Origin of the sequence: Rhodococcus sp. 05-2254-6 (assembly GCF_002258565.1) — a bacterium.
In the GTDB taxonomy this organism is placed as follows: Bacteria; Actinomycetota; Actinomycetes; order Mycobacteriales; family Mycobacteriaceae; genus Rhodococcoides.
Genome location: NZ_NOZF01000113.1, coordinates 1 through 55640 on the forward strand (window position 1 = coordinate 1; position 55640 = coordinate 55640).

60 protein-coding genes and 1 pseudogene (1 of these 61 running past the window's edge) are annotated in these 55640 nt (G+C 65.0%); 21 read left to right on the forward strand and 40 right to left on the reverse strand.

From position 1 onward, the window contains the following. The 6 genes from CH256_RS14450 to thiO form a co-directional block, all read right to left on the reverse strand. The coding region (locus CH256_RS14450) for a PA domain-containing protein (protein ID WP_306438719.1) at window positions 1–746 on the reverse strand (746 nt) is incomplete at its 3' end. Window positions 747–772: 26 nt separating this feature from the next. Continuing rightward, window positions 773–1543: an ABC transporter permease gene (locus CH256_RS14455; protein ID WP_068048066.1), complete on the reverse strand. Its 771-nt coding sequence runs from the start codon at window positions 1541–1543 to the stop codon at window positions 773–775. After that, window positions 1543–2505: an ABC transporter ATP-binding protein gene (locus CH256_RS14460; RefSeq protein ID WP_094640986.1), complete on the reverse strand. Its 963-nt coding sequence runs from the start codon at window positions 2503–2505 to the stop codon at window positions 1543–1545. Before CH256_RS14460 ends, CH256_RS14455 begins: the two co-directional genes overlap by 1 nt. Window positions 2506–3063: 558 nt before the next feature. Then, a complete protein-coding gene (locus CH256_RS14465) occupies window positions 3064–3813 on the reverse strand; it encodes a thiazole synthase (protein WP_094669926.1) in 750 nt (249 codons plus the stop codon). 4 nt (window positions 3814–3817) lie between these two features. Beyond that, the gene (gene thiS / locus CH256_RS14470; protein ID WP_037186702.1) at window positions 3818–4033 is read right to left on the reverse strand and encodes a sulfur carrier protein ThiS; all 216 of its coding nucleotides are present in this window, start codon (window positions 4031–4033) and stop codon (window positions 3818–3820) included. Then, window positions 4030–5082, reverse strand: coding sequence for a glycine oxidase ThiO (thiO, locus tag CH256_RS14475; RefSeq protein WP_373454825.1), 1053 nt, complete (start codon window positions 5080–5082; stop codon window positions 4030–4032). The genes thiS and thiO overlap by 4 nt, the downstream gene beginning before the upstream one ends. A gap of 158 nt (window positions 5083–5240) precedes the next feature. Between thiO and thiE the strand changes: the two genes are divergently transcribed. Beyond that, on the forward strand, window positions 5241–5933 hold the full coding sequence (gene thiE, locus CH256_RS14480) for a thiamine phosphate synthase (protein ID WP_068048054.1): 693 nt from the start codon (window positions 5241–5243) through the stop codon (window positions 5931–5933). Window positions 5934–5937: 4 nt separating this feature from the next. Here the strand turns inward: thiE and CH256_RS14485 are convergent, their stop codons facing one another. After that, window positions 5938–6774 carry an NUDIX hydrolase gene (locus tag CH256_RS14485; RefSeq protein WP_094669928.1) on the reverse strand — a complete coding sequence of 279 codons (837 nt, stop codon included), beginning with the start codon at window positions 6772–6774 and terminating at the stop codon, window positions 5938–5940. Window positions 6775–6860: 86 nt separating this feature from the next. On the opposite strand from CH256_RS14485, the gene CH256_RS14490 reads away from it, so the two are divergent. Genes CH256_RS14490 through CH256_RS14500 form a run of 3 tightly spaced genes read left to right on the forward strand, consistent with a single transcriptional unit; the run spans window position 6861 to window position 11554 of the window. Then, a complete protein-coding gene (locus tag CH256_RS14490; RefSeq protein WP_231893724.1) occupies window positions 6861–8165 on the forward strand; it encodes a hypothetical protein in 1305 nt (434 codons plus the stop codon). After that, complete coding sequence (locus tag CH256_RS14495) at window positions 8162–9133, forward strand: glutamate ABC transporter substrate-binding protein (RefSeq protein WP_094669929.1); 972 nt, start codon at window positions 8162–8164, stop codon at window positions 9131–9133. The genes CH256_RS14490 and CH256_RS14495 overlap by 4 nt, the downstream gene beginning before the upstream one ends. A gap of 12 nt (window positions 9134–9145) precedes the next feature. Further along, window positions 9146–11554, forward strand: a complete 2409-nt coding sequence (locus CH256_RS14500) for a serine/threonine-protein kinase (protein ID WP_094669930.1) — start codon at window positions 9146–9148, stop codon at window positions 11552–11554. Here CH256_RS14500 and CH256_RS14505 read toward each other — a convergent pair. Then, the gene (locus CH256_RS14505) at window positions 11551–12732 is read right to left on the reverse strand and encodes an acetate kinase (RefSeq protein ID WP_094669931.1); all 1182 of its coding nucleotides are present in this window, start codon (window positions 12730–12732) and stop codon (window positions 11551–11553) included. The genes CH256_RS14500 and CH256_RS14505 overlap by 4 nt on opposite strands. After that, window positions 12729–14819: pseudogene (pta, locus tag CH256_RS14510) on the reverse strand (phosphate acetyltransferase). Before pta ends, CH256_RS14505 begins: the two are co-directional and overlap by 4 nt. A gap of 161 nt (window positions 14820–14980) precedes the next feature. On the opposite strand from pta, the gene CH256_RS14515 reads away from it, so the two are divergent. Then, window positions 14981–15493, forward strand: coding sequence for a nitroreductase/quinone reductase family protein (locus CH256_RS14515; RefSeq protein WP_068048034.1), 513 nt, complete (start codon window positions 14981–14983; stop codon window positions 15491–15493). A 12-nt stretch (window positions 15494–15505) separates the two neighbouring features. Here CH256_RS14515 and fgd read toward each other — a convergent pair whose 3' ends face one another. The 3 genes from fgd to CH256_RS28595 form a co-directional block, all read right to left on the reverse strand. Further along, window positions 15506–16519 carry a glucose-6-phosphate dehydrogenase (coenzyme-F420) gene (gene fgd, locus CH256_RS14520; protein WP_032401751.1) on the reverse strand — a complete coding sequence of 338 codons (1014 nt, stop codon included), beginning with the start codon at window positions 16517–16519 and terminating at the stop codon, window positions 15506–15508. A 64-nt stretch (window positions 16520–16583) separates the two neighbouring features. Then, window positions 16584–16916: a YidH family protein gene (locus tag CH256_RS14525; RefSeq protein WP_068048031.1), complete on the reverse strand. Its 333-nt coding sequence runs from the start codon at window positions 16914–16916 to the stop codon at window positions 16584–16586. Then, the gene (locus CH256_RS28595) at window positions 16913–17035 is read right to left on the reverse strand and encodes a hypothetical protein (protein ID WP_256980847.1); all 123 of its coding nucleotides are present in this window, start codon (window positions 17033–17035) and stop codon (window positions 16913–16915) included. Before CH256_RS28595 ends, CH256_RS14525 begins: the two co-directional genes overlap by 4 nt. A gap of 221 nt (window positions 17036–17256) precedes the next feature. Between CH256_RS28595 and CH256_RS14530 the strand changes: the two genes are divergently transcribed. Next, the gene (locus CH256_RS14530; protein ID WP_094669932.1) at window positions 17257–17724 is read left to right on the forward strand and encodes a nuclear transport factor 2 family protein; all 468 of its coding nucleotides are present in this window, start codon (window positions 17257–17259) and stop codon (window positions 17722–17724) included. Continuing rightward, window positions 17724–18290 carry a TetR/AcrR family transcriptional regulator gene (locus CH256_RS14535; RefSeq protein WP_094640979.1) on the forward strand — a complete coding sequence of 189 codons (567 nt, stop codon included), beginning with the start codon at window positions 17724–17726 and terminating at the stop codon, window positions 18288–18290. The genes CH256_RS14530 and CH256_RS14535 overlap by 1 nt, the downstream gene beginning before the upstream one ends. Before the next feature lie 123 nt (window positions 18291–18413). On the opposite strand, the gene CH256_RS14540 is transcribed toward CH256_RS14535, so the two are convergent. Further along, the gene (locus CH256_RS14540) at window positions 18414–19109 is read right to left on the reverse strand and encodes a GNAT family N-acetyltransferase (RefSeq protein ID WP_094669943.1); all 696 of its coding nucleotides are present in this window, start codon (window positions 19107–19109) and stop codon (window positions 18414–18416) included. A gap of 104 nt (window positions 19110–19213) precedes the next feature. Here CH256_RS14540 and map point away from each other — a divergent pair, with 104 nt between their 5' ends. Beyond that, window positions 19214–19987 (forward strand): type I methionyl aminopeptidase, encoded by a 774-nt coding sequence (map, locus tag CH256_RS14545; protein ID WP_094669933.1) that lies wholly within the window; start codon window positions 19214–19216, stop codon window positions 19985–19987. A gap of 159 nt (window positions 19988–20146) precedes the next feature. Next, entirely contained in the window at window positions 20147–20626 is a 480-nt protein-coding gene (locus CH256_RS14550) for a winged helix-turn-helix domain-containing protein (RefSeq protein WP_094640977.1), read from the forward strand. Window positions 20627–20629: 3 nt separating this feature from the next. Here the strand turns inward: CH256_RS14550 and CH256_RS14555 are convergent, their stop codons facing one another. The 3 genes from CH256_RS14555 to CH256_RS14565 all read right to left on the reverse strand — a co-directional run bounded on the left by CH256_RS14555 (window position 20630) and on the right by CH256_RS14565 (window position 23228). Continuing rightward, window positions 20630–21154: a permease gene (locus tag CH256_RS14555; protein WP_068054006.1), complete on the reverse strand. Its 525-nt coding sequence runs from the start codon at window positions 21152–21154 to the stop codon at window positions 20630–20632. A 522-nt stretch (window positions 21155–21676) separates the two neighbouring features. Next, the gene (locus CH256_RS14560) at window positions 21677–22612 is read right to left on the reverse strand and encodes an NADP-dependent oxidoreductase (RefSeq protein ID WP_094640976.1); all 936 of its coding nucleotides are present in this window, start codon (window positions 22610–22612) and stop codon (window positions 21677–21679) included. A 61-nt stretch (window positions 22613–22673) separates the two neighbouring features. Further along, the gene (locus CH256_RS14565; RefSeq protein WP_141215321.1) at window positions 22674–23228 is read right to left on the reverse strand and encodes a hypothetical protein; all 555 of its coding nucleotides are present in this window, start codon (window positions 23226–23228) and stop codon (window positions 22674–22676) included. A 308-nt stretch (window positions 23229–23536) separates the two neighbouring features. Between CH256_RS14565 and CH256_RS14570 the strand changes: the two genes are divergently transcribed. Both CH256_RS14570 and CH256_RS14575 read left to right on the forward strand, forming a co-directional pair. Continuing rightward, a complete protein-coding gene (locus CH256_RS14570) occupies window positions 23537–24295 on the forward strand; it encodes an HAD-IIA family hydrolase (protein WP_068053998.1) in 759 nt (252 codons plus the stop codon). Next, complete coding sequence (locus CH256_RS14575; protein ID WP_094640974.1) at window positions 24295–25368, forward strand: isochorismate synthase; 1074 nt, start codon at window positions 24295–24297, stop codon at window positions 25366–25368. The genes CH256_RS14570 and CH256_RS14575 overlap by 1 nt, the downstream gene beginning before the upstream one ends. Window positions 25369–25470: 102 nt before the next feature. Here the strand turns inward: CH256_RS14575 and CH256_RS14580 are convergent, their stop codons facing one another. The 4 genes from CH256_RS14580 to CH256_RS14595 are packed head-to-tail and all read right to left on the reverse strand — an operon-like array spanning window position 25471 to window position 28592. Next, window positions 25471–26694, reverse strand: a complete 1224-nt coding sequence (locus tag CH256_RS14580) for an O-succinylhomoserine sulfhydrylase (protein ID WP_094669944.1) — start codon at window positions 26692–26694, stop codon at window positions 25471–25473. Beyond that, window positions 26691–27104, reverse strand: a complete 414-nt coding sequence (locus CH256_RS14585; protein ID WP_068053994.1) for a rhodanese-like domain-containing protein — start codon at window positions 27102–27104, stop codon at window positions 26691–26693. The genes CH256_RS14580 and CH256_RS14585 overlap by 4 nt, the downstream gene beginning before the upstream one ends. Window positions 27105–27152: 48 nt before the next feature. Further along, window positions 27153–27680, reverse strand: a complete 528-nt coding sequence (locus CH256_RS14590; protein WP_094640973.1) for an Rv0361 family membrane protein — start codon at window positions 27678–27680, stop codon at window positions 27153–27155. A 48-nt stretch (window positions 27681–27728) separates the two neighbouring features. Next, entirely contained in the window at window positions 27729–28592 is an 864-nt protein-coding gene (locus tag CH256_RS14595; RefSeq protein ID WP_094669934.1) for a TauD/TfdA dioxygenase family protein, read from the reverse strand. A 296-nt stretch (window positions 28593–28888) separates the two neighbouring features. Between CH256_RS14595 and CH256_RS14600 the strand changes: the two genes are divergently transcribed. Next, window positions 28889–30274, forward strand: a complete 1386-nt coding sequence (locus CH256_RS14600) for an FAD-dependent oxidoreductase (protein ID WP_094640972.1) — start codon at window positions 28889–28891, stop codon at window positions 30272–30274. Window positions 30275–30344: 70 nt separating this feature from the next. On the opposite strand, the gene CH256_RS14605 is transcribed toward CH256_RS14600, so the two are convergent. Continuing rightward, window positions 30345–31214 (reverse strand): SMP-30/gluconolactonase/LRE family protein, encoded by an 870-nt coding sequence (locus CH256_RS14605; RefSeq protein WP_176460419.1) that lies wholly within the window; start codon window positions 31212–31214, stop codon window positions 30345–30347. 55 nt (window positions 31215–31269) lie between these two features. Between CH256_RS14605 and CH256_RS14610 the strand changes: the two genes are divergently transcribed. Then, window positions 31270–32016 carry an amidohydrolase family protein gene (locus CH256_RS14610; RefSeq protein ID WP_094669935.1) on the forward strand — a complete coding sequence of 249 codons (747 nt, stop codon included), beginning with the start codon at window positions 31270–31272 and terminating at the stop codon, window positions 32014–32016. Here the strand turns inward: CH256_RS14610 and CH256_RS14615 are convergent. Beyond that, the gene (locus CH256_RS14615) at window positions 32013–32495 is read right to left on the reverse strand and encodes a DUF456 domain-containing protein (protein ID WP_094640970.1); all 483 of its coding nucleotides are present in this window, start codon (window positions 32493–32495) and stop codon (window positions 32013–32015) included. The genes CH256_RS14610 and CH256_RS14615 overlap by 4 nt on opposite strands. A gap of 24 nt (window positions 32496–32519) precedes the next feature. Next, on the reverse strand, window positions 32520–33716 hold the full coding sequence (purT, locus tag CH256_RS14620) for a formate-dependent phosphoribosylglycinamide formyltransferase (protein WP_094640969.1): 1197 nt from the start codon (window positions 33714–33716) through the stop codon (window positions 32520–32522). 94 nt (window positions 33717–33810) lie between these two features. Between purT and CH256_RS14625 the strand changes: the two genes are divergently transcribed. Next, window positions 33811–34887, forward strand: a complete 1077-nt coding sequence (locus CH256_RS14625) for a CaiB/BaiF CoA transferase family protein (RefSeq protein WP_094640968.1) — start codon at window positions 33811–33813, stop codon at window positions 34885–34887. Window positions 34888–34954: 67 nt separating this feature from the next. Here the strand turns inward: CH256_RS14625 and yczR are convergent, their stop codons facing one another. Beyond that, window positions 34955–36436: a MocR-like transcription factor YczR gene (gene yczR / locus CH256_RS14630; protein ID WP_068053970.1), complete on the reverse strand. Its 1482-nt coding sequence runs from the start codon at window positions 36434–36436 to the stop codon at window positions 34955–34957. Window positions 36437–36527: 91 nt separating this feature from the next. On the opposite strand from yczR, the gene CH256_RS14635 reads away from it, so the two are divergent. Next, window positions 36528–37052, forward strand: coding sequence for a methylated-DNA--[protein]-cysteine S-methyltransferase (locus CH256_RS14635; RefSeq protein WP_094640967.1), 525 nt, complete (start codon window positions 36528–36530; stop codon window positions 37050–37052). A 68-nt stretch (window positions 37053–37120) separates the two neighbouring features. Here CH256_RS14635 and CH256_RS14640 read toward each other — a convergent pair whose 3' ends face one another. The 8 genes from CH256_RS14640 to CH256_RS14675 all read right to left on the reverse strand — a co-directional run bounded on the left by CH256_RS14640 (window position 37121) and on the right by CH256_RS14675 (window position 43872). Continuing rightward, the gene (locus tag CH256_RS14640; protein WP_094640966.1) at window positions 37121–37561 is read right to left on the reverse strand and encodes an LGFP repeat-containing protein; all 441 of its coding nucleotides are present in this window, start codon (window positions 37559–37561) and stop codon (window positions 37121–37123) included. Between the two features lie 89 nt (window positions 37562–37650). Then, window positions 37651–39300 carry a hypothetical protein gene (locus CH256_RS14645; protein WP_094640965.1) on the reverse strand — a complete coding sequence of 550 codons (1650 nt, stop codon included), beginning with the start codon at window positions 39298–39300 and terminating at the stop codon, window positions 37651–37653. A 3-nt stretch (window positions 39301–39303) separates the two neighbouring features. After that, window positions 39304–39936, reverse strand: coding sequence for a SipW-dependent-type signal peptide-containing protein (locus CH256_RS14650; RefSeq protein ID WP_094640964.1), 633 nt, complete (start codon window positions 39934–39936; stop codon window positions 39304–39306). Further along, window positions 39936–40445: a hypothetical protein gene (locus CH256_RS14655; RefSeq protein WP_094640963.1), complete on the reverse strand. Its 510-nt coding sequence runs from the start codon at window positions 40443–40445 to the stop codon at window positions 39936–39938. The genes CH256_RS14650 and CH256_RS14655 overlap by 1 nt, the downstream gene beginning before the upstream one ends. Beyond that, on the reverse strand, window positions 40442–41041 hold the full coding sequence (locus tag CH256_RS14660; protein WP_094640962.1) for a signal peptidase I: 600 nt from the start codon (window positions 41039–41041) through the stop codon (window positions 40442–40444). Before CH256_RS14660 ends, CH256_RS14655 begins: the two co-directional genes overlap by 4 nt. Continuing rightward, window positions 41038–41598, reverse strand: a complete 561-nt coding sequence (locus CH256_RS14665; protein ID WP_094640961.1) for a hypothetical protein — start codon at window positions 41596–41598, stop codon at window positions 41038–41040. The genes CH256_RS14660 and CH256_RS14665 overlap by 4 nt, the downstream gene beginning before the upstream one ends. A gap of 9 nt (window positions 41599–41607) precedes the next feature. Beyond that, window positions 41608–42156: an alternate-type signal peptide domain-containing protein gene (locus tag CH256_RS14670; protein ID WP_094640960.1), complete on the reverse strand. Its 549-nt coding sequence runs from the start codon at window positions 42154–42156 to the stop codon at window positions 41608–41610. Between the two features lie 426 nt (window positions 42157–42582). Then, complete coding sequence (locus CH256_RS14675) at window positions 42583–43872, reverse strand: adenylosuccinate synthase (RefSeq protein WP_094640959.1); 1290 nt, start codon at window positions 43870–43872, stop codon at window positions 42583–42585. A gap of 202 nt (window positions 43873–44074) precedes the next feature. On the opposite strand from CH256_RS14675, the gene CH256_RS14680 reads away from it, so the two are divergent. The 3 genes from CH256_RS14680 to CH256_RS14690 all read left to right on the forward strand — a co-directional run bounded on the left by CH256_RS14680 (window position 44075) and on the right by CH256_RS14690 (window position 46108). Beyond that, complete coding sequence (locus CH256_RS14680) at window positions 44075–44740, forward strand: hypothetical protein (protein ID WP_068053919.1); 666 nt, start codon at window positions 44075–44077, stop codon at window positions 44738–44740. Then, window positions 44737–45510, forward strand: coding sequence for a site-2 protease family protein (locus tag CH256_RS14685; RefSeq protein ID WP_094640958.1), 774 nt, complete (start codon window positions 44737–44739; stop codon window positions 45508–45510). Before CH256_RS14680 ends, CH256_RS14685 begins: the two co-directional genes overlap by 4 nt. A 130-nt stretch (window positions 45511–45640) precedes the next feature. Further along, entirely contained in the window at window positions 45641–46108 is a 468-nt protein-coding gene (locus CH256_RS14690; protein WP_068053912.1) for a pyridoxamine 5'-phosphate oxidase family protein, read from the forward strand. Here CH256_RS14690 and CH256_RS14695 read toward each other — a convergent pair. The 3 genes from CH256_RS14695 to CH256_RS14705 all read right to left on the reverse strand — a co-directional run bounded on the left by CH256_RS14695 (window position 46098) and on the right by CH256_RS14705 (window position 48655). Continuing rightward, window positions 46098–47027 (reverse strand): cation diffusion facilitator family transporter, encoded by a 930-nt coding sequence (locus CH256_RS14695; protein WP_094640957.1) that lies wholly within the window; start codon window positions 47025–47027, stop codon window positions 46098–46100. The genes CH256_RS14690 and CH256_RS14695 overlap by 11 nt on opposite strands. A 79-nt stretch (window positions 47028–47106) precedes the next feature. Then, complete coding sequence (locus tag CH256_RS14700) at window positions 47107–48201, reverse strand: FUSC family protein (RefSeq protein WP_094640956.1); 1095 nt, start codon at window positions 48199–48201, stop codon at window positions 47107–47109. A gap of 37 nt (window positions 48202–48238) precedes the next feature. Continuing rightward, entirely contained in the window at window positions 48239–48655 is a 417-nt protein-coding gene (locus CH256_RS14705) for a DUF3151 domain-containing protein (protein ID WP_068053907.1), read from the reverse strand. Between the two features lie 150 nt (window positions 48656–48805). Between CH256_RS14705 and CH256_RS14710 the strand changes: the two genes are divergently transcribed. Continuing rightward, the gene (locus CH256_RS14710) at window positions 48806–49597 is read left to right on the forward strand and encodes an Rv0361 family membrane protein (protein WP_255183035.1); all 792 of its coding nucleotides are present in this window, start codon (window positions 48806–48808) and stop codon (window positions 49595–49597) included. Window positions 49598–49696: 99 nt separating this feature from the next. On the opposite strand, the gene fbaA is transcribed toward CH256_RS14710, so the two are convergent. Next, window positions 49697–50737 (reverse strand): class II fructose-bisphosphate aldolase, encoded by a 1041-nt coding sequence (gene fbaA, locus CH256_RS14715; RefSeq protein ID WP_068053901.1) that lies wholly within the window; start codon window positions 50735–50737, stop codon window positions 49697–49699. A 176-nt stretch (window positions 50738–50913) separates the two neighbouring features. Here fbaA and CH256_RS14720 point away from each other — a divergent pair, with 176 nt between their 5' ends. Continuing rightward, window positions 50914–51654, forward strand: coding sequence for a VTT domain-containing protein (locus tag CH256_RS14720; RefSeq protein WP_373454826.1), 741 nt, complete (start codon window positions 50914–50916; stop codon window positions 51652–51654). A gap of 28 nt (window positions 51655–51682) precedes the next feature. Then, entirely contained in the window at window positions 51683–52378 is a 696-nt protein-coding gene (locus tag CH256_RS14725) for a DedA family protein (protein ID WP_068053945.1), read from the forward strand. Window positions 52379–52382: 4 nt separating this feature from the next. On the opposite strand, the gene CH256_RS14730 is transcribed toward CH256_RS14725, so the two are convergent. The 4 genes from CH256_RS14730 to CH256_RS14750 form a co-directional block, all read right to left on the reverse strand. Next, window positions 52383–53519 (reverse strand): glycoside hydrolase family 76 protein, encoded by a 1137-nt coding sequence (locus tag CH256_RS14730; RefSeq protein WP_094640954.1) that lies wholly within the window; start codon window positions 53517–53519, stop codon window positions 52383–52385. A gap of 86 nt (window positions 53520–53605) precedes the next feature. Then, window positions 53606–54286 carry a TrmH family RNA methyltransferase gene (locus CH256_RS14735; RefSeq protein ID WP_094640953.1) on the reverse strand — a complete coding sequence of 227 codons (681 nt, stop codon included), beginning with the start codon at window positions 54284–54286 and terminating at the stop codon, window positions 53606–53608. Beyond that, on the reverse strand, window positions 54283–54888 hold the full coding sequence (locus CH256_RS14740) for a DUF6636 domain-containing protein (RefSeq protein WP_176460420.1): 606 nt from the start codon (window positions 54886–54888) through the stop codon (window positions 54283–54285). The genes CH256_RS14735 and CH256_RS14740 overlap by 4 nt, the downstream gene beginning before the upstream one ends. A gap of 138 nt (window positions 54889–55026) precedes the next feature. Next, window positions 55027–55640: the 3' portion of an SDR family oxidoreductase gene (locus CH256_RS14750; protein WP_068053942.1), read on the reverse strand. The gene runs 175 nt beyond the window's last position; the window shows 614 of its 789 coding nt (coding positions 176–789); its start codon lies off the right edge, out of view — the gene reads right to left on this strand; the stop codon is at window positions 55027–55029.

Consider the following 55640-nt stretch of genomic DNA (forward strand, 5'->3'; position numbering starts at 1 on the left):
CCGGTGGTGGTCTGCGCAATGATGTTGCGGCTGGTGGTCGTTTCGGTCTCGGTGACGAGGGTCAGCGTCACCTCGGGTGCGGCCAGAACGGCCGCCGCGTCCTCCTGGCTGACGCCGCCGGTCGGAATCCGAGCGGTGTCGGTGTCGCCGAGTGTGCCCGAATCGAGCGGTCCCGGTTCGTTGTTGACGATGATCGCGGCGGCCGCTCCCAGTTCCGCTGCAACAGTTTGCTTCACACCGAACGGGCACACTCCGCGCGGCACGACCGCAACGGCTCCGGCCAGGTCGAGGCCGGTGTAGTCGGTCGCCTCGCAGCCGTCTGCACCGGCGGGAGCGCCGACGACGCGTGCGGTGATCCCCTCGGCGGTGGTGGTCGGCGAGTAACTGAGCGCGAACACCGGGATCTCGGTACCCGCCACCGACAGGGTCTGGGTCTGCGCCTCGAAGGTGTTGAAATCGAATTCCGGAGTGGTTACTTCGAACCCGGCCGATTCGAGTTGCGAGACAACATAATCGACACTCGCGTCGTACCCGGCGGTGCCGGCCGCGCGGTTTCCGTCGTTCTCGGCGGCGATGGCTTCCAGTTGTTCGAGGTGCCCCACCAACGCCTCCTCGGTGACCGCTTCCGCCAGGCCAGGCCCGTCGGGTGTAGCGAAAACTCTGGCCGGTTCCTCGTCCGAGGTGGACGAGCAACCGGCCAGAATCAAGACAGTGACAGCGCTACTTGCAAGCAAGGAAATCCGCATAGCGGACACCCTACCGGCGAGCGGCGTCAGGCGTCCCGACGATTGACGACGAACACCGCTGCTCCGAAGATCACCGCGGTGAAGGCGACGAAGTAGATCAGGCCGCCGATCGGACCCCAGTGGAAGTCGACGCCGCCGCCGGATCCGAGGAAGTGATTGGCGTTGAGGAAGGGCAGGAACGGCTGGATCTTCTCGCCGACCGTCGGAATCACCCCGACGAGGTTCTCGATGAGCAGTGGCCACAGCAGCAGGATGGCAATTGCTCCGGCGGACTGCCGCATGAGAGCGCCGACGCCGATGGCCAGAACCACCTGGACGAACGCCAGGATGGCGGTGCCGTACAGGATGCGCCAGGTTCCATCGATGTCGAAGCCCAGCAGCGCACCTGCCTGCTCACCGGCGAGCGCCTTGGCGAGGTAGAGCCCGATGACGGCGAGCACGAACGACAGGATCGCACCGTAGACACCGACCAGCAGGGCCTTGGCCGCCAGCACCGATCCTCGGTTGGTCACGGCCTGGAACGTGGTGCGGATGAGTCCGAAACGGTACTCGCTGGTCACGGTCAACGCGGCCAGGATCATCAGCACCATCGAACCGAACGTTCCGACGCCGAGTCCTACGACGTCGGCTGCCGTCGTGGGCGGAATGCCCTCGGGCGCATCGGTGTCGGTGGCCAACTGTGCAGCCCACCCCAGTATTGCCGCGAACCCGAGACCGAGAACCACGATGATCGCGCTGCACCACCACGGCGACTTGGTCGAGGTGAACTTGATTCTTTCTGCTGCCAAGACGCCCATCAGAGTGCACCGCCCATTGCTTGCTGATTGTTGGGGTTTTCGGCTCCCGCGCCGTGATATTGCACTGTGTCTCCGGTGAGTTTCATGAATGCTTCCTCGAGCGAGCCGCGCTGAGAGGCCAACTCGTGCAATGTGATTCCAGCTCGACCGGCGATGTCGCCGATCGCGTCTGTCGTGGAGTTCAGCACCACCAACGAGGGCTGAAGTTCGTCTGTCTTGTCCGGCTCACGCACGGTGAGACCGGCGGTGGTCAGGGCCTGGCGGAGTCCGTCGAGCTGCGGGCTGCGCACGCGTACCGATGCTTCGGAAGCATGGTCGATGAATTCCTGCACCGTCGAATCGGAGATCAACTTGCCGCGTCCGATGACGATGAGGTGCTCTGCGGTCTGCGCCATCTCCGAGAGCAGGTGGCTCGAGACCAGAACGGTGCGGCCCTCGGCTGCCAAGCGCTGCATGAACTTTCGGATCCAGACGATGCCCTCGGGATCGAGTCCGTTGACCGGCTCGTCGAACAGCAGCACCTTGGGGTCACCGAGCAATGCGCCCGCGAGTCCGAGCCGCTGCGACATACCGAGCGAGAAGCCGCCCGCATTCTTCTTCGCGACCTCGGACAGGCCCACCAGGCGCAGTACCTCGTCGACGCGCGACTTCGGAATGCCGTTGGAGGCCGCCATCCACTCGAGATGCGCACGCGCCGAGCGATTGGGGTGCACCCACTTGGCGTCGAGCAGAGCGCCGACGGTACGCAGTGGCTGCTTCAGGTGGCTGTAGCTCTTGCCCTCGATGGTCGCCGTTCCCGAGGTGGGGCGGTCGAGACCGAGAATCATCCGCATCGTGGTCGATTTGCCTGCGCCGTTGGGGCCGAGGAATCCGGTCACGATGCCGGGCTTGATGGTGAAGGTGAGGTTGTCGACCGCCGTCACCGCGCCGTACTGCTTGGTCAGTCCTGTCACTTCGATCATGGGTCAACCTTCCCCCATTGACAGCGTCCGCACATCGACCCACAGTCGTCAGTTGCATCATCCTTTCGGATGACCCAACCCTGAGACAGTCGGTCACTTCGGCGGCACGCGGTCACATGGGCGCGCGGTCGCAGACAATGCAGCGGTCACCTGGGCGGCACGCGGCCACCTGGGCGGCACGCGGCCACCTGGGCCAGGCTGCAAAAGCGCGCGCGTTTGCCAGACGCGCGCGGAATCGCCCCAGTATCCGCCACTATTCCGCACGCGTTTCACGAACGCGCGCGCGTTTGCCGGAGGTGAGGAGGCGGCAGCGTCGGCGGCACGCAGCCATATGAGTGTCGGCGACACACGGCCATATGAGCGTCGGCGGCATCGCGGCACGCGGCCACCTGGGCCAGGCCGCAAAAGCGCGCGCGTTTGCCAGATGCGCGCGGAATCGCCCCCGTACCCGCCACTATTCCGCACGCGTTTCACGAACGCGCGCGCGTTTGCCGGATTCGCAGCACCCCAGGCAACGCAGGGCCCCAAGCAACGCAGCACCCCAGGCAACGCAGGTGATCACATGGGCGAGCTGGCCTGAGCCCAGAATCGTTTCGGAATTCGGCCCGCATGCCTGGCCTGGTAGCCCGCGGCCACCGCGTTCCGCATCGCCGACGCCATCAGCGCCGGATCTTTTGCCCTGGTCACCGCGGTCGCGAGCAGCACCGCATCGCAGCCGAGTTCCATTGCGAGGGTGGCGTCGCTGGCGGTGCCGATGCCCGCGTCGAGGATCACCGGCACCGAGGCGGCGTCGACGATCATCTCGATGTTGTGCGGGTTGGCGATGCCGAGGCCGGTGCCGATGGGTGAGCCGAGCGGCATGACGGCGACGCAGCCGATGTCCTCGAGTCGCTTCGCCAGGACCGGGTCGTCGGTGATGTACGGCAGCACCTGGAAGCCGTCGTCGACGAGTTGTTCTGCGGCCTTGACCAATTCGATGGCGTCGGGCAGCAGGGTTCGCTCGTCGGCGATCACTTCGAGTTTCACCCAGTCGGTTTCGAGCGCCTCACGGCCGAGTTGCGCGGTGAGCACCGCTTCAGCTGCGCCGCGGCAGCCAGCAGTGTTCGGCAGCGGCGCGATGTTCAACCGGCGCAGCAGATCCAGCACTCCCGTCCCACCCGCGGCGTCGACACGGCGCATCGCGACGGTGGTCAGTTCGGTTCCCGACGCGACGAGGGCTTCCTCGAGCACTGCGAGATTCGCCGCTCCCCCGGTGCCGGTGATGAGGCGGGAAGTGAAGGTGCGGCCCGCGATCGTCAAACCCGCCATGCCCTCAACCACCCTGCACTGCGGTGAGAACGTCGATGGTCCAACCCTTTTCGACGCTGGTGGTGTCCCAGCGACTCTTGGGCAGTACCGCTCCGTCGACGGCGACGGCGATGCCCTTCTCGGGCAGGCCCAGGAATTCGAGCAGCCGACGCATGGTCATGTCCTCGGTGAGCAGGTGATCCTCGCCGTTGACGGTGATGCCGATCGCGACCTGTGTCATGGTGTCCTCTCGATGTGTGCAAAGCGTTCGGGTGTGGCTGCTTTGGCCTCGGGCAGGGCGTCACCGGAGATCAACGCGGCGACGGTGTCGGCGGTGATGGGCGCGAGCAGGATGCCGTTGCGGCCGTGTCCGGTGGCGACGACCACGTTCTCGGCGAGTCTGCCGATGATCGGGAGTCCGTCGGGGCTCATCGGCCGTAGGCCGGCAGCGGTTTCGTACAGTTCGTATTCGCCGATGCTCGGCATGAGTCGTTCGGCGTCGGCGATAAGGTCTCGTACCCCGGCGACGGTGACCTGGGTGTCCTCACCGGATTCGTATTGTGTTGCGCCGACGACCAATCCGTCACCGCGTGGCACCAGGTAGATCGGGCGTCCGTGCACGGTTCCGCGAATGGTGCGGTGCGGCGGCGGTGCGGAGCTGGGCCTACGACGCAGCCGCAGGATCTCGCCTTTCACCGGCCTCACCGGCAGTGTCGGCCACAGTGCGGAACAGCGAGAACCGGCGGCCAGGACCACCTGATCGGCGTCGGGAAGTACGTCGACCGAGCTAACCACGAACTCGACGCCCGCGTCCAGACATCCCTGCTCGAGCGCGGCGATCAGCGCCCGGTTGTCCACCGACAGTTCGGTCGGAGCCAGCAGGCCGAGTCGAATGTTCTGCGCCAGAGCAGGTTCGAGCTCACGCAGCTGCGCCCGTCCCAGAATCTCGAGTTCGTGTCCCTGCTCGCCCACCCATTCGGCGATGGTGCGTAGATCGGCCGCATCGGCGGAGTCGAGGGCAACCGTCACCGATCCTGCTGCGGAGAACACCGAGGGGCCGGGAAGGCGTCGGGCAAATTCCGGCCAGCGCGCCAACGACGCGGCACCGAGATGCAGCAGTTCGTGTTCGCCGGGCCAACCCTCGGACAACGGTGCCAGCATTCCGCCCGCGACCCACGACGCGCCTTTTCCCAGCGCGGGATCGTGCACGACGACCCGATGACCGTCCTCGGCCAGGCGCAGCGCCGTCGACAACCCGATGACGCCTCCGCCGATAACGACGATATACACGCGACTCACGTCCTCACTCCCTGCGCCCGCATGATCGGGTTCAGGTATTGACGGTAAGGGCGGCGAACCCACTCTCAGCCCCACGATCCCCGGGACTCCCGCGATTTCTCGGCCACTCCGTCGTCGGTGGCGGCCACCATGAGAATACAGTTCGCTTTGTGCATCCATCTCAGACCGCCCGCAATCAGACTCCCCGTGAGCGTCTTGCGTCCGCTCGCCTGTACCTGTGTACCGATGCCAGGCGCGACAAGGGCGATCTCGCGCAGTTCGCCGAGGCCGCGCTGTCCGGTGGCGTCGACATCATCCAGCTGCGCGACAAGAACTCTGCGGGCGAGCGCGAGTTCGGCCCCCTCGAGGCCAAGGACGAGCTCGCTGCGCTGGCGATTCTGCTCGCCGCGACCAAACGGCACGGGGCACTGTTGGCGGTCAACGATCGCGCGGATCTGGCGTTGGCCTCGGGTGCAGACGTGCTGCATCTGGGCCAGGGCGATCTACCGGTGCACTACGCACGGCAGATCCTCGGCCCGGACGTGGTGATCGGGCGCTCGACGCAGAACCGCGCCCAGTCCTCGCTCGCCGCGATCGAGGACGGCGTCGACTACTTCGCCGTCGGTCCGGTGTGGCCGACGCCCACCAAGCCCAACCGCTCGGCCGCCGGGCTCGAGGCTCTGCGGGCGACTGCGGACGCGCTACCGGAGCGGCCGTGGTTCGCCATCGGCGGCGTCGACGCGACCAACGTGGATCAGGTCAAGGCAGCCGGTGCCGACCGCATCGTGGTGGTTCGCGCCATCACCGAGGCCAGGGACCCGCAGGCGGCCGCTCGTTCGTTGGTTCAGGCGCTGCAGGCTTAGAGCGCTACAGCCACGCAAGAACCGACGACGGCGTCAGGACCTGGACCGACTCCGGCAGCCGGTCGCGTAGTCCACGGTCGGCGGTGACCATCGCCGTCAGGTCTCCGCCCCGGTGTGCTTGATCAGCGAGGGTGTCGTCGCCGCTGCCGTCGGCGAGAATCGTCCGGGTTCGGGGGTCGTCGACGACCGCGTCCCTGGCCTGGCCCTCGAGCACGGCTTCGATGCGGGTGAGCCAGCCGTACTGACCGCTGGGTAGTTCGACGGTGCGCGGCAGCGTCTCGGCGAGCGAAGTCAGCAGTGCACCGGTCGATCCGGCGCGGTCCTTCCACCACCCGTTCGGTCGCGAGCCGAGCACGTTGGCGGTGTCGAGCAGCACCCGCAGCGGCACGGTGCGCAGCGACGGCCAACTGGACGCGAAACCCGGGTGCAACGGGAGTTCGTCGACGATCGACTCCGGCACCCAGCGCAGTTCGGTGCTCTCGCCGTTGGGCACGGTGGTCAGAGGGTGGTCGGTATCGGCGACGACGGTGGTGTACGACCAGCCGCTCTCGACACTTGCGGTGACGCGCTCACTGCGCACCCTGACCTGTTCGTCGGAGATACCGGCTTCTTCGTGGGCTTCGCGCACCGCCGCGTGCGCGGTGCTCTCGTGGGAATCGCGAGCTCCGCCGGGTAGTGCCCAAGTTCCGCCCTGGTGGCTCCACAACGCTCGGTGCTGCAGCAGCACCATCGGCTCACCGGTGTTCGACGGTGCACGCAGCAACAGTCCGGCGGCACCGTGCTTTCCCCAGTGCCGAGAACCGTCCGTACCGATCACCCAACCGTCCCCGTCACCACGCATGCTCTCCAGCGTAGGGGAATCATCCTTCTGTAGTGACTGCGCTGTAGTGGCTGCAGTACGGTCCGCCTGCTTATATGCTCGGGTGCGTGATCGCGGCCGGCATTACCCCCTCCGCTGCCGTCCCACCGACAACGGCTACACACGTCGGTGCCGCTGCAGGCAAGCCGCCGGTTCGATACACGATGCGTTCGACGCCTGCGCGGTTGGTCGCGATGGGAACCGCGCTGGTGTTCTTGGCGTTGACGGTCGGAAATCTCGCGTCCACGGCCGTGACCGATCGGGTCGACACCCTGGGCACCCTGTTGGTGCGGACCGAGCCCTTCGCGAACTCGGCACAGAATCTGTACGGGGCACTGTCGGTGGCGGATGCAGCTGCGGCCACCGCCTTCATCGCCGGCGGTCTCGAGCCGCCCGAGGTGCGCGAGCGCTACTCGCAGGCGCTCGGCGAGGCGTCGTCCGAGCTGATCGCGGCCTCGGCCGGGGTCGCCGAGAACGACGCGGCCACCAGCGCGGTGCTGACGCAGATCGCCGCCGGGTTACCGGTGTACAGCGGTCTGGTCGAGACGGCGCGAGCCAACAACCGCAGCGGAAATCCGGTGGGCGCGGCGTATCTCGGCGAGGCGTCGACGATGATGCAGACGACTTTGCTGCCGCTGGCCGAGAAGTTGTACACCGAGCAGGCGTCGCGGGTGTCGGCCGATCAGGAACGATTCACCAGTCCGCCGCTGTTCGCGATCGGCTCGCTGGTGTTCCTGTTGCTGATGACCGGCGTGGCCCAGTGGTACCTGTCGCGGACCACTCGCCGCACGTTGAACGTCGGATTCCTTGCTGCCACAGTCGCTGTCGCCGGCCTGCTCGGCTGGATGCTGGTGGTGGGACTGATTTCCTCGATCGCCACCGATCGCGCGATCGACCGCGGCGTGTCTCCGCTGAAGTCCTACACGACGGGTTTCATTCTGGCGCAACAGGCCAGAGCGGACGAAACTCTCGACCTCGCCCGTCGCGGCGGCGGCCAGGATTACGGACAGTCGTTCGACGCGAACGTCTCTCGGCTCACGGAGATGTTCCAGGGCGACACCGCGGTGATCGATGCACTGAACACGTGGTCGGTCTCGCATTCCAGAATCGATTCCGCCCTGGAGGTCGGCGATTTCAACGGTGCGGTCTCCATTGCCACCGGCACCGGCGAGTCCGATTCCGCGGCCGCGTTCACCGCACTGGACAGCGTTCTGGTCGACGGAATCGAGAATGCGCGAAGCGAACTGCGGTCCAACATCGACCGATCGGTATGGGTGCTGTCCGGGCTGTCGAACGGCGCGTACGTGCTCACCGTCGTCGCGTCGGTTGCCTTCGGCGTCGGCCTGTTCCCGAGACTGCGGGAGTACCTGTGAAACGTCTACTCGCCGTCGGCATCCTGGTCACCGCCCTGTTGGTCGGCTGTGCACCGCCCGAGAACTCTGCGCCGCAGGTCGAGACGACGTTCACCGAACCGCCGCTGCCGGAAGGCGCGTCCGTCGCCGCGCGGCCCACCGAGAGCCCAGCCGACGACGAGTGCGCCCGCCCCACCGCCAGCCTTCGACCACTGGCTACCGGCACCGATGTTCCACCGCCGCCGCAACCGACCGTCGACGCACTGCGCGCCAAGGGCCGCTTGGTCGTCGGACTGGACACGGGCAGCAACCTTTTCAGCTTCCGCAACCCGATGACCGGGCAACTGGTCGGCTTCGATGTCGACATCGCACGGGAGGTCTCACGAGACCTGTTCGGCGATCCCAACCGGTTGGACTTCCGTATCCTCACCTCCGCGGAGCGGCTCGAAGCTCTGCAGAATTCTTCGGTGGACATGGTGGTCAAGACCATGACCATCACGTGCGCTCGCCGCAAGGACGTCCAGTTCTCCACCGTGTACTTCCAAGCGCAGCACCGTGTTCTGGTGGTGCAGGGGTCGGGCATCCGCGGAGTCGAGGACCTGGCGAACAAGCGGGTGTGCGCCGTGGAGGGCACCACCTCGCTGCGACGCCTCCAGCGCGTCCAGCCCGCCGCGACCGTGGTGACGGTACCGATGTGGTCGGATTGCCTTGTGGTGCTGCAGCAACGGCAGGTCGACGCCGTCAGCACCGACGACGCGATCCTCGCCGGTCTGGCAGCACAGGATCCGTACCTCGAGATCGTCGGTGACAGCCTGAGCCCGGAGCCGTACGGGGTGGGAATCAACAAGAACAACGAGGATCTGGTGCGGTTCGTCAACGGCACGTTGGCACGCATCCGCTCCGACGGCACGTGGAATCGCATCTACAACCGGTGGCTGACCGTGCTCGGCCCCTCCCCCGGTCCGCCCAGCGCGTCGTACAGCGATTAGGGGCGTAGGAACATGGACGACGACGAACAGCAGGCAACGGCCCCAGCGGAGCGAACACAGGCGGTCTCGCGCACCGACGACAGCGAGCGCACCCGGGCAGTGTCGAGAACGCAAGCAGTCTCGGGAACGGACGGCGTCGAGCGCACTCAGGCCGTCTCGCGGTCACCGGTCGACGATCGAACCCCGCCATCGAATGCGTCGTACTCCGCTTCCACCCGTTCCAAGACGGGTCGGTCGAGGTCCGGTCGATCGCGCAGCACCGGGATTCGGCGGCGACTCGGCGGCGGTCTGGTGGAAGTGCCTCGCGTCGAACCGATCGATCCTGCCACGGCCGTGATGTCGGATCCGACGGTGCCGCAGCACAAGCGGTTCTGTTGGAAGTGCAACGCCAAGGTGGGCCGCAGTGAACCGGACGAGCCCGACGTGGCGATGGGCATCTGTCCGCACTGCGGCGCAACGTTCGACTTCACTCCCTTGCTGGAACCGGGCGACCGCGTGGTCGGCCAGTACGACGTGCAGGGCTGCATCGCGCACGGCGGACTCGGCTGGATCTACCTCGCCATCGACCGCAACGTCAGCGACCGCTGGGTGGTGCTCAAGGGACTGCTGCATTTCGGTGACGAAGAGGCCCATGCCGTCGCGGTTGCAGAGCGTCAATTCCTCGCCGAGGTCGCCCATCCCGGCGTGGTGAAGATCTACAACTTCGTCGAGCAACCCCGCAGCGACGGATCGACCGTCGGCTTCATCGTCATGGAGTACGTCGGCGGCCGGTCACTGCGGGACATCCTCACCTCGTGCGGCGACGGAGCACGCCTACCCGTCGAGCAGGCACTGGCCTATGTTCTCGAAGTGCTTCCGGCACTGGGCTATCTGCATTCGATCGGACTGGTCTACAACGACCTCAAGCCCGAGAACATCATGGTCTCCGACGACCAGATCAAACTGATCGACCTCGGTGCGGTCGCGGGTATCGAGGACTACGGCTACCTGTACGGCACGGTGGGCTACCAGGCACCGGAGATCGTCAAGACGGGACCGACGGTGGCGTCGGACATCTTCACGGTCGGCCGCACGCTGGCGGTGTTGACCCTGGACATGCCGTCGAAGAACGGCAAGTACCTCGACGGCCTCCCCTCGGTCGAGGAATCCGAAGTGCTACAGCAATTTCCGTCCCTGCATCGACTGTTGCTGCGCGCGACACACGAGGATCCCACTCGACGGTTCCGATCCGCGGACGAGTTCGCCGGGCAGGCCACCGGTGTGCTGCGTGAGATTCTGGCCATCAGGACGGGTGTCGAGCGGCCGGGGCTGTCGACGGTGTTCAGCCCGCCTCGTACGACCTTCGGCACCGAGCAGTCGGTGGGACGAACAGACACCTACGTCGACGGCACGGTACGGCACGAACGAATGACGGCCGCGGAAGTGGTTGCTGCGCTTCCGGTTCCGCTGGTGGACCCCAACGACCCGAGCGCGCCGCTACTGGCGGCGGCTGTACACGTCGAACCTCGACAGACCCTGGACTCGCTACAGCACGCCAAACGCAACGGTATCGAACGCGTCAGCCCCGGAGCCGAATCGAGCCGTTCCGCAGGGTCCTCCAGTCCCGTGGAACTGAGCCTCGAGATCACCCTCGCCGAGGTCAAGGCCCATCTGGATCTGGGGAACGTCGTCGAAGCAACCGACATTCTGGCCAAGGTGCAGTCGACCGACCACACCGCGGATCCATGGCGAGTGCAGTGGTACGCAGGCCTGATCGCGCTACTGCATCACGAATACAATTCTGCGTTCACGAGTTTCGACAACGTACTCGGCGCGATGCCCGGCGAACTCGCACCCAAGCTCGCTCTCGGAGCCACCTCGGAATTGCTCGGCCATGCGGCTGCGGGCAACGGCGAGGAAGCCGAGAAGTGGCGGGCCCGCGCCGAAGGACTGTATCGAGCGGTGTGGCGGACCAATCGCGGCATCGTGAGCTCGGCGTTCGGCTTGGCCCGGCAGTTGCAGCGGCGCGGAGATCAGACCGGGGCAATCGCTGCCCTCGATCAGGTGCCGATCAGCTCACGGCACTACTCGATGGCGCGCATGACCAGCGTGCTGACACTGCTGATGGACCGCTCGCGAGCGGAGCTGTCCGAAGCCGATTTCCGTTCTGCTGCACGGCGAGTGGCGTTGCTGCCCAAAGCCGAGAGCCGGGCGCTGCAGATGCGGACACTCGTACTGGCGATGGCATTGGACTGGATCGTCTCCGGCCACGCCGCCACCGCCGAGCGAGAACCCATTCTCAGTGTCCCGTTCACCGAGGACGGCTTGCGGCGCGGCACCGAGAAAGGCCTGAGGGCACTGGCCCGCAACGCCACCGATCGCGCCCACCGTTTCTCGTTGGTGGACCTGGCGAACGCCATTCGGCCGCGTTCGCTGTTCTAGCTGCGTACCAGGCTGTCCGCTGCCCGAGCGATCGCCAGCTCCTCGTTGGTGGGCACCACCAGCACAGTGACGGTCGACGAGTCGGTGGAAATCACCCGAGCCTGCTTGCTGCGCAGCGCATTACGCTCTGGGTCGATCTCGATGCCGAAGCCCTGGAGATTCGCGAGGGCATCGGCGCGCACTGCTGCGGCGTTCTCGCCGACACCGGCGGTGAACGTGATGGCGTCGAGCCGGCCCAGCTCGATCATGTACGCACCGATGTACTTGCGCAGACGGTGGATGTAGACGTCGTATGCCAAGCGTGCGGAGGCGTCGCCGTCGTCGATCCGCTGTTGCAGTTGCCTGAAGTCGTTCACCCCGGACAGTCCGATCAACCCGGAGCGACGGTTGAGCAGGGTATCGATGTCGTCGACGCTCATGCCTGCGCTGCGACGCAGATGCAGAATCAACCCGGGGTCGATATCCCCACTGCGGGTACCCATCACCAGACCTTCGAGGGGAGTCAGTCCCATCGAGGTGTCGACCGCCTTGCCGCCGGCGACCGCCGAGGCCGAGGCCCCGTTGCCCAGGTGCAGCACGATCTGATTCAGCTCCGCGAGATCGCGTTCCAGGAACTGCGCCACCTGGTCCGAGACGTAGTGGTGCGAGGTGCCGTGGAAGCCGTAGCGCCTGATGTCGTGCTCGGCGGCGACGTTCGCGTCGATGGCGTAGGTCGCGGCCGCGTCGGGCAGGGAGTGGAAGAAGGCGGTGTCGAACACTGCCACGTGCGGCACGTTCGGCAGCTGCTTCCTGGCGACCTCGATGCCCAGCACGTTCGGCGGATTGTGCAGTGGTGCAAGACTACTGAGGTCCGAGATCTGCTGCACGACGGCGTCGTCGATGATCGTCGGCCGGTAGAACACGGTCCCGCCGTGGACGACACGATGCCCGACCGCGGTGACCGCCTCCAGTTCGACGCCTGCGTCGGCGAGCATCTCGAACGCCAGCGCCAGACCGGCACCGTGGTCGTCGATGTGCTGGATTCGCTCGACACTCTCACCCCGATAGTCGAGTTCGACTCGGCCGTCGGATTCACCGATGCGCTCGACGAGCCCACTGGCCACGGACTCCCCCGAGCCGGGGTCTACGAGTTTGAACTTGACCGAGGACGAACCGGAGTTGACGACGAGAATGCTCACTTGCCCTCCTGATCGGCCGCGGCGGCGATGCCCTGTGCCTGAATCGCCGTGATGGCGACGGTGTTGACGATGTCCTCGACCAGCGCACCGCGCGAGAGATCGTTGACGGGCTTGCGGAGGCCCTGCAGAACCGGCCCGACGGCAACCGCGCCGGCGCTGCGCTGGACGGCCTTGTAGGTGTTGTTGCCGGTGTTGAGGTCCGGGAAGATGAACACCGTCGCTCGGCCTGCCACGTCGGAATCAGGCAACTTCGACGCGGCGACGGACGGTTCGATCGCCGCGTCGTACTGGATCGGACCCTCCACGAGCAATTCCGGATTGCGTTCGCGCACAAGCGCTGTGGCCTGCCGCACCTTGTCGACGTCCGCTCCGGAACCGGATTCGCCGGTGGAGTACGACAGCATGGCCACCCGTGGTTCGATCCCGAACTGGGCCGAGGTCTGCGCCGAGGACACGGCAATGTCGGCGAGCTGCTCAGCCGTCGGATCGGGTACGACTGCGCAGTCACCGTAGGCGAGAACACGATCGGACAGGCACATCAGGAAGATCGACGACACCGTCGACACGCCCTCGGTCGTCTTGATGATCTCGAACGACGGCTTGATGGTGTGCGCGGTGGTGTGCGCCGCTCCCGAGACCATGCCATCGGCAATTCCCTTGTGCACCATCATGGTTCCGAAGTACGAGATGTCGGCCATGATCTCGCGGGCACGGTCGATCGTCATACCCTTGTGCTTGCGCAGCTCGGTGTACTCGGCCGCGAAGTCCTCGGCGTAGTCGCAGTTCTTGGGGTCGAGAACCGTCGCACTGTCGAGATCGACGCCCAGTTCCGATGCGCGTCGTCGAATGGGGCCTTCCTCGCCGAGGATCGTCAGGTCCGCAACCTGACGCTGCAGCAGACGTCCGGCAGCCCGGAGGATGCGATCGTCGCCGCCCTCGGGGAGCACGATGTGCTTGCGATCGGCGCGCGCCCGGTGGATCAGCTGGTACTCGAACATCTGCGGGGTCGTGATGGTGGGAATGGCGATGTCGAGCCGCTCCAGAAGAGTTTTCGCGTCGACCCGCTGTTCCATCAGACCGAGCGCGGTGTCCACCTTGCGCTGCGAACCCACCGCCACGCGGCCGCGCGTCTGCGCTGCAGCAGAAGCGGTGTCGAAGGTGCCGAGCTCGGTGGTCAGGATCGGCAATCGGGGGCCGAGGCCCGCCACCAGACGAGCGATCGCCGGATGGGGTTCGATGCCGCCGTTCATGATGATGCCGGCGAGAGACGGAAAGCCCTCCGCCTCATGGGCATTGACGAGGGCGAGCAATACGTCGGATCGATCTGCAGGCGCGATGACGACGACGCCCTCGGTGAGCCGTTCGAGGATATGCTCGGCCGTCATGCCACCGACCATGACCCGCAACGCTTCTCGCTGCAGCAGCGACGAATCACCGGAGTACAATTTGCCGTCCACCGCCTCGAGCAGTTCCGCCATCGTCGGCGCGACGAGGAGCGGAATCTCCGGCAGAGACCACGCGGGCACGCCGACCGACGCCAACGCGTCGGTGACCGCATCGAGATCCTCGGGGGCGCAACGGTTCGCCACGATCGCAGCCAGGTGGGCATGATGCTGACGCAGTTCGCCCTGGCACAGAGTGGCCAACTGCGCGATTTCGTCGGGCATGCGACCGGACCCGCGCAGCGCAAGCAACACGGGGGCACCGAGATTGACCGCGATGCGCGCATTGAAGCCGAGTTCACTGGGGCTGCCGACGTCGGTGTAATCACTGCCCACGATCACCACGGCGTCGCACTGGGACGCCACCTCGTGATAGCGATTGACGATCTCACTGAGCGCTGCATCCTGATCGGCGTGCACCTGCTAGTACGTGACACCGAGCGACTGCTCGTACGTCAGATCTGCGGTGGTGTGCTCGACGAGCAACTCGAGGATGTAATCGGGTTCGTCGGTCGATCGAGCAATGGGACGGAACACCCCCACCCGGGCCGCGGAAGCGGCGAGCATCTGCAGCACACCGAGCGCGATGGTCGATTTCCCGGTATCCCCTTCCGGTGACGCGATGTAGATGCTCGAGGGATACATGTCCGACGCGTCGGTGCCGCTGGGCTCAGCCATGACCGCCAGCCTAGTAGGGGTCGTTCCGCGGGCTCCACTCCTGGCTGGTAGGGCTCGTTCCGCAGGCTCCACTCCTGCCCAGCAGGTGGGGTGTTGACACCGGGCGCGGTCGGGTTGTCCCATGAACCATGGCCGAATCACCGTTCCCGGATGTGCGCTGGGGCAGCGAAACATCGTTCATCCGCAAGCCCGCCGTGAAGTTCGCGTCGACGAAGCCCGGTTCGTGGGTAATCCGGAACCTCGCAGGCGTCGACCGGTGGCTCTTGACCAAATCCGACGGCCGCTTCACCGTCCTCGGGCCGATCGCGGCTCCGGTGGTGTTGCTGACCACCACCGGCCGCAAATCCGGCAAGCCCAGGACGAGTCCGCTGCTGTACTACCGGGAGGGCGACAAGATCTACGTCGTCGGATCCAATTTCGGTCAGCAGCACCACCCGGCGTGGACGTCGAACCTCCTCGCAGACCCGAAGGCCGTGGTGGCCATCGGCGGCAAGAAGATTCCGGTGACGGCCACCCGGATCACCGGCGACGAGAAGGCTCGTATCTACCGGCAGTTCGACGCGATGGTCGAGGTCTACGGCGAATACGAGACCCGGACCGACCGCGACATGCGATTGTTCGCACTCGCGGCCGATCTCTAGTCTCTTCGGGATTCAGCCGAGCTTGCGCAGGCGCGGGGCCAGGTCCTTCTCGAACAGCTCCAGGAACCGCTTCTGATCGTGTCCGGGCGCGTGGAACACCAAGTGATTCAGGCCGGCATCGGTGTACTGCTTGACCTTCTCCACTGCCTCGTCCGGGTCCGATGCGACGATCCAGCGCTTGGCGACCTGCTCGATCGGCAACTCGTCGGCGGCCTTCTCCATCTCGATCGGATCGTCGATCGAGTGCTTCTGCTCGGGCGTCAGTGACAGCGGGGCCCAGAAACGGCAGTTCTCCAGCGCCAGTTCGGGATCGGTGTCGTAACTGATCTTGATCTCGATCATCTTGTCGATCTCGCCGGCGTCGCGCTCGGCCTTGCCCGCGCCCTCTTCGACGGCCGGAAGCAGCTTGTCGGTGTAGAGCTCCATGCCCTTGCCCGACGTGCAGATGAATCCGTCGCCCGCACGTCCTGCGTACCGCGCCACCACGGGTCCGCCGGCCGCGATGTAGACCGGAATACCGCCCTCGGGGACGTCGTAGATCGACGCGCCCTTGGTGGTGTAGTACTCGCCCTCGAAGTCGACGCGGTCGCCGAGCCACAGCTCACGCATCAACCGCACCGACTCACGCAGGCGCGCGAATCGTTCCTTGAACTCCGGCCATTCGCCGGTGAATCCGGTCGCGATCTCGTTGAGCGCCTCTCCGGTGCCCACACCCAGCATGATGCGTCCGGGGTACAGGCAACCCATCGTCGCGAACGCCTGCGCGATGACCGACGGGTTGTAACGGAACGTCGGCGTCAGTACCGAGGTGCCGAGCTGAATCGTGTTCGTCCGCTCCCCGACGGCCGTCATCCAGGCAAGCGAGAACGGTGCGTGACCGCCTTCGTGCCGCCACGGCTGGAAGTGATCGCTGACCGTCGCCGAATCCATACCGTGCTGCTCGGCGAGCACACCGAGCTCGACCAACTCACGCGGTCCGAACTGCTCCGCCGATGCCTTGTACCCCAGCTTGAGACCCTGCGCCACGCCGAACTCCTGTCGTTGGTCGTCCTAGTTCTTCGATTGTGCACCTGTGGTGGTTCACCACGCTCTACTGGATCCCCAGAACCGTGACCACTGCCGCCAGTACCGCTACGAAGCCGATACCTACCGCGAAGATCCACAGATCTCGTGACTCGGGCATCGGTGCACCACTTTCGAGGGCATCGCGAACGCGCATCCACCGTCGCAGACCGATGATCGGTGCCGCCGCAGCAAGACCGATCAGAATCAGGCCCAGCGCCGTCCGAACCCACCCGGTGCTGAAATCGGGAACCAGGTGGACGATCGCGATTCCGCCGGCGAGCAGGCCGAGAGAGGTTCGCAGCCAGGCGAGAAAGGTGCGTTCGCTGGCGAGTGTGAACCGCTCGTCGGGGCGCGTCACGCCCGTGGGGTCATGCGCTCGCGAATCAGATGGGCAACCTGGTCCGGGTCGTCGGGGGTGAAGACCGGCGAGATGCGGCGGAGAGTGAGCACCACTGCAGTGTCCTTCTTGGGACGCATCACGTCCAGCGGGAGCCACTGATCGATTGTCGACGCACCCGACAGTCAAGCCGCTCCCGGAACTCGAGTTCGAGCAGACCCTGTCGGGTCGGATTGCACGCTGCGCGAGGGCATCAGCAGTCAGGAGAAGCCATTGGCTTCGCCTGTACCTTTTGGTACAGTGTGTATCGATCAGTACACACTGTACCGCCTGGCACCCGACTGCTTCGATAGGAGCCCACATGTCTCGTCCTCCGCTTCCGCCGTTCACCGAGGCCACGGCCATCCAGAAAGTCCGCGCCGCAGAAGACGCGTGGAACACCTGCGACCCCGAGCGCATCTCTCTCGCGTACAGCGAGGACAGCTGGTGGCGTAACCGCACGACCTTCGTTCGAGGCCGCACCGAGATCGTGGAGTTCCTCACCGACAAATGGGACCGCGAGCTCGATTACCGGCTCATCAAAGAGTTGTGGGCGTACACGGGCGAGGTGATCGCCGTTCGCTTCGCCTACGAGTATCGTGACGTCACCGGACAATGGTTCCGCGCCTACGGCAACGAGAACTGGCACTTCGATAAGGACGGACTGATGACGCACCGCCACGCGAGCATCAACGACGTCGCGATCACGGAGTCCGACCGTAAGTTCTTCTGGGATGCATCCAGCCCCCGTCCCGCCGACCACGCCGGCCTGAGTGACCTCGGACTGTAATGGCCCGAACTGTCCTCGAACGCTCGGATGCGGTCCGAGCCCTCGCCGACGTGTTTCGCAAGCGTGGTTTCGAGAGCGGCTCTCTTTCCGTCATCCAGCAGGAGACCGGGCTCGGCCGGGGCAGCCTCTACCACTTCTTTCCCGCAGGAAAGACGGACATGGCCCGTGCGGTCCTCGAGCAGGTAGGCAAGTGGTTCGAGGAACAGATCTTCGTTCCCTTGCGCACCACCGAGAACACCACGAGTGCGATCGAGGCGATGTCACGGGAGGTCACCGACTACTTCATGACCCGCGAAAGCGTGTGCCTGTTCGCGGCGATCACGCTGGGTCAGGAGAAGGCAACATTCGCCGAAGCGGTCCGGAACTACTTCACGGACTGGGTCGACGCTCTCGCCGAGGCACTGCAACGCGGCGGGCTCTCGACCCAGGAGGCGGCGGCCCGTGCCTTGGACGCGGTCGCGACGATTCAGGGCGGACTGATCCTGGCCCGTGCCTACGGCGACCACGCGACCTTCCTGCGGATCATCGACCGCACCGAGCAGCGCCTGCTCGCCCCCGCTCCCTGAGCGGGCTCTTGCGGTCGACCGGTCTGCCGCCCCCGGAACACCCGCGCGACCGAACCCCGGCCTCACCTTGTTCGTGGACACACAATGACGGCAAGGCGACGAAGAGATACCGCTGTTCCGACGTCAGGCGTCGAGCGCACGTTCCGGAGTTCTCACCAACGTCAGGTGCGAGGTGCGGCGCAACTCGAATCCGATGGAGAGATAGAGCTCGATGGCGCGCACGTTCGCGTCCGACGCATGCAGGAACGGCTCCTCACCGCGGGCGCGAATTCCGTGACCGACCGCTCGAACCAGGTCGGTGGCCAACCCCTGCCCACGGAACGCCGGGTCGGTACAGACGGCACTGATCTCCGTCCACCCCGGTGGATGCATGCGCTCGCCTGCCATCGCGATCAGCGCGCCATCGCGTCGAACACCGAGGTACGTGCCGAGTTCGATGGTGCGGGGCAGGAACGGACCGGGCTCGGTGCGGCCCACCAGATCGAGCATCTCCGGGACGTCCGCTGCTGTCAGCTCGACCGCCTCGGCGAAGGGCCGCGTTTCGAGGTGCGTGCCGACGAGCTGCACCAGACCGAAGGTCTCCAGGTGCGACCACCCCTCGGGCAGTATGCGTTCCGGACCGTTCAGCCCGACGACGGTTCGTGGGCCGAACAGCGCAGCGATGTCGTCCCAGTCCTTGGGCTCGAGGACGTCGGGGTGCACCAGAAACGGAGACACCGCAGGATCGGCACGCATGATCCGTCCGCGCCGGACCGCGAACCGCGACAGTGGGCCCTCGAGGGAATTACGAACGGGATCGTCGAGAGGATGAGCAGACACGACAGACAGCGTCGCACGATCCGGCTCACGGCTATGCGTGCCGTCGGGCTCGTCACCAATACTTATACCGGTATCGTTGTTCGGCACACGGCGAAAGGCTCCACATGATCGAAATTCTTCCCCCCACCAAGATCCCCCTCGCGCGCGAATCCGGCGCTCTGGTGGCCGGAATTCTCCGAACCGTCCGCGAACGCGCCACAGTCGGCACCAACCTGCTCGAGATCGATCAGTGGACCAAGGACATCATCGAAGGAGCCGGGGCGACGTCCTGCTACGTCGACTACGCGCCGTCCTTCGGCCGCGGCCCCTTCGGCCACTACATCTGCACTTCCGTCAACGATGCTGTGCTGCACGGCCTTCCACACGACTATGCGCTGGCTGACGGCGATCTGCTGACGCTGGACCTGGCCGTGATCCTCGGCGGCGTCGCAGCGGATTCGGCCATCAGTTTCGTCGTGGGCGAGAACAAGCCAGCCAGGGCTCTCACGATGATCGACGCCACCGAACGTGCGTTGGCTGCAGGAATCGAAGCAGCTGGACCGGGCAACAAGATCGGCGATATCTCCCACGCCATCGGCACGGTGCTCAGTGCTGCCGGTTACCCGATCAACATGCAGTTCGGCGGCCACGGCATCGGCTCGACGATGCACCAGGATCCCCACGTCTCCAACTCCGGACGGCCCGGCCGCGGCTACCGCCTCCGCCCCGGCTTGATGTTGGCTCTCGAGCCGTGGGTCATGGAAGACACCGCCGAACTCGTCACCGACCCCGACGGCTGGACCCTGCGGAGCACGACGGGGTGCCTCACCGCGCACAGCGAGCACACCGTGATCATCACCGACGACGGTGCAGAGATCATGACGTTGCCGAAATCCTGAGTCGACGGCCACGGGGTCAACCGTTGCGATCACGGTGAGTGGATCCCTGGCGGAACTGCCGATAGCCGACGAGTCTGTGTCTGTGAACGAGAACTGCCGCTGCTCCCGCTGACCATCCGTCCAGCATCCGCAGCACCCTTGTCACAGGAGCCATCCATCATGAGCACCGAAGCGACCGTCGTCGTCCGCATCTCCGATTCCGGCACGGCGTCCCTGCAGGGACTGACTCGACCACAGCTGCATGCACTCGCCGATGCCCTACGCAGTGCCGCCAAGAGCTACGCCCCGCACGCGAAGATCCTGACGCGCTTCGATGTACGCGTCAGCGAGCTCAACGCTCCACTGGTGATCGATCTGCCTGCCCGCGATGTGATCCTCGGCGGCAGGAGCGTTCGTCTCTCCCACACCGAGTTCGAGATATTCGCCTACCTGGCGCGGCACCCTCGGGTCGTGGTCGGACGATCCGAACTCGGCACCTCCGACGGCGGACGCAGTGTCGACGTCCACCTCTCCCGAGTGCGCACCAAACTCGGTCAGTTCGGTCGACTGATCACCACGGTCCGGGGAACCGGCTATCGCTTCGACCCGGAACCGGGAATCCGCGTCATCACGCAACCGACGGTATTGCGCAGCGCCTGAGAGTTATTGCGACAGAGCAGCAGCTCTGCGGCGACGCTTCCGCCGGACCACCACGAACACCAGCAAGGCAAACAGAACCACGGCAATGAGGGCCCCGAGGGCCGTAGCGCCGCGGAAGCCAGGCGCGCTGGTGTCGAGGGTGCGTTCGCCGGCATGAGCGGCGTTGCTGGTTCCGAGAACGATCGTGAGCGTCAACAGGTTCGGGATGGCCGTGACGACGGCCAGGATGACCGAGCCGATCGCCAATTGCTTGCCCGCCCTGCCCTTCCGAACCGACCAGGCGCTCCAGAAGAACACCAGCGGCGCGAACGTGCAGACGATGCCGAACAGCAGGCCCCACAGAATGCCCTTGGTGAACGTGCGGTCGGCCAGGGTCTCCACCCGCAGACTCCACCAGCGCGGAAGGAACGCTGCCAGGATGAAGTAGGCGATCAACAGCAGGACGATGCCGGCTCCGACGAGAATGCCCCGCCTCTTCCAGTTCGCCGAGCTGGTCGACGGTGCGGGCGTGGTCGGATCGGCAGTCATGCCGACAATCGTAGAGCCTGCACAGCAGTGCCCCAGTCGTGTCGAGACCCGATCGTAAACTGATAAGGTCCGCGAAGACGAAAACTAGGTCCGGCGGGCCGAGATTTCGACCAGCGGGCTCTGGCCGGATTCGCGTCCCTCGGAAGCACTGCGATACGGCCACAGCGCTCGTGCCAGTAGAACCGACCGACAGTCCGATCCACATCCATGCCAGATCGCGTTGTAGGAACGCAAGTGCTGCACCGACAAGCGTGAGCACGGAGCCGATCCCAATCGAGCTGCACCGTGTTGAGCGCATCGGCCGCCGAACGAGAATCCTCGACCTCGAAGACGGACGAGACTTCCGAGCGAACTGCCGCAGGACCGCCTGAGCGCCGTCGATACCGGCCGGGCCGACAACCCCGCGATGCCTGACGACTCGAGCGGCCGAGACCTCACACCCCTTATGCCGACCGATCACCCTTGATCTGACCCGAGTTCGAGTGATCGGTCGGGAAAAAGGGTGTGAAGTTACCCGAACAGCTAGGGAATCAGGACGAACTTTCCGCGAGGGTGTGCCGTCTGTAGTTCGGCGTGCGCCCTGGCGACGTCATCGAGTGGGAAGGTCTTGGCAACCGTCACCTCGAACACCCCCGCACCCGCCTGCTCCAGCAGCACCGGGGAGGCGAGGCGTCGACGCTCCATGCTCGCCGGCCCACCGACGGTCGAAAACCCGTCTGCCGAGGCCCGCCCGAAGGCTGCCGTCGTCACCAATCTTGCTCGATCCGTAAGCAATTCGAGAGACACGTCGATGGCCTCGTCGGTGCCCACCGTGTCGATGGCTGCGTCGATGCCGTTCGGTGCGGCCGCCCGCACGCGGTCCAGCAATCCGTCGCCGTACTCGATCGGCTCGACCTCGAAGGCACGCAGCGCTTCGTGATTCCGAGCGCGAGCAGTCCCGATGACGGTGGCACCACGCGCCGTCGCGAGCTGAGCCACCACAGATCCGACACCGCCCGCAGCCCCGTGCACGAGCACCGTGTCGCCGCTCTTCACGCCGACGGATTCCAGTGCGTCGTAGGCTGTTCCGGCAACGGCCAGCACCCCGGCGGCGACCTCCCAATCCAGATTCGCCGGCTTCGGGAACACGAAGCGCGCGGGCGCGAGAATCTTCTCGGTGTACGTGCCGTTCACGCCGGAGACGATCACCTCGTCGCCGACGGCTATCGAACCGCCCGGGCCCTCGACAGTGCCGCCGACTGCCACCACGATTCCGGACGCCTCACTGCCCAGGGCGATCGGGAGCTTCGATTCGTCGGTGCCGAACGCACCGCTGTAGCTCTTGAAGTCGAAGGGATTGACTCCGATCGCCTTCAGCTCGACCAGAACCTCGCCCTCGGAGGGTTCGGGTAATTCTCGTTCGACGATCTCGACGACTTCCGGACCACCGTAGGACGCTGCAACTGCTGCTTTTGTCATGCAAAGCACAACGACCGACACGGTCGAGAATGTTCCGGTCAGACCCTCATTGTCCGACGACTCAGACGGCCACGGACAGCTGGTTTCGTTCGTCCCGCTCCAGGACCGAACCTGCGCGGTGAAGAACGGCACTCGGCTCCGTCAGGTTCGCGCGCTCGACCCAATAGTCGATTGTTTCCCGGCCTGCCTCGAACTGCGCGAGCATCTCCAGACACAGCCATGACACGACCGAGAAGTCCGGCTCCACTCCGTCGAGCCCTGTCAGTGCCACTTCTTCTGCCACCGAGAGCAGCGCACGATCGGTCTCGAAACAACTCCGATCGAGCCATGCCGCAGCACGACGAAGAAGTGCCCAATCCAACTGGGGCACAGCCTCGGTCGCCGACTGCCTACACAATTCTGCCGTCGCAGCGAGCACATCCGCAACCGGACTCGACACCGCACCGTCCAATTCGACGAGCAAGCCTCGCTCCGAATCGATCATGTCTGCCATGTAGTGCCAGCGGACGGGAATTGCCGCGCCTTGGGGCCACAATTCCGTCATCCCGAACTGAAGTCGGGCGATCAGTTCCCTCGGTGAACTGCACGAAGCGGCGAAGCGAAAAGCGTCGTTCATGTCGATCATCCCCACTGGGTCAACACTCAGCCAACGGACACCGGCTCGGAATCGAGCTCGGGAGGTGCTGCAATGCAGTGGCGTCTGTCGCCGAACAAGCAACGCTGCTGTGGTCGTTACGTCTGCCTTGCCCGTTATTGAACGCCGTGACCAGCGCACGCGCGACTCGGCGTTACCGGAAATCGACAACGTCACAATTTTCCCGACCTACCGCCGAGCCGAACGCGCGAGTGGAGCCTGCGGAATGGGCGAGTAGGTAAAATACGGAGGTGAGTGAAATCGAGAAGCCTCAGCAGTGGACGTATCTGATGGACATGGACGGCGTGCTCGTCCACGAGGATCATCTGATTCCCGGTGCCGACACGTTCCTCGCCGAGTTGCAGGCCAACGAGATTCCGTTCATCGTGTTGACGAACAATTCGATTCGCACCCCTCGTGACCTGCGCGCACGTCTCGCATTCACCGGTCTGGACATTCCGGAGAAGTCGATCTGGACCTCCGCTCTCGCCACCGCGACGTTCCTTGGCAATCAGCGACCCGGAGGCAGCGCATACGTCGTCGGCGAGTCGGGTCTGACGACGGCCCTGCACGACATCGGCTACACCCTTACCGATTCGAGCCCCGACTACGTGGTACTCGGCGAGACTCGGACCTACTCGTTCGAGGCCATCACCACCGCCATCCGCCTCGTCGAGAAGGGTTCGCGCTTCATCGCCACCAACCCCGACGCCACCGGACCGTCCCGTGAGGGCTCGCTGCCTGCGACCGGTTCGGTTGCCGCGCTGATCACCAAGGCCACCGGTAAAGAGCCGTACTACGTGGGCAAGCCCAACGCGTTGATGATGCGTTCGGCGCTGCGTGCGATCGGTGGCCATTCCGAGAACACGCTGATGATCGGCGACCGGATGGACACCGACGTGCTCTCGGGCCTCGAAGCCGGACTGCAGACCATCCTGGTTCTCACCGGCATCTCGACGGTCCAGTCCGTCGAGCAGTACCCGTACCGACCGACCAAAGTCCTCGATTCCGTCGCAGACCTGGTGGGCCGCACGCAGAACCCCTTCTGATGACTCTCGAATTCGTTCTCTCCCGTCAGGATCACCACGTGGTCGGCCTCGGCGTGCAGCAGAGCTTCCCCGATATCGCCGACGCAGTGGCCGCGGTGCGAGACGGCCGAAACGTCGTCGGCGCAATCCCTTTCGACATGTCCGACGCCACCGCGCTGATCGAGCCAGAGGAGTTCTACCGTCTCGACGGGCCGTGGGCAACGGTCGATGCTCTCCCGCCATTGCCGACCGTGACCGTTGCGCGGCAGATTCCCGATCCGAGCGTTCACGTGCAGCGAGTCCGGGATGTCGTCGAGCAATTGAAAGCCGGTGTGGCCGAGAAGATCGTGCTGGCGCGGGCCATCGAGGTGACCGCGGATTCGCCGATCGACCCTGTCTCGGTGCTGAGCGCGTTGGTCTCCCGGGACCCGATGGGCAACGGATTTCTGGCGGACCTGTCTCCCACTGGCGACTCGGGTGGGCACATCGTCGGCTCGAGTCCCGAGTTGCTGGTTCGCAAGCGCGGCAATATCGTCACCTGCCATCCGTTCGCGGGAACGGCAGCACGGTCGACCGACCCCGACGAGGAAGCGCGCATCTCCACGGCGTTGGCGGCGAGTGCGAAGGATCAGGCAGAACATCGCTTCGTCGTCGACGAGATCAGGGCTGCGTTGACGCCGTTCTGCGAGACGCTCGATGTGCCCGAGTCGCCGCAGCTCAGCAGCACTCCGCAGCTGTGGCACCTGTCGACGCCCATCGTCGGAACGCTGGCCGATCCCGCGACCTCGGCACTCGACCTGGCGCTTGCGCTGCACCCCACCGCCGCCGTCGCCGGGGTGCCCCGAACTGCGGCGATGGACACCATCGAGAGCGTCGAGGGATCCCGCGGCTTCTACGCCGGGGCCGTCGGATGGACCGATGGCAGCGGCGACGGCGAATGGATGGTCACCATTCGCTGCATCGAACTTTCGGCCGACGGGCTGACCGGAACGGCCACCGCCGGTGGCGGCATCGTCGCGGATTCGGATCCCGACGCCGAACTCGACGAAACCACAGCGAAATTCAGAACCGTGCTGAGCGTCTTCGACCGCTGATTCGATCCGGTCCGCACAACATCTACGCCTCGCGCAGAAATCCACGCCCGCCGAACGGGGTGTGGATCTGCACGCGGGGCGTAGATTCGTCCGCTGCGCCGACTACTTCAGGGCCTGGTCCAGATCTCCGATCAGATCCTCGGTGTCCTCGAGGCCGATGGAAATGCGTACGACACCGTCGGTGATCCCCACTGCCGCACGACCTTCCGGACCCATCGCGCGGTGCGTGGTGGTGGCCGGGTGGGTGATGAGCGACTTCGAGTCACCCAGGTTGTTCGAGATGTCGACGATGCGCAACGCGTCGAGCACCTCGAAGGCACGCTTCTTGGCCTCGCCCTCGGGAGCATCGAGCTCGAACGTGACGACGGTACCGCCGCCCGACATCTGCGACTTCGCCAGCTCGTATTGCGGATGTGACTGCAGGAACGGATATTTCACCCAACGCACCGCAGGCTGAGATTCGAGGAACTCGGCGATCTGCAGCGCGGAGTTCACCGAATGCCGCACTCTTACCGGCATCGTCTCCAGTCCCTTGAGCAGCGTCCACGCGTTGAACGGGCTCAGCGCCGGACCGGTGTGCCGCATCAGGGTCTGCACCGGACCGTCGATGTACTCCTTCGATCCGAGGATCGCACCGCCGAGCACCCGACCCTGACCGTCGATGTGCTTGGTGCCGGAATACACCACCACGTCGGCACCGAGTTCGAGGCTGCGCTGCAACAGCGGCGTCGCGAACACGTTGTCCAGCACCACAGTTGCACCGGCGGCATGAGCCATCTCGGAGACGCGTCGAACATCGACCAACGACTGCATCGGGTTGGACGGGGTCTCGAAGAACACCGCCGTCGTCGGCACCGACAGGGCCTGCTCCCACTGCTCGAGGTCCTCGCCGTCGACGAAGACGGTCTCGACGCCCCAGCGCGGCAGGATTTCGTTGCAGACCACGAAGCACGAGCCGAAAAGGCTACGCGCAGCAACCAATCGGTCACCGGCCTTCAACAGCGCACCCAGCGCGGTGAACACCGCCGACATTCCACTCGAGGTACCGAAGCACGCCTCGGCACCCTCGATCAGGCGCAGTCGCTCCTCGAACATCTTGACCGTCGGGTTGCCGTAGCGCGAGTACACGAAATGATCGATGTCTCCGGTGAACGCCTGTTCGGCGGCTCCGGCACTCTCGTACACGAAACCCGAAGAGAGATAGAGAGCCTCGGCGTTCTCGTCGAAGCCCGATCGCATCAGACCACCGCGAACGCCCAGCGTTCCCAGACCCACACCCTCGGGTAACGGCTTGTCGAAACCCCCGCCTTTCGGATTCCCGCTCACGACTGCCTCCAAGGCAACCCGACCGCACGCCACCCCGTGGCTCCGCGGTGGCCGTCGGCGTCGGTGGCACCTTCGAAACCGTCGAGCACGTTGTAGGACGGGCCGATTCCCGCAGCGGTCGCGGCTTCGGCGGCACCGATGGATCGCTGACCGGAGCGGCACAGGAACACCACCGGCCGATCGCCGTCCACGCCTGCGGCTTTCAGGTCGTCGACGAAGTTGGCGTTGCGGGCGCCGTCGGGAAAGCTGACCCACTCGATCAGGTGCGTCGGGCGGTCGATGCCGGAGGTGTCCGGGACACCGACGTACTGCCACTCGGCGCGCGTCCGAACATCCACGAGCACGGCCTCGGGGTTGCTCTGCAACAACTCCCAGGCAGCTTCCGGGGTTATGTCACCTGCGTAGGTCACTTGATCAGCCTTCCGTCACTCGCTTTTTCGACATCACACACGTACCGGTCAGACATTGCACACCAGCCACTTGTCGTCCACACGAACGAAATTCCACACGTCGTCGGTCTGCACTCCGGATTTCTCTTCCTTCAGCGGGACCGTGACCATTCCGCGGTCGCCGTTGACCTGGTACTCGGTCGGCACACCGTCGATGGACGTCTCGCCGTTGCGCTCGACCTCGCCGGCCCGATCGGTTCGGTACTGCGCGTCGTCACCCGGAATCAGGCGCTCGACCTGATCGAAGCAGGTGTTCTGACGCAGCAGCTCCGCGTTACCGGTGTTCTGCGCTTCGAGGAACCCGTCGAGGCTGTCGGTGAGCAACTGGGCCTGCGTCACGTTGTCCTCCGCGGGAGCGAACTTCGAGGCCGCGAAGATGCCGACGAGCAAGACGACGACGATGCCCACGGCGATGATGAACGGCCACGCGTTGGGCGGACGCTGCTCACCGGACTCGGCAGCCGCCTTGGATGCGTTGTTGCGCGCTTCCTCACGACTGTCGACCCACTGCTGCCTACGTTCACTCCACGACGCCATGAAGCCAATCTTCCTCGATCCGACGGGTCCGCGTTCAGCTGGGGCCTCTCAGCGAGAGGGGCCGACGGGGATGTCTCCACGCAACGTGATGCGGTGCATCTTGCGGTGCTCGGTGCCGTAGTCGCGGTTGGCGTAGTGCGAGGTGCTGCGGTTGTCCCACAGCACCAGGTCGCCCAACCGCCAGCGGTGCCGCACGATGTGCTCGGGTTTGGTCAGGTGCGCGTAGAGCAGATCCAGGATCCCGCGACTCTCGGCCTCCGACACACCCACGATGTGAGAGGTGAAACCCGGATTGACGAACAACCCCTTGCGGCCGGTTTCCGGATGGACCCGCACGACGGGATGTTCGACGAGGACCAGCGCGGTGACTTCCTTGCCGTCCCACACGTTGCCTTTTCCGCCGCGCTTCTGCGCGAGGTAGTAGCCGAATTCACGGTTGCCGTCGTGAATTGCCGTGAGCCCGTCGATCATTCGACGCACGGGCGCGGACAGCGATTCGTACGCGAGCTGGCTGTCGGCCCAGTTGGTGTCGCCGCCGTGCGGTGGCAGGACGACGGGCCGCAGGATCGAACCCAACGGCGGACGTTCCATGAACGTGACGTCGGTGTGCCAGACGTCGGCGAATCCGTTGTCCTGACTGTCGAGCGCGTAGACCTCGGGGGCGACGTGGCCGCTGTCGTGCACCGGGTGGCCTGCCGTCAGGTCGCCGAGCCTGCGACCGAATTCGACGTGTGCCGCGTCGTCGAGCGTCTGCCCGCGCAGCACCAGAACCTTGTGCTCGACGAGGGCTCGGCGCACGGCGTGAATCTGCGCATCGGACGCCGCGGCGACGTCGAGGCCGATGACCTCGGCACCGAACGACGGGCCGAGCTTGTCGAAAGTGAGCGTGACGGGCTGTTCCAGAGTGGTCATGTGTCCTCGAATCTGTGCACGGCAGATGGGCTGATTCAGGCAGCGCTGCCGTCGAGAGAGGGGTCCCGTCCTGTTCAGGGAGGGGGAAGGGCGTCGGGTCTTGTCACCGACAACACATGTTGGTGCAGGTACGACAGAAGTCGACGGTGAACCGTCGGACCAGGTATGTCGTCTCCACAGAGCAATTCCTACCGGAAACCGGGAAATCCGGCAAGTTGCCCACTGCCCCAGCTCAGGTTGTCCTTAATTTATGCTGGGGTGTCCGCACTTCCCTCGAAGAAGGTAGCTCGCTGCACATGACTGATCAGACTCGTCCACTCCGCGTCGCCATCGTCGGTGCCGGACCGGCAGGCATCTACGCCGCCGACGCGCTCATGAAGTCCGACCACAATGTCAGCGGACCGGGCGTCAGCATCGACCTCTTCGAGCGCATGCCCGCGCCGTTCGGGCTCATCCGCTACGGCGTCGCCCCCGACCACCCACGCATCAAGGGCATCATCACCGCCCTGCACAAGGTGCTCGACAAGCCTCAGGTACGCCTGCTCGGCAACATCGACTACGGCACCGACATCACGTTGGACGACCTGCGTCGCTTCTACGACGCCGTCATCTTCTCCACCGGAGCCAACGCCGACCGCGCACTCAACATCCCCGGCATCGACCTCGACGGCAGCTACGGCGCCGCCGACTTCGTCTCCTGGTACGACGGCCACCCGGACGTGCCGCGCACCTGGCCCCTCGACGCCGAGAAGGTCGCCGTCCTGGGCGTCGGAAACGTCGCTCTCGACGTCGCACGCGTCCTCGCCAAGACCGGTGACGAACTGCTCCCCACCGAGATCCCCGCCAACGTCTACGAGGGCCTCAAGGCCAACAAGGCCATCGAAGTACACGTCTTCGGCCGTCGTGGACCGGCTCAGGCCAAGTTCACCCCGCTCGAACTCCGCGAGCTCGACCACTCCCCCAACATCGAGGTCATCGTCTCCCCCGAGGACATCGACTACGACGAGGGCTCCGAGCAGGCCCGCCGCAGCTCCAAGCAGATCGACATGGTCGCCAACACCCTGCAGGACTGGGCGATCCGCGACGTCGGCAAGCGCCCGCACAAGCTGTTCCTGCACTTCTTCGAGTCCCCCCACGAGGTTCTCGGAGACAACGGCAAGGTCGTCGGCCTACGCACCGAGCGCACCGAACTCGACGGCACCGGCAACGTCAAGGGCACCGGCAAGTACAACGACTGGGACGTTCAGGCCGTCTACCGCGCCGTCGGCTACCTCAGCCAGAACATCAGCCAGCTCCCCTTCGACGAGCAGGCAGGCACCATCCCCAACGAGGCCGGACGCGTCGTCGAGTCCCCGTCGTCCACCACACCGGTTCCCGCCACGTACGTCACCGGCTGGATCAAGCGCGGACCCGTCGGCCTCATCGGTCACACCAAGGGCGACGCCAACGAAACCGTCGCGAACCTGCTCGAGGATGCGCCGAACTTCGTCGGTGCGACCGAGCCCGATCTGGACGCGGTCACCTCGTTCCTCGAAGGCAAGCAGGTCCCCTTCACCACCTGGGACGGCTGGTACCGCCTCGACGCCCACGAACGCTCACTCGGCGAAGAAGAAGGCCGCGAGCGCGTCAAGGTCGTCGAGCGTGAGGACATGCTGAAGGCATCCGAGCCCGACAAGGCCTAGAGCGGCTGCGCCGCATGTGAGCGGAACTTCGACCCCTGCTACGAAGTTCCACTCACATGCGCGGAGCGCTCTATACCCGCACTGCCAGCAGCTTTCCCTCGGTCTCGATCTTGCGCTGATGCTCGTTGAAATCCGGTGCAGCGCAGACGAACAGCGTGCGACCGTCGGATCCGCCGAGTCCGCAGGCGAAGACCCCGAGATCGAAATCGAGCTGCTGAAGAATCTCTCCGCCCGGTGCCACGTGCAGCACTCGCTGCCCCAGCGCGTCGGCGATCCACATGGTGCCGTCGGTGTCGATGCAGCAACCGTCGGCCGCCACCTTCACCTCGCCCATGGCGGTGGCCATGTCCGTCGACGACGGCAGCTCACCGAATTTCGCCCAATCGCGACGCTCCCCCAGCGACCCGTCCTCGGCGATGTCGAAGGCACTGACCCTGTTGCCGACCGTCTCGTCGACGAGCAGTTCGCCCGACGCCGTGAACGCCATCCCGTTGGGGAAGTACAGATCCGACGCCACCACGTGCGCGGAACCGTCCGGGTCGACGCGAATCAGATCGGCCGTCTCTACGGGCGCGAAGTTCATCAGATCGAACCCGAAGTTACCGATGTACGCACGGCCCTGCGCGTCGACGAGCATGTCGTTGAGGTTCGCCGTCACGTACGTCGACAGATCGGCGTGCACGGTCAGTGAGCCGTCGTGCTCACGCAGCAGCAGCTTGTAGTCGCGCATCGACACGATGAGCAGCCGCCCGTCGGGCAACCATCCCAGGCCCGACGGCTGATTGGGTACTTCGGCTTCGACTCGTACGTCGGAGCCGTCCTCGAGGGCGGACACGACGCGATAGGAGTAGAAGTCCGATACCCAGATCCTCCCCTCGTGCCAGCGTGGACATTCGAAATAGGTGTATCCGTCGAGAACGACAGTGGTCTCCGGTTTCATGTTTCGAATTCAAACACCGCGAACGGTGGCCGCGACGCCGAATGGGTGAGCTGGCATGCTGGGGGCCGTGTTCGACGCCCACCTACACATCATCGACCCGAAGTTTCCGCTCATCGAGAACCACGGTTTCCTGCCCGATCCGTACACCGTCTCGAACTACCTCTACGACGTCGACGGGCTCGGTATCACCGGCGGCGCAGTGGTCACGGGGTCGTTCCAGGGCACCGATCAGAGCTTCCTTCTCGCTGCGTTGGAGACTCTGGGACGCGGCTGGGTCGGCGTCACGCAGATCGATCCGGAATGTTCCGACGAGGACATCGTCGCACTGAACGACGCGGGCGTGCGGGGAATGCGGTTCAATCTCAAACGCGGCGAGACGGATCTGCAGATGCTCACCGTTCAGGCGCGTCGTGTCCACGATCTGGTGGGGTGGCACGCGGAGCTGTACGTCGATGCGTCCCTACTGCTCTCGCTCGAACCCGTCCTCGCGAAACTGCCGGCGGTGAGCATCGATCACCTGGGACTCTCGACACAGGGTCTGCCGTACCTGCTCGGTCTCGTCGACCGCGGAGTACGCGTCAAAGCAACGGGATTCGGCCGGGTCGATCTCGATATCGCCGACACCCTGCAGCAGATTCACCGGGTCAATCCCGCGGCGTTGATGTTCGGCACCGATCTACCGGGCACCCGCGCCCCACGCCCGTTCTCGGCGAACGACATCGACATCATTTCTCACGCCGTCGGCGGCGATCTCCCGGCGGTGCTCGACGGCAACGCCCGGGCTTGGTATCGCGTCCCTTAGACGAGTAGCGCTCCGCCGAGCCACACCGCCGAGGCGAGCAGGGCACCGAACAGTTCCACCAGAATGGACAGACCAGCGGCCTTGGTGGCGTGCACGGTGGATCTCCATGCCTCGGAATGGTTTCGATGCCTGGGCACTTCCGCCACGTAGACGCCGGCGATGAAGCCGATGAACAGGCCGAGGACGGGGATGACGAAGAATCCGACGATGCCGAGCAGTCCGCCGATCATCAGCGATCGCGTCGGCACACCCGCCTCCCGCATGCGCCGCCCGGGCCAGGTGTATTTCACGACGCCGCTGATCACCAGCAGCACCGTCGCGATCGCGAAAACTGTCCACGCTGCGGCTCCGCCGGTGACCCACGCCCACACTGCGACGGCCCCGAAGATCAGGATGGTGCCCGGCAGAATCGGGACGACGATACCGACGAGGCCGACCAGAATCACCAGGCCGACTAGGACTTCTCCGAGCGCGCTCATGAGCTCAGTGTGCCCTGTGTCGGGTCAGACGACGGGACGAACCTTGCCCGCTGCCTGGCGTGCCCGGCTCCGTGCGGTGTCGATATCCGACGCCGTCGACACCGCCACTCCCATCCGACGCCGGACGAAGCTCGTCGGCTTGCCGAACAGACGAAGGTCGGTCTCGGGAACCGCCAACGCGTCGGCGACGCCGTCGAAGTGAATGCCCTCCGCATCGACGCCGCCGTAGATGACCGCAGACGCACCGGGCGAGAGCAGCGTCGTGTCGATCGGCAGACCCAGAACTGCCCGGGCATGCAGCTCGAACTCCGAGAACCGTTGCGTCCGCAGCGTTACCAGGCCCGTATCGTGTGGCCGCGGACTGACCTCGGAGAAATACACGTTGTCGCCCTGCACGAACAGTTCGACGCCGAACAACCCGCGCCCACCCAGGGCCGTCGTGATCCGCTCGGCAACATCGCGCGCACCGTTGAGGGCCGCGTCGGACATCGGCTGGGGTTGCCAGGATTCGATGTAGTCGCCGGATTCCTGCAGGTGCCCGATCGGCTCGCAGAACGAGGTTCCGTTCGCTGCTCGGACGGTGAGAAGCGTTATCTCGTAGTCGAAATCGACGAATCCCTCGACGATGACACGACCGAGGTCGACGCGGCCGCCCTTCAGCGCGTACTCCCACGCCGCCTCGACATCGGCCTCGCTGCGAACGACGGACTGCCCCTTGCCCGAAGACGACATGACGGGCTTGATGACCGCGGGAAAACCGATGGTGGACAGCGCTTCTCGCACGTCTTCCAGTGAATCGGCGAACGCATAGGGGGACGTCGGCAGCCCGAGCTCCTCGGCCGCGAGACGTCTGATGCCCTCACGATTCATGGTCAGCTGAGTCGCGCGAGCCGTCGGGATCACCACCGTCCGGCCCCGCGCTTCCACCTCGGCCAGGGCATCGGTGGCGATGGCCTCGATCTCCGGCACCACGAAGTCCGGCTGCTGCGAATCGATCAGCGCCAGTAGTTCTTCGGGGTTGCTCATGTCGATGGTGAACGCGTGATGGGCAACCTGGTGACCAGGGGCGTTGTCGTAGCGATCGACGGCAATCACCTCGACGCCGAGGCGCTGGAACGCGATGATCACCTCTTTGCCCAGCTCACCAGAGCCGAGCAACATCACCCGGGTGGCCCCGGGAGTGAGCGGAGTACCGATGCGGACGGGATCTGGGGCAGTCACAGCCCTATTATCCACACCCCGATCAGTTGGACGACCTAGTACAAGTTAGTCTCCATTCACATTCGCAGCTGACGAGTCGGAACGAGGCAACAACGTGTCGAACACTGGTGGACCGCTGACAGGGCTCCGCGTCGTCGAACTCGCGGGCATCGGGCCCGGCCCGCACGCCGCGCTGCTGCTGGCCGACCTCGGCGCAGACGTCGTACGCGTCCAACGCGCAGGCCAGGTGTCCCCGGACGACCATCAGCTGCGCAGCCGCACCATCGTCGAGGCGAACCTCAAGGATCCCGCCGACATCGAGAAGGTCCTCGGCCTGATCGAGCGCGCAGACGTACTGATCGAAGGGTTCCGCCCCGGCGTCACCGAACGCCTCGGCCTCGGACCCCACGACGCCCTGGCCCGCAACCCGCGTCTGGTCTACGGCCGGATGACCGGCTGGGGTCAGGAAGGCCCCTGGTCGCAGACCGCCGGCCACGACATCAACTACATCTCCGTCACCGGTGTGCTCAACGCGATCGGCCGCGAGGGCGAGCGGCCCGTGCCGCCACTGAACATGGTCGGCGACTTCGGCGGCGGCTCGATGTTTCTCGTCTTCGGCATCATGGCGGCGCTCTACGAGCGCCAGAGCTCCGGGCAGGGCCAGGTGGTCGACGCAGCGATGGTCGACGGCACCGCGGCACTCTCGCACATGATCTGGTCGTGGCGTGGCGTCGGAGCCTGGAGCGACGACCGTGGCACCAACCTGCTCGACACCGGCGCGCCGTTCTACGACACCTACGAGACCTCCGACGGCCAGTACATGGCAGTCGGCTCGCTCGAGCCACAGTTCTACGCTCAGTTGCTCACCGGATTGGGCCTCGCCGATGCGGACCTGCCGCCGCAGATGGACAAGTCGCGATGGCCCGAGCTGCGCGAGAAGTTCACCGCGACGTTCCTGTCCAAGACCCGCGACGAGTGGGCCGCGATCTTCGACGGCACCGACGCCTGTGTGTCACCGGTCCTCACCTTCGCCGAGGCACCGAATCACCCGCACATGAAGGATCGCGACTCGCTCATCGACATCGGCGGCGTCACCCAGCACCGTCCGGCACCGCGGTTCTCCCGCACCGAAAACGGAGTCCCGACGCCACCGCCCTCCACCGCAACCGACATCGGCTCGGTCTGGAGCTGATTGCGCGTCGAACTCGAAGTTGTGGACGGATTTCGGCTGATTTCCGTCCGTAACTTCGAGTTCGCGGTCAGAAGACCAGCGCCGGTTGTTCCGATTCGGCGCTCGGGGCCAGTGCTCGATACGCCGCCGCCGTCGCCATCACCGCGGCCCGAAGCTCTTGCGGCTCACGGGTGTACGGCAGCCTGAGGTAGCGCTCGAAGGCACCCTCGACGCCGAACCTCGGTCCCGCGGCCAGCACTGCGCCGAAGGCGGGAGCGGTGGCAGCGAGCGCACTCGACACCGGTGCAGGCAGCTGCAACCACAGCGACATGCCGCCCTCGGAGCGGCGGTAGCGCCAGTCCGGAAGATGTTCGGCCAGAGCATCTTCGAGCACATCTCGACGCTCACGCAGCTGCGACCGACGGAGCTCGAGCGCCGGTTCCGCGTCCTGCAGCAGGAACGAGGACGCCAACTGATCCATGATCGACGTGCCGAGGTCGTGTGCTGCCCGCGAGCCCGCCAGCTGCGAGACGAGCGACGGATGCGCCCTGATCCATCCGATGCGCAGACCACCCCAGAACGACTTGGATGCCGATCCGATCGTGACGATATCGGACCCCGAGACCCGCCCGAACGACGCGACCGGTGGGGGTGGTGGGGCGTCGAGCCACAGGTCCACCATGGTCTCGTCGACGATGAGCGTCATGCGCGTGTCACGGGTGATGCGGGCGAGCTCCGCTCGGCCCTCGGCACCCAGCACCTGGCCGGTCGGGTTGTGGAAGTCCGGAATGAGATACGCCACCTTGGCGGCAGTTTGCCGTGCGGCACTGCGGATCCCGTCGAGATCCCAGTCGCCGTCGGCCGGACGCACCGGCACCGGCACGGGACGGGCACCGACTCGCCTGATGGCTTCGAGCGCGTTGGGATAGGTCGGATGGTCGATCAGCACTCGATCACCGGGCGAGGTCAACGTGCCCAGCAACAGCCGGACTGCCTGCTGCGCACCGGAAGTCACCATGATCTGATCGGCCGTCGTCGGCAGGCCACGCTCGACGAAGCGTTGCGCGATGGCCTCCCGCAGCACCGCCAGACCGATGGGTTCCATGCCGTGCGTCGGCAGATACGTCGGAAGTGCCTGTAGCGCAGACTCGTACGCCGCGGTCATGGTGCCGTCCGCCGCTGCCATCGCCGCGTGAGACATGTCCACCACCGGACCCGACGGCGTCGTCGACTGGATCAGCAATCCATTGGGGGTGGGCGCTGCGGGCAGGGCGACGGTACTTCGTGATCCCTGCCTGCTGATCAGATAGCCCTCGTCGCGCAGGACCGAATACGAGGACGTGATGGTGGTACGACTGAGATCGAGAGCCGCCGACAGATCACGCTCACTGGGCAGACCGACACCGAGCGGAATGCGACCGTCGTGAATGAGAAGTCGAACGCCGTCGGCCAACGCCCGATACGTCGGACGCGACGCCTTGCGCCTGCCGGATCCGTCCGAGGACGCGTCGCCGCGCCAGCTGCCGAGATCACGGGCCAGTGACGCTGCATTGAGGACTCTTGAAGCCATGCCCACCAGTATTCGCCCACTGGTCTTCGACTTTCAAGTCCATTGAGCTTTTCACTGGACTGCCGACTGAGGTCAGGTGAATACTGGACCGATGCCGAGCAGCACGCTCTTCGACACCGCCATCGGCCGTTGCGGCATCGCCTGGACCGACGACGGAGTGGTCGCGGTCGCCCTCCCCGAACCATCGGACGAGGCGATGTTGGACTACCTGGCCGGCTTCGGTGCAGCGGAACGACCCGTCGACGCTCTCGCGGCCGACGCGATCGAGCGAATTGTCGCCCTGCTCGATGGACGTACTGTCGACATGAGCCCGATTCCGCTGGTGCTGGACGTCTCCGAGTTCGACGCCGCGGTGTACACCGTATGCAGTGGGATTCCCCGGGGCGCGACACTCACATACGGCGACATTGCCCGCCGTCTCGGCCACCCCGGCGCAGCGCAGGCCGTAGGCGGTGCACTGGGACGCAACCCTGTACCGATCATCGTCCCGTGCCATCGAGTGCTCGGTGCCGGTACGGAAGTCGGCGGCTTTTCGGCACCGGGTGGTACGAATACCAAACAAAAGATACTCGGCATCGAGGGTGTACCGGGATTCGACGAGCCGAGATTGTTCTGAATTGCTGCCGGACCAGATGAAACTACTCGACCGAATAAATCGCCCGAAACAGGGAGCAAGAACGGGTTTCAGGCAGAAATGCCGAATGCCGGGATAGGTTCATCGACCGCGGACACCAACACGGCTTCCGGTCCCGGACTGACATCGGATTCCTCGCTCCGACCGCCGATGGTGAATGCACCTACATCCGGCAACCACCCGATAGCTCCGCGCTGAAACAAGTTGTAGCGACCGGATCCGGTAGGCGTCGGACGCTCGTTGCTGATCGGATAGCCAAGTGCGCCATAGGGTCCCCCGTGGCCGAGATACCAGTCGAGGATCGGGCCGTGCACTTCGTGCGCGCCACCTTCGGGGAGAGCGAACACGGTCGCATGGGTGAATTCGAGCATTCCCCCACCCTCGGGGCCGAGCATGAATTCACCGGCCTGAGCGCCGATCCAAGGATGTTCGTATGCGAAGCGATCGAATTGGTAGCTGAAAACTTCCAACCCATTGTAATTTTCAGTCATTACTCGACCTTTCGTCGCCCGACCTGGCGACAATTATCCACGTCGAACAGCGGCGGCGCCTGACGAATAAGACATATATGTGAAATGGGCTAGTTCAGGAGCTCGAGAATATCGGCCGGAACGAGATCCGTCGCCGTCGGATCTATCACCGTTCGAGACCACGAACCGCCGCTGCTGTCGAGACGAACCAACTGATCGGGACCGAGCAGCCACAGCTGGTCTCCCGCCGACCAGTTCACGCCATAGCCGTATGCCTCACTGGACGTGGCGGGAGCGCTGTACTGGACTGCTCCGATGGCGTCGACGATCTGCAACGTCGGAACGCCGTCGATGTCGACGACCTGGGCAGTCGACGCACCCGACGGCGAGGTCACCGGGGCCGACAGAACCGCGGGAGCAGGCGGAGTGGTTGTGGTCGGCGGTGGGACGGTCGTTGTTGTCGTTGTCGGCGGGACGGTTGTCGTTGTTGCCGGAACTTCGACCGGCGGCGGAGCCGGGGACTCCTCGGTGAGCGACGGATCCGTCGTTGTTGGGGCCGGTGCGAGTGTCGACTCCGGAACGATAGACGTCACCGTCGGCGCGGGTTCGGTGGTCTCGGGCTCTACTGCCAAGGGGGCACTGCGAGCAGAGATGCCGGCGGCTACCGCGGAGCCGCACCGAACGCTGGGAAGGAGATTCAACGTAGACGTCGTCGATGCCATGTCCAACGTAAAGCCGGCACTCGGCGCGGACAGCCTGGTGCCGGACACTGTCTGCACTGTGAAGAGCCACGTTCCCGTCCTCGTGCCCAACAAGAGCCCGTTGGAAATGTCGACGGAAGTGCCCGACACGTTCTCGGTCCGATCAGCTTGCCCGTTCTGCGTCACCCTGGTGATCGTCCACCTGTACGTGAAACCTGTACCGGCGGACGCCCACGACATGGTGACGTAATTACCGATCACATTTATCAGGCCGCTGCGATTGTTGCAGTCTACCGATTGTGGCACCGGAAGAGGCAACGCCGTGGTGATGGTGCCGCTGAGGGCCGTCGCCGTATCTTGTCCCGCAGCAAGGGTTGTCGGAGTGTTCGAGGCACCGATACCCACGGCCGAGATGGTCGCCAACGTGAGCACCACCCCGAGGGTCGACGGCCCACGTCCGTGGGCACTGTGCCGCCCACTGCGCGATTCCTGCAGTCGATCGTCGTCGGGCTTCGCAGTGGACTCTGCATCGGACTCCACGCTGGGCCTACGAAAACCGAACGCAGTCATGAGAAGTGCGCCGACGGCGATGCCACCGATGAACACTGCGACCGGGCCGCTGAGCCAGCTGACCGCGTAACCGAGTTTCCCGACGCTGAAGAACACGCGATCGGCCTCTGACACCACGTAACTCTCGGCATCGGGCTCAGCGTTCGCGTCACCCTGAAGGAACAGCTGCGCGCTATCGGTTCCGACGGCCCCGATCTCGACCACGCGGTGGGTGATTCCCGCCCCCGACGCGTTGGTGACCTTGACGATGTCGCCGACTTCGATGTCCGCGACCGGAGTCGTCTTGCTCAGCGCCAGAGCGCCGGTGTCGATGGCGGGGGCCATGGACCCAGAACGGAAGACCAAGGGGGTGATACCGAAGAACACGGCCGCGAGCGCAAACAGCACACAGACGAGCCCGGCAACAGCGCCGACGGTCAAAGCAATTTCGCGAAACAGGCGCGGGCGAGATCGGGTGCGGTCAGCGGAGGCGGCGTGGGTAGCGGACATGATCTACGTCGAAGTCGCGGTGATGGTGTACGTGATGGTGCCGGTGGCAACGGGATTGGGCTGAGCTGTCCCGGCCGGCATGGTCACGCTGATGCACAATTGGTCGGTCTGCCCAGCGATAACGGCCTCTGTCGGCCGCGCAATCAGTGACCGATTGAGACCGGGGAAGACCTTCGATGTTCCGAGTCCCGTCACCGTGCTGATCGGGCTTCCACTACACACGCCGGACACAGGCGGGCCGGAGTGCACCGAAGAGTTGAGAAGATTACCGAGAGTGGCATTGCTGGCCAGAACAGAAATGGTGTAGGAATTGGCGACCGAACCGACGTCGTTGGTCACCAGAAGCCCGGCCGCGACGGTATCCCCCGGCCAGATCGCAGGATTGGCCAGCGTCGTGGTGAACGCCGGCGGGTTGTTGTCGATGGCAGGACTTCCGACCTTGATGTCCAGCCGACCCGTTGTGAACACACCCGACGTCGCGGTCGCCGTATCCGACCATGCGGCAAGGGTTCCCACGGCACCGAGGCCGAGGACAACACCGATCGACATGATGGCTCGGGCGCGCGCGCTGATGAGCGCAAAGCCCATTCGGCGGAGGACCGACCTTTCACCGGCGGTGCCACTGTGACGCGACATCAGGGCTGCGCCCCTTCCGTATCCGTCCGCGCGCCCGAGAATTCCGGGCACTCGGCGTTGTTGCTGTTGTCCCACTGCACGATCAGATCGATTCGTGCGATGGAGGTTCGAGTGTCGCTTCCGGCTGAATCGGCCATCGAGACCTCCGCGTCGACGCGCTTCTTCTCCCCGGCCTCGAGGTCGATCCACGCGCACGATTCGGCCAACTCGCCGCCGCCGATGGAGACGCTCAGGGCTCGAAGGAACGCCGGGTTGTCGCTGTCGAAGGTCAGCCAGAGACGTCCGTCCCGATCGGTGTCGTTGAACACGTGGAACTGCGATTCACGCGAGTCGCCGGGAACCCACCGAATATCGTTGTCGAAGAATGCACTTCGAAGAGTCGACGCCCACTCCCTCCCGTCGTCGCTGTACTTGATCGTTTGCGCTCGGGTGGATCCGGCACCGAGGAACAACACGACTGCGACGCCGGCGAAGACGGCCGTGCAGGCGACAAAAGTACTGTGCCTCAATCCGACTCCTCCTTTCGGCTGCGGTAGCGATCGACACCTGCCCCGACGAACATGAACAGTGCATACCCGGCCAAGCCGATGACGATGACAGTCACTGTGATCTTTCGCTGTTCACCGTTGAGCCAATTGTTGACGTAGCCCATGTACGGCACCGAGTACCAGACTTTTCCGCGAATCTGCCCGATCTGCACCGGGTTCTCGTCGTCGGATCCGTTGTTGTCCCCGCGAGTGACATAGGTGGTGATACCCCGTCCGCTCTGCCGGGTCGCCACGATGCGGTGAGTCACCACTTCGGGCTCGCCCGAACGGATTTGGTAGGTGATCGGCGTGCCTACCTCGAGCTCGGCTGCGTCGGCGGGCTTGACCACCACCAGGCTTCCCGGTGGGTACGTCGGCTTCATCGAGCTGGTGAGAATCGTGTACGGCGTCGAACCGGTGACTTTCGGAATGACGACGGTCACCCCGAGGACGAACAACATCGCCGCCAGAAGCGTGTACGACGCGATCCGGCTCACCCACCACCAGACACCGGTCCGGTTCTCCTCGGATACGTCCGTGACGGTTTCGATCACGTCCGTGTCGTCGTCGGCATTCACGTCTGGTCCGCCCTGAACGAGAACGTCACCGTCGACGACGCGCTCTGCGGTGGAGTGGAACCGACGGCGAGCCGAAAGCACCACACTTCGCGAGCACCTGCGGCCAACAGTCTTGCTGCCGGTGGCACCGGAGCTTGCGCACCACTGGCATTTCCGGTGTACAACTGCGTCGTCGGACCCGTCGGCGTACCTGCGGCCGGGCAATTCTCCTCGGCCGCAACAGTTGTCGCAGTCAAGACAAGGGGGACCGTTCCCGTCGCGGTCGTTCCCTGCAGCCGAAAGTTGAACGGTACGTTGCCGGAGTTCCGAATCGACAGCGGTGCCTGCGAGAAACCGTTCGGTCCGAGGTCTGCCGCGCCGAGTGCAGTGAGAACGTAATCGTTCACTTCTGCTCCGTTCGGGCCGACCTTGATGTCCAAGGTGCCGGAGTTGATGGTCCCGCCTGCAACGATCTGCTCGTCACGCCACAGCGCGCCCGTCGACTGTGCTGATCCGAAGACCACCACCGCGACGGACGCGGCTGCGAGCGCCCAATAACGACCGTGCTTGTTCGTCACTGCTACCGGTCAGGGACGAACCTGGTCGAGCGTGAGGGTGATGTCAGCGAGGCTGACGCTCTCATCTTGCGCGATGAGTCCGCCGGTATCGATATCGAACGGGATCGTGACAGCGACAGTGATGAGAGTTGGCGATGTAGCCCCGAGCGGCAGGCTCACCGGATCGCCGTTCGGCACGTTCGGGCCACCGTTGACTGACACCGTTGCACCGGCCAAAGCCGCTTCAAGCTCGGCATCACCCGTAACGTCGGCGAAGTCGGCGGTGATGCTTGCAAGAAGATTGTTTCCAGCCCAGGTGACGTTGTAGTCGGTCGTGTATTCAAGCACGTCGCCCGGCACGATGAGGAAGCCAGAGGGGTCGGTTCCGATTACCGTCCCGGACGTCGTCTCTGTCCAGTTCGCAGTATTTGCGACCGGATCGAAATAGAGTTCGCCGGAGTTGATCTCGCCTCCGGTCACCGTTTCGGTGTCCTGCCACAGCGCATAGGAGCCCAAACCGCCGAGCAGCAGTACAGCTGCCGCCCCCGCGGCTATGGCGCCTTTGGTTGCCTTGTTCATTCGTTGTCGCTTTCTTCGGTGGCCCTGTTCGTGAGGCCGGAGGGGGAGGTGACCCGGATGTGGGGCGGTCGGCCATCCGAAGAGGCCTCCGCAACTGGTGCGATGCCCATTGTTTCGGAACGACCTCCTAGGCCGTTACCCAAGTGAAGGTAAAAGTCCGAGGGAATGTTCGGCCGCATTTTTCATACTTTTGGTTTACACATGATCTCGCCATGTAAAGCTACTCGAATTACGAAAACTGCCACCTTGCGGCGGATCACCCCAGGTCGCGCGTCCGATTACAGCGGACGAAACGATTTCGTCCTCATTTTTGCTACCCGCTCCGCTGTTTCTGCCCGATGTGCGGAGTCGACAATCGACGGCGCATCCGGGCACGAAAAAGCCCCGAGGCATTACGCCTCGGGGCCTGAATTTCGCAGTGGTTGCCTACCGCAGAATGTCGCGGCGAACGATGGTTTCGTCGCGACCCGGCCCGACTCCGATGCACGACATGTACGCACCCGAGAGCTCTTCGAGACGCAGCACGTAGTTCTGTGCGTTGATCGGCAGTTCCTCGAACGTGCGGGCACCGGAGATGTCTTCCCACCAACCGGGCATCTCTTCGTAGATCGGCTTGGCGTGATGGAAACCGGTCTGCGTCATCGGCATTTCGTCGTGCCGGACGCCGTCGACGTCGTACGCGACACAGATGGGCACCGTGTCCAGGCTGGAGAGCACGTCGAGCTTGGTCAGGAAGTAATCGGTGATGCCGTTGACGCGGGTGGCGTATCGCGCGATGACGGCGTCGAACCAGCCGGTGCGTCGAGCACGCCCGGTGGTGACGCCCACCTCGCCGCCCTGCTTGGCCAAGTACTCACCGTAATTGTCGAACAACTCCGTCGGGAACGGTCCCGAGCCGACACGCGTCGTGTACGCCTTCAGGATGCCGAGGACGGTCCCGATCTTGTTGGGGCCGATGCCGGAACCGACCGATGCGCCGCCCGCAGTCGGGTTCGAGGACGTGACGTAAGGATAGGTGCCGTGGTCGACGTCGAGCAGGGTGCCCTGCGACCCCTCGAGCAAGATGGTCTCGCCGCGCTCGAGTGCGAGGTTCAGCTGCAACCTGGTGTCGGTGATGCGGTGCTTGAAGCCCTCGGCCTGCTCGAGCACCTCGTCGACCACCTGCTGTGAGTCCAGCGCCCGCCGGTTGTAGATCTTCGAGAGCACCTGGTTCTTGAATTCCAGTGCGGCCTCGACCTTTTGGGTCAGGATCTTCTCGTCCAGCACATCGGCTGCGCGGACGCCGACGCGAGCGATCTTGTCCTGATAGCAGGGCCCGATACCGCGGCCGGTGGTTCCGATCTTCTTGGCACCGAGGAAGCGTTCGGTCACCTTGTCGATGGCGACGTGGTACGGCATGATCAGGTGCGCATCGGCACTGAGCAGCAGGTTCGTGGTATCGACGTCACGCTTCTCGAGGCCTTCGAGCTCGGTGAGCAGCACACCCGGGTCCACGACGACGCCGTTGCCGATGACGTTCTTCACGCCGGGCGTGAGAATTCCCGACGGGATCAGGTGCAACGCGAACTTGTCGCCGTTCGGAAGGACGACGGTGTGACCGGCGTTGTTGCCGCCCTGGTAGCGAACGACCCACTGAAGGCGTTCGCCGAACAGGTCGGTGGCTTTGCCTTTGCCCTCGTCGCCCCACTGGGCGCCGATCAGGACTATCGCCGGCATGTGCTCTCCTACGTTGCTTTCGTGCGAGGACGCGCTGCAAATACTGCTCGATCGAACGCAGCCGTCACCATTTGCCGCAGGCGCGACAGTGGCCGGGGGAACAGTCTAGCCGAGGCGGTGAGCTGGCCCGCATGCCGCTACGGTGGAGCCGAAACGAGGGCACTATGGTCGTTCGAGGGTTCGACGAAGATCTAGGAGCGCCGTGACACCGTTCGTTCTGCACTGCGGAAATCCGCCGTTGCCGATCACGCTGACCGACGTCCCACTGCGCACCGCCGATGCAGTACCGACAGACGACGACTGCAGCGCGATCTTCTCCGACATCGAATCCGCACCGGCCCCCCGCATCATCGTCCTGGGCAGCGACGCGTCCCTGGCAGCCGTACTGACCCGATTGATGCGCACCGATCGTCTGCACGTCGAAGTCGCGTTCGTACCGGAGACCGCAACCGACGCCGCCCACATCTACAAGCTCGGAACCGGATCCCGTGCCGCAAAGGTGGCACTGACGGGCAAGGCGTCGAGCACACCCCTCATTCGCGACGACGCAGGCAAGGCCGTTGTCGGTCGGGCGCTCCTCGGCGGTGCCGGCGGCGCGGAACTCGAGGGCGAGGCGTACGTCGACGACACTCGGTTGTTCTCCGGAGTCGTACCCGGCGTCGAGGTGGCACCGACCCCGGAACTGCCGGGGCTGCGCGCGCGAGTGATCAGCCGTCGACGATTTCTGCCTCGCCGCTGGGTGAGCGGACGGGCGATGCAGCTCGGCTCCCCCGCCGCAGACCTGATGCGCGACGGCATCGCCGGCGACAGAACGGTGAAGCGGTCTACGTTCTATCGTCACCACGAAGAGTGGCTACTGGTCCGATGACCGTTCCGCTGCACCGCAGTCCCGTTCTGCCGAGCCCGGTGTTCGTTGCCGTTCTCGCAATCGCGGGAGTGGGCGGCGCACTCGCGTGGACGGCCGAGGACGTCACGTCGTTCACCGCGCGCCTCGGAGTGTTCGTTCTGGTATTGGCCGGCTGGATCGCCTCGGTGTGCCTGCACGAATTCGGTCACGCATTCACCGCATTCCGCGCCGGCGACCGAGAGGTCGAACTCCGCGGCTATCTGACGCTCAACCCGCTGAAGTACACTCACCCGCTGCTCTCGATCGTCCTGCCGGTGGTGTTCATCGCGATCGGCGGAATCGGACTTCCGGGCGGGGCCGTGTACCTGCGGACCGGCCAGTTCTCGGCGTCCACGCAGCGGCGCATCGCCCTCGCCGGCCCCTTCGCCAATGCCGTTGTCGCCGTGGCACTCCTGATCGTCATTCGCAGTTTCGGTACCGACGGCACTCATCAGGCCTTCTGGTACGGGCTCAGCTTCCTGGCGTTCCTGCAGATCATGGCCACGATCCTGAACCTGATTCCGGTACCCGGACTCGACGGCTACGCCGCACTCGAGCCCTCGCTCTCGCCCGCCACCCGTGCATCGCTGAACCAGTTCAAGGGCTACGGAATCCTCGTTCTCGTCGCGTTGCTGTTCGTGCCAGCAGTCAACTCCGTGTTCTTCGGTGCGATCTACACCCTGTTCGGGCTGTCCGGTGTTCCCGAGTTCTTCGCAGGCAACGGCAACTACCTGATGCGATTCTGGCTGTGACGGCTGGTTCATCCAGGAGCAGCGGGCAGAAGTGCACAGTATCGAGCGCGATCGACGGTGTTGCGTCGATGCAGGCAGGTTCTGTGCAGACTTTCCCGAGTGTGTCGGTGGTCGGTCGCATAATTTCCCCATGACGACGTGGAACGACTTCTCGACGGCAGCACCGAGCCTGGCATCGGCGGTGCGCGCCAGATTCACCGCCCACAAGCACCATGTACTCGCGACGCTCCGGGTGGACGGCTCACCGCGCGTCAGCGGAACCGAGGTCGAGTTCGACGACAGCGGCGTACTGCGTCTCGGCTCGATGCTCGGTGCCGTCAAAGCTCGAGATCTGCAGCGCGACGGACGGTTCGCGCTGCACAGCAATCCGGGTCACCATTCGATGGAGGGCGGGGACGCGAAGATCGGCGGGCGTGCCGTCGAAATCACCGATCCTGCTGTGCTGCAACCGATATTCGACGCCGCGCCGGGCGAGCTGGTGCCCTATCACGTGTTCGATCTCGACATCACCGAGGTCGTACTGACCTCGCTGGTGGACGATCACATGCAGATCGACGTGTGGCGTCCCGGCTCCGACGTACACACCGTCACCAGGTGAGCTCTTCCTTGCAGGTTCGGCCGTGCGCGGCGGGTTCGACCTGCACCGTGGCGTGGTCGAGGCCGTAGCCGGACAGCAGCGACTTGGCACGATCGAGCACCATCGACGACGACCCCTCGCACTCGAGGTGCACCGTGGCCACATCCATTCCGGTGGTGAGCGTCCACACGTGCAGGTCGTGCACCCCCGTCACGCCCGGTAGCGCACTCAGGTCGCCGGTCAGCGCGTCGACGTCGACATTTGCCGGGCTCGCCTGGGTGAGGATGCGCAGCGCCGACCCGGCGAGCTTGATCGCACGCGGAATGACCCACAGCGAGATCAGGACGCCGACGACGATGTCCGCCCACGTCCACCCGAACACGACCATCAGCACGCCGGCCACGAGCACGCCGACACTACCGACCGCATCGGCCAGAACCTCCATGTACGCACCGCGGACGGCCAGGGAATCCTTGGCGTCGCCGCGAATGAGCAGCATCACGACAATGTTGGCCGCGAGACCGGCCGTCGCGGTGAGAATCAGTGGTACGCCGGGGATTTCAGGAGCGTCGCCGATGCGTGAAATCGCCTCGTACATGATGAATGCCGCAACACCGAGCAACAGAACCGCATTTGCGATGGCGGTCAACACCTCTGCCCGATGCCAGCCGAATGTTCTTGCCGCTGCGGCACTTCCCTTGCGAGCGAGCATCAACGCAATCAGACCCATCGACATGCCGAGCACATCGGTGAGCATGTGGCCGGCGTCGGCAAGCAGGCCGAGCGACCCGATAGCCAAGGCGACGGTTGCCTCGACGACGAGGAACACCACCAGGATCGCCAGCGCAACGACCATCTTGCGCACCCGAGACCTGGGCGGCCCCGCACCTGCAGGCGAGTGACCGCCCACGCCGTGGCTGTGCCCGTGACCCGCGCCCATGACTCCCCCTGGTGACCGATGTCGACTTCCGGAAGTCACCATATGCGTACATACGCATATATGCAATGGTGTGCTCGGGTCACAACTCCGGCGGGACGTGCGGATGGTCCACCGTCGGCGGAAGTGTCGCCAAGGCAGAAATACGCTTGAGCCCGGCGACCTGCAGCAGGTCGACGATGATCGATCGCAACTGCGCCAACACCACCGTCGCCGACAGACCGGCGTTCGAGATCAACTCCGGCTTGGCACCGGCCGCAACCGACCTCAACACTCGCGCCGCTTCTGCCGCGTCGGGCTTCTGTCCCGGATCGGCGAGGATCATCTGCCGCAACACCTCCACCGCATGCGCCAACTTCTCCACCTCGTCGACGACACGCGGATCGAGAATCTCGTCGTCGCGCACCAACGTCAGCGACCGGCGCGCGAGCACCCGAATATTGCGGACGGCGTTGTCGATGGGATCGGCCGTAGCCGCGAGCGCCGCAAGACGATTGCGGTGATTCCAGTACATCGGAGAAATTCGCGCGATCTCCCGGCCGCCCTTGAGGTCGGTCCGCAGAGCATCGATACCGGACTGCGTCGCACGCGCCTTGCGCAACGCCTCCTCGATCGGCTTGGGATCGTTCGCCACCAAACCGTCGGCCACCTTCTGCAACACACTCGCAGCCGTCGCCAACACGCTCGCCGCATCCTTACGGGCCCGCCACACCGGATGCGTCGGGATCAACGCCACGATCGCGATGCCCACCAGGCCGCCGACCAACGCGTCGACCATGCGGTTGGGGCCACCCATGTTGCCGGGTGGAATGAGTGTCGCGACCAGCACGGCGGACGATCCGGCCTGCATCGCGATGATCGGGCCGCCGTCGAGGAACACCGCAGCCGACATCGCCAACACCACGACAAGAGCGATCTGCCACGGACCGCTGCCGATCAGTGAGATCAGCAGATCTCCGATGCCGATGCCCACCGTCACTCCGACGACGAGCTCGGCCGATCGGCGCACCCGCGCACCGAGCGAGACGCCCAGTGAGACTACAGCGGCGATCGGCGCGAAGAACGGGCTCTCGTGACCGACGATGTCCGTCGCGACGAACCACGCCACACCTGCCGCCAACGCGCACTGAATGATGGGCAGCAGCGACAACTTCAGCCGAGCGCTGCCCGATTTCACTCGGGTTCGGCCGCGCACCCGGCTGGCGCGGGCCCGGTCAGCCCAGGCCGAGCGCTTCTGCTGCCTTGGGGTCACAGTCTTCGAGGAGGTCGAGGCAGCGGGCGTACTCGTCGTGCTCGTTGATGTCGCGGGCCGCTTTGGCGAGGACTGCGACGCATCGGAGGAATCCTCGGTTGGGCTCATGGCTGTACGGGACCGGCCCGAATCCCTTCCATCCGTTACGACGCAACTGGTCCAGACCTCGGTGGTAACCGGTACGAGCATAGGCGTACGCCGTGATGGTGGCACCGGACTCGAGGGCGGCCTCGGCCAGGTAGGCCCACGCGATGGACGCCGTCGGATGCGCCGCCGCGACGGCCTCGGGCGCTTCGTGGTTCAGCAGCGCGGATTCGGCCTCGTCGTCTCCGGGCAACAGTGTGGGTTGGGGTCCGAGCAGATCACCGAAAGAAGTCATGGCGCTCATTGTGCCCTTACGTCACCGAATCGTGTCCGAACACCCCCGGTGGCGCTCGCGGCGAGCGGCACACCCGGTCGATAGGCTGCCAGCTGACGAAATCGAGAACCTCCGAGTTCTCGGATGAATTCGGTGAACGAGGGAGAACGCATGCCGGACGAGAAGAAGAAGGCGCCCTCCGAGGCCGACGCAGCCACCGAGAAGATCGACCTGGGCAAGAAGAAGCAGATCGACGAGCCCGCCGACCCTCCGACCGAGAAGATCGCCACCGCCCCAGCCGAGGAACCGGCAGCAGCGGAATCGAAGCCGGTCGCGAAGCCGACTGCAGCCCCGCGTCGTATCCCGCCGCGAAACTCGTCCGGCGCGCCGGCGAAAGATGTTGCAGCAGAGAAGAAATCGCCAGCCGCCGTGCCGCAGCCGGTCGGGCCGAGGAAGATCGAGCCGCGGCAACCGAGACCGAAGCAGGTCGGTCCCCAGCGCGTCGGACCCCCGCCGACCGAACCCGGCAAACCGAGTCGGAAGAAGTGGTGGGCGGCGCTGGTGGCTGTAGTTGTCGTGGTCGCGGCAGTCGCCGCCGGTGCGTATCTTCTGATCGACCGCACGAGCGTCGACGACTCCCCGGAGGCCCGGATCAGAACGACCGTCGAGTCGTTCACCCGCGCATTGGCCGACGGCGACCTCGCCACGCTGCGCAGTACCTCGTGCGGTGACCTCGCGACGTTCTACCGAGACATCCCGGACGCGGAATTCACCGATGTCCACCGCGTCTCGGCCGAGCAGGGCAACATCCCGACCCTCGACAGCATCGACGCCATCCAGGTCGGCGACGACACCACCGCGATCGCCCAGGTCATCGCGCACACCGAGGCCAATCCGAACGATCGATCGCCGCGCACCTTCGACCTGCGCCTCGAGGGCGATCAGTGGAAGGTGTGCAGCTGACGCTGCATGTGCGCGGCGGAGCCTGCGGGTCGTTCCGCAGGCTCCACTCCTACCTCGTGGCCTGATACGAGTTTCCGCGCACGTGCGGGCTTGCCCGCTCTAGCCGGCACTCACGCTGCGTCCGGCGGACTTGAGGTCGTTGCAGGCCTCGACGACGCGGGCGGTCATGCCGGCCTCTGCCTTCTTGAGGTAGCTGCGCGGGTCGTAGGCCTTCTTGTTGCCGACCTCGCCGTCGACCTTCAGAACGCCGTCGTAGTTGGAGAAGAAGTGTCCGGCGATGGGACGGCTGAACGCGTACTGGGTGTCGGTGTCAACGTTCATCTTCACCACGCCGTACTCGAGAGCCTCTTCGATCTCGCTCTTCGCCGATCCAGATCCGCCGTGGAAGACGAAGTCGAACGGCTTGGAACCCGATGCCAGGCCCAGCTTCTCCGACGCGACCTTCTGGCCGTCCGCCAGCACCGACGGCTTGAGCTTGACGTTGCCCGGCTTGTAGACGCCGTGCACGTTGCCGAACGTCGCCGCCAGCAGGTAGCGCGAGCCCGCGTCGCCTGCGCCGAGGGCCTCGACGGTCTTGAGGAAGTCCTCGTTGGAGGTGTAGAGCTTGTCGTTGATCTCCGCCTCGACGCCGTCTTCCTCGCCGCCGACGACACCGATCTCGACCTCGAGAATGATGTTCGCTGCCGCCGCGCGGGCGAGCAGGTCCTTGGCGATCTCGAGGTTCTCGTCGATCGGGATGGCCGAGCCGTCCCACATGTGCGACTGGAACAGCGGGTTCTTGCCTGCGTCGACGCGCTCCTGCGAGATCGCGATGAGCGGCCGAACGTAGGTGTCCAGCTTGTCCTTGGGGCAGTGGTCGGTGTGCAGAGCGATGGTGACGTCGTACTTGGCGGCGATCACGTGCGCGAACTCGGCGAGCGCCACAGCGCCGACGACCATGTCCTTGATGCCCAGTCCCGAGCCGAACTCGGCTCCACCGGTCGAGAACTGAATGATGCCGTCGCTACCCGCGTCGGCGAAGCCCTTGATGGCGGCGTTGATGGACTCGGAACCCACACAGTTGATTGCCGGAAAGGCGAACTTGTGTTCCTTCGCCCGGCCCAGCATCTCGGCGTAGACCTCGGGAGTTGCGATAGGCACGGCGTCATTCCTCCATTGAAAAGTTCGGTTGTGTCCTGTGCAGTATGGCAACCTCCGGGCCCGGTGTCGTGCGTACCCACATCGCTGAGGTCATTACGCGGGAGATCGAACAGGGCAGCGTGTTCACAGCCGGGCGACACCAACTACTGAGGGACTTCCCGGTTCAGGCCGGTAGTGTGGGCGCGGTGAGTCTTCTAGCTACCTCGGAATCGGTGACGACCAATCTGGCGTTGTTACCTGGATTTCTCGACCCCGTGAACCTGCTCAACTCCTTCGGTCACTGGGTGCTGATCGGGCTGCTGCTGGTTGTGTTCATCGAGTCCGGGCTGCTCTTTCCGCTGCTCCCAGGCGATTCTCTCCTCTTCACGGCCGGGTTGATCGCAGCGTCGAAGTCCACCGAGATCGAGCCGTTCGCGTCCATCTGGACTCTGGTGATCCTGATTCCGATTGCGGCAATCCTCGGTGATCAGGTCGGCTATCTGATCGGCACGAAGGGCGGCGCAGCCCTCTTCAAGAGCAACGATTCGCGCTTCTTCAAGAAGAAGTACATCGACGAATCGCACATATTCTTCGAGAAGCACGGTCCGATCACCATCATCCTGGCGCGCTTCGTGCCGATCGTGCGTACGTTCGCACCGGTCGTCGCGGGTGCGTCGCACATGAAGTACTCACTGTTTCTCACCTACAACGTCGTCGGCGGCGTGCTCTGGGGCGCGGGTGTGACCACCCTCGGTTACCTGCTCGGGCAGATCGCGTTCATCCGCGACCACGTCGACATCATCTTCCTGATCATCGTCGCCGTCTCCGTACTGCCCATCGTCATCGAGGTCGGCAAGCGCATGATCAAGGCCCGCAAGACTCCGCTCGGGGAGGCCACCGACATGATCGAGGCAGACGCCCCGGACACCAAGTCCTGATCGAGATCTTCCGAAAGTGATCGAGTCCATGTCGTCGATTACCACTGCGCTTCCGACCGTCTCCGTTCAGGCCGTCGGCAGTTTCGGTCCGCTGGAGACAGCAGGCCCCCTCGTCGTGTGGATCATCGTCATGACTTTCGTGTTCATCGAATGCGCGGTGATCATCGGATTGTTCCTGCCGGGAGATTCGATGCTGATCACGGCAGGAATCGTGATGGCGACCCACGCGTCGGGCACCGGTCACATCTGGGCGCTGTCGCTCGGTGCGATGGTCGCCGCCATCGCCGGCAATCAGGTGGGGTACTCGATCGGTCACCGCACGGGTTCGACGCTGGTGGCCCGCAAGAACGGTAAATACCTCAACACCAAGAATCTGCACAAGGTCAATCTCCTGCTCGAGAAGCACGGATTCTGGGCGGTGCTGGTCGCGCGATGGATCCCCTGGGTGCGCACCCTGTGTCCGCTCGTCGCCGGTGCCGCGAAGATGGATCACCGCAAGTACACGATCGCCAGCACGCTCGGTGCCATCATCTGGGCTCCGGTGCTGTTGCTGATCGGGTTCTACTTCGGCTCGTTCATCGACGGAATCCCGTGGCTGATGCCCGCCGTCCTCATCGGCATGGTCGTGCTGCTGGTCGTCGGAACCGGACTCGGCATCTGGCAGTACCGCAAGGAAATGGCACGCCCCGAAGAGACCATCGAGGTCGAAGAGGTCGTGGAGTAGCGACTCAGAAACCTGCAGCTGCGACGCGGTATGCGGCTTCCATGAGCATCCATCCGCCCAGTTGGACCGACAGGTCTCGCTCGGGTACGTCGGACGGTCGGACCGTTCCTTCGGTGAAGCTGGCGATGTGCAGACCTTGTCCAGGGAATCGGGCTTCGCGGGTCCAGTCGGCTCCGAACAGCGGGTTGTCTTCCACTTCGAGGCGGTTCTCCCACGCTGCTTCGGCCGAGTTCAGCACGATCGCAGCTGCGAGTTCGCGAGCCCGGTCGTCGGCGTCGGAGTCCCCGGGCAGCTTCACCGCGACCATCGCCAGGTACCGCGCGAGGATCGGGTTGAACAGGCCGCCGTCTCCCCCACCGCCGCCGGTGATGACGAGGTTGCGGGTCAGGTGGTTGTCGACTGCGTCGACCAGAGCGTGGACTCGCTGCGCGTGCCTGGGTTCGCCGAGCCGAACTGCGAGTTCGGTCTCGAGGCCCAACGTGACGCCCTGGCAGTAGCTGTACACGGCGCGTTCCATCTCACCGGGTTTGCCGGCGTCGACGAGTGCGCGAGTGGAATGCATTCCGTCGAGAATCAGCCCCGTGCGCTCGTCCCTGAGGGTGTGGTCCATCCAGTCGGCCATCTCCTGGGCACGCCACAGCCGACCGGTGCGCGCCAACAAGATCGCGGCCGGACCGTTGGCGGGTGCGTTGTAGAAGTCGGACTTCTTGCGCCACGGAATGCCGCCGCCCTCGGCCGGAGCCCAGGCGTCGAACAATTCCATCTCGATCTGCTGGATGCCACCGCGATTGCCGACGAAGTGCTTCCGCTGCGCCCGTTCGAGCGCCAACCCGAGCCACGCCATGTCGTCGTAGTAGTTGTTGGTCCACCCGCTGACGTTGCGGGTTCGGTGCGCTCGGGTGATCTTGTTCAGTCGCCGACGGCGCTTGGGGGTGAGGTCGCGATCTGCGGCGTCGACCGCGCAGTCGAGCAGGTGGGCCTGCCACCAGTAGTGCCAGCGCAGGAACATCCGTTCCTTCCGGACCGGTGGCCAGGCGACGACTCCCAATGTCGTGCCCGGTAGCCCCCAGAGCCGACGCATGTGCCGCGCGACGACGGCCCCCTCCGCGGCGTCCGCACGCTGCGACCACAACTCCTGCATACCTGCAATCCTGCCACTACCGTTGCAGATTCGTTACATCCCGCCCCGGAAACCGCCCCGAAACCGTTCCGGAACCCGCTGTGGTGTCACCACGCAGTATCGATGTCGGCATGCCGCCGAATCCACGAGTGCATGGCAATTCCCGCGGCAACCCCGGCATTGATACTGCGGGTGGAACCGAACTGGGCGATCGATACTGTCATCGACGCCGATGCGCGGGCAGTGTCGGTGACGCCCGGTCCCTCTTGTCCGAAGAGCAGCAGGCAGTCGCGCGGCAACTCCGCCGTCTCGATCGGTACCGACCCCGGGGTGTTGTCGACGGCCACGACGACGAGGCCTTGCTCCGCGGCGAACGCCATCAGCGCTTCCACCGTGTCGTGGTGGTGGATGTGCTGGTAGCGGTCGGTGACCATGGCACCGCGGCGGTTCCACCGACGTCGCCCGACAATGTGCACCGCCTGGGCGGCGAAGGCGTTCGCAGTGCGCACCACCGTCCCGATGTTGGCGTCGTTGGTGAAGTTCTCGATGGCGACGTGCAGCGAATGCCGTCGGGTGTCGATATCGGCGACGATGGCCTCGCGCCGCCAGTAGCGGTAGGCGTCGACGACGTTGCGGCGGTCACCGTCTGCGAGCAGTTCCGGGTCCAACCGTGGGTCGTCGGGTGGTGGTTCGGCGTGGGTGTCGGACCACGGTCCGACGCCGTTGGGGTTCTCGCCCCACTCGGTGGGGCCGGCGTCGTCCGACGGAGGAGTGCTGTCGCTGCTCAATAGATTTCGTTGCTGTCCGGTGCGATGCGGAATCCGTGTCCGGTCGCATCGTCGACGCACGAGATGCCGTTCTCGGCGGACGTGCAGGTGAATCCGTTCTCGGCGATGGTCGCCCCGACCGCGAGCGGTGGATCGATCGTTTCCCCACCCGAGGTGTAGACCACGCCGCCGGAGCACATGAAGGCAGCCGGCCCTTGATTGGTGACTCGAATACCGTTGCCCCAGTTGATCATGCAGTCCTCCGGACGCGGCGGCACCGGAGTGGTGGTGCCCTGACACCCGGCCTCGGTGCGGTTCGACAGCGGCACGATTCCGCACTGGAACAGACCGTCGGGGGAACTGAAGTAGAACGCGCCGCCGATGGCGGCGTACGTCGTCTGCGGTTCTGCGGTGGGCGGCGGCTCGACCGGAGGCGGGGGCGGCGGGAGCGCTTCTTCCGTCGTCGTCACCGGTGCAGGAGTGGTGGTTGCCGTTGTCGTCGTCGGCGCGAGAGTGGTGGTCGACGGCTGCGGCGGAGGCTGGGCAGCGGACTCACTGCTGCAACCGGCGAGAACGAGCGCCGCGGCCCCGATTCCCACCGACAAGGCTCGTAACCGACCCATTCGCCTTGCCCTGCTCGAACGCAACCTACTCGAACCCCACGTACTCAGCATGAAGAAACCCCGACCCACCTTTCGACACCGATTGCTCGAAAGACCGACGATACCGGCGTCAGGGCCGGCATCGTTCGGCGACGAGTTCTAGGTGTGGCTCAGGCGCCGGTTGACCTCGCGGGTGAGCCACGCGGGCGAGAAGCGCGAGCCGAGCGAGAGCGCCTTGGACGGCAAGCCGACCGGGAAATGCACCTTGTGCAACCGGCGCTTGACGGGACGGGTCGCGTCGAAGATCGCGTCGGACACGTCTTTGACGGTGAGCCGGACACCCAACGAACTCGTGGTGCCCGTCGACACGCCCTGGGTCATCGCAGTCTGGACGAACAGCGGCCACATGGCCTTGACGGAGATGTCGTACTTGCTCCACTCGAGATCCAACGCCTCGGTGATGCCGCGTACCGCGAACTTGGTTGCGCCGTACGTCACCAACTCGGGCTGACCGTAGATGGCCGACGCCGAACACAGGTTGACGACCTGCGCGCCTGCCGTGTCCTTGAGGTACGGGAAAGCCGCGAGGGTGCCGTAGACGACCCCGTTGACGTTGATGTCGATCTGACGGCGGTGCACCGAAAGCGGCATGTCCTCGAAAGCGCCCGCGGCGAGGATTCCGGCGTTGTTGATCAGAATGTCGAGTCGACCGTCGCCCTCGGAGACGAACTCCTTCAACCGGGTTTCCCACTGGTCGGAGTTGGTTACATCCA

Bases quoted from the DNA above. Each gene is read 5' to 3' on its own strand.
- CH256_RS14515 (WP_068048034.1), top strand. From the start codon at position 14,981: ATGGCCGAATCACCGTTCCCGGATGTGCGCTGGGGCAGCGAAACATCG.
- CH256_RS14550 (WP_094640977.1), top strand. From the start codon at position 20,147: ATGAGCACCGAAGCGACCGTCGTCGTCCGCATCTCCGATTCCGGCACG.
- CH256_RS14485 (WP_094669928.1), bottom strand. From the start codon at position 6,774: ATGCGTGGTGACGGGGACGGTTGGGTGATCGGTACGGACGGTTCTCGG.
- CH256_RS14650 (WP_094640964.1), bottom strand. From the start codon at position 39,936: ATGTCGCGTCACAGTGGCACCGCCGGTGAAAGGTCGGTCCTCCGCCGA.
- CH256_RS14595 (WP_094669934.1), bottom strand. From the start codon at position 28,592: ATGACCACTCTGGAACAGCCCGTCACGCTCACTTTCGACAAGCTCGGC.
- CH256_RS14535 (WP_094640979.1), top strand. From the start codon at position 17,724: ATGGCCCGAACTGTCCTCGAACGCTCGGATGCGGTCCGAGCCCTCGCC.
- CH256_RS14615 (WP_094640970.1), bottom strand. From the start codon at position 32,495: ATGAGCGCGCTCGGAGAAGTCCTAGTCGGCCTGGTGATTCTGGTCGGC.
- CH256_RS14640 (WP_094640966.1), bottom strand. From the start codon at position 37,561: ATGACTGAAAATTACAATGGGTTGGAAGTTTTCAGCTACCAATTCGAT.
- CH256_RS14730 (WP_094640954.1), bottom strand. From the start codon at position 53,519: ATGCAGGAGTTGTGGTCGCAGCGTGCGGACGCCGCGGAGGGGGCCGTC.
- CH256_RS28595 (WP_256980847.1), bottom strand. From the start codon at position 17,035: ATGCGTCCCAAGAAGGACACTGCAGTGGTGCTCACTCTCCGCCGCATC.
- CH256_RS14725 (WP_068053945.1), top strand. From the start codon at position 51,683: ATGTCGTCGATTACCACTGCGCTTCCGACCGTCTCCGTTCAGGCCGTC.
- CH256_RS14570 (WP_068053998.1), top strand. From the start codon at position 23,537: ATGGACATGGACGGCGTGCTCGTCCACGAGGATCATCTGATTCCCGGT.
- CH256_RS14740 (WP_176460420.1), bottom strand. From the start codon at position 54,888: ATGGGTCGGTTACGAGCCTTGTCGGTGGGAATCGGGGCCGCGGCGCTC.
- CH256_RS14690 (WP_068053912.1), top strand. From the start codon at position 45,641: ATGACGACGTGGAACGACTTCTCGACGGCAGCACCGAGCCTGGCATCG.
- map (WP_094669933.1), top strand. From the start codon at position 19,214: ATGATCGAAATTCTTCCCCCCACCAAGATCCCCCTCGCGCGCGAATCC.
- CH256_RS14560 (WP_094640976.1), bottom strand. From the start codon at position 22,612: ATGACAAAAGCAGCAGTTGCAGCGTCCTACGGTGGTCCGGAAGTCGTC.
- CH256_RS14645 (WP_094640965.1), bottom strand. From the start codon at position 39,300: ATGTCCGCTACCCACGCCGCCTCCGCTGACCGCACCCGATCTCGCCCG.
- CH256_RS14575 (WP_094640974.1), top strand. From the start codon at position 24,295: ATGACTCTCGAATTCGTTCTCTCCCGTCAGGATCACCACGTGGTCGGC.
- yczR (WP_068053970.1), bottom strand. From the start codon at position 36,436: ATGGCTTCAAGAGTCCTCAATGCAGCGTCACTGGCCCGTGATCTCGGC.
- CH256_RS14635 (WP_094640967.1), top strand. From the start codon at position 36,528: ATGCCGAGCAGCACGCTCTTCGACACCGCCATCGGCCGTTGCGGCATC.
- CH256_RS14500 (WP_094669930.1), top strand. From the start codon at position 9,146: ATGGACGACGACGAACAGCAGGCAACGGCCCCAGCGGAGCGAACACAG.
- CH256_RS14465 (WP_094669926.1), bottom strand. From the start codon at position 3,813: ATGGCGGGTTTGACGATCGCGGGCCGCACCTTCACTTCCCGCCTCATC.
- CH256_RS14710 (WP_255183035.1), top strand. From the start codon at position 48,806: ATGCCGGACGAGAAGAAGAAGGCGCCCTCCGAGGCCGACGCAGCCACC.
- CH256_RS14455 (WP_068048066.1), bottom strand. From the start codon at position 1,543: ATGGGCGTCTTGGCAGCAGAAAGAATCAAGTTCACCTCGACCAAGTCG.
- thiS (WP_037186702.1), bottom strand. From the start codon at position 4,033: ATGACACAGGTCGCGATCGGCATCACCGTCAACGGCGAGGATCACCTG.
- CH256_RS14605 (WP_176460419.1), bottom strand. From the start codon at position 31,214: ATGAAACCGGAGACCACTGTCGTTCTCGACGGATACACCTATTTCGAA.
- CH256_RS14705 (WP_068053907.1), bottom strand. From the start codon at position 48,655: ATGACTTCTTTCGGTGATCTGCTCGGACCCCAACCCACACTGTTGCCC.
- CH256_RS14600 (WP_094640972.1), top strand. From the start codon at position 28,889: ATGACTGATCAGACTCGTCCACTCCGCGTCGCCATCGTCGGTGCCGGA.
- CH256_RS14685 (WP_094640958.1), top strand. From the start codon at position 44,737: ATGACCGTTCCGCTGCACCGCAGTCCCGTTCTGCCGAGCCCGGTGTTC.
- CH256_RS14565 (WP_141215321.1), bottom strand. From the start codon at position 23,228: ATGAACGACGCTTTTCGCTTCGCCGCTTCGTGCAGTTCACCGAGGGAA.
- CH256_RS14675 (WP_094640959.1), bottom strand. From the start codon at position 43,872: ATGCCGGCGATAGTCCTGATCGGCGCCCAGTGGGGCGACGAGGGCAAA.
- CH256_RS14670 (WP_094640960.1), bottom strand. From the start codon at position 42,156: ATGAACAAGGCAACCAAAGGCGCCATAGCCGCGGGGGCGGCAGCTGTA.
- CH256_RS14555 (WP_068054006.1), bottom strand. From the start codon at position 21,154: ATGACTGCCGATCCGACCACGCCCGCACCGTCGACCAGCTCGGCGAAC.
- CH256_RS14610 (WP_094669935.1), top strand. From the start codon at position 31,270: ATGCTGGGGGCCGTGTTCGACGCCCACCTACACATCATCGACCCGAAG.
- CH256_RS14460 (WP_094640986.1), bottom strand. From the start codon at position 2,505: ATGATCGAAGTGACAGGACTGACCAAGCAGTACGGCGCGGTGACGGCG.
- CH256_RS14590 (WP_094640973.1), bottom strand. From the start codon at position 27,680: ATGGCGTCGTGGAGTGAACGTAGGCAGCAGTGGGTCGACAGTCGTGAG.
- CH256_RS14695 (WP_094640957.1), bottom strand. From the start codon at position 47,027: ATGGGCGCGGGTCACGGGCACAGCCACGGCGTGGGCGGTCACTCGCCT.
- CH256_RS14530 (WP_094669932.1), top strand. From the start codon at position 17,257: ATGTCTCGTCCTCCGCTTCCGCCGTTCACCGAGGCCACGGCCATCCAG.